The organism is Mangrovimonas sp. TPBH4 (assembly GCF_001280505.1).
Taxonomy (GTDB): Bacteria; Bacteroidota; Bacteroidia; order Flavobacteriales; family Flavobacteriaceae; genus Mangrovimonas_A.
In genome coordinates, this window is record NZ_LBIO01000042.1 from 115,344 (window position 1) to 173,014 (window position 57,671).

A 57,671-nucleotide genomic window follows, 5' to 3' on the forward strand; every position below is an offset into this window, starting at 1 on the left:
AATATTTTTCTGATAATACTAATCCCATTTTGGCCAATCATGCGTTCTATTTTCGCTGAAGTTTTCAGAACTATATAAATGAATATAACATTTAAAATTACCGCAATTATAATGTTTTCTAGGCGGTATTCTGCCCTTAAGGATAAAAGGGTAGTTAAACTTCCCGGTCCAGCGATTAGTGGGAAGGCTAGAGGAAATACACTTGCATTCATGGCATTGCTTTCTTCTTCCTTATAAAGGGTAATTCCCAAGATCATTTCTAGTGCAATAAAAAACAGTACAAATGCGCCGGCTACCGCAAAAGAATTCACGCCTATGCCTATTACGGACAAAATGCTTTTTCCTAAAAACAGAAATAGAACCATAATGATCCCGGCAATGATGGCTGCCTTTTCACTTTGTATGTGGCCTGCTTTTTTTCGTAGATCTATGATAATGGGAATGCTGCCAATAATATCTATTACGGCAAACAAGACCATGAAAGTGGTGATGATTTCTTTTATGTTGAGTTGTATCATGTTATGTTGAAATTTTTGGCAAATTTCGGGATTTAGAAATTAATGAGCTTTAAAAAGAGGGTAAAATTTAATTGCTTTTGAAAGGACTCGTTTTGATGGAATATGGCTTATCTTTGCGGCATGTTTCAGTTAGGAAAAACCATAGTTTCGGAGGAAATCATAGAGAATGATTTTGTGTGTAATCTTTCAGCCTGTAAAGGAGCTTGTTGCATCGATGGAGATGCTGGTGCGCCTTTGGATGAAGAAGAGGCTGAGATTTTAAAGGAGATTTATCCAAAAGTAAAACCCTATTTGCGCAAGGAGGGAATTGCTGCTATTGAGTCGCAGGGCGCTTATATCACCACAGAAGATGATGAACTTGAAACCCCTTTGATTGATGGAGCGGATTGTGCCTATGTTATTTTTGATAAAAAGGGAACGGCACTTTGCGGTATAGAGGAAGCTTATAACCAAGGGGACATTTCTTGGAAGAAACCGGTGTCTTGTCATTTATACCCTGTTAGGGTACAGGATTACAGTGAATTTGCGGCTGTCAATTATCACAGATGGCACATTTGTGATGATGCTTGTAGCTTAGGAAAAGAACTTCAGGTGCCTGTATATAAGTTTGTGAAGCAGGCCCTTATCCGTAAGTTTGGAGAGGATTGGTATTCCGAATTGGAAAAAGTGGCGGAAAAATTTCAGGAACAAAACAGTTAGGCAGTTCTTAGAACACTGGAGCGGATAGGAATGTGTATGATGACTTTGGTGCCTGCAGGTTTATGGTTGGTATCATACAAATTTTCAACTTCAATTTTATAAGGACTTGTATATGTTTTGTAGAAATTGGACAATCTGGCCTTGGTTAAGGCAATGCCTACTGATTTTCTTTTTAACAGTTTGTTTTTGTTGATTTTTTCAGACTCTATTCTCCCAATACCGTTGTCTGTAATGGAGATGGTAACGTAATCGTCGGTGGTTTTTGAGGCATGCAATACTATTTTTTTATCATTCTTTTTTGAAGATAAGCCGTGCCATAGGGCGTTTTCCAAAAAGGGCTGTAGTATTAGGGATGGTAACTTGACATTGGCTGTATTAATGTTGTCGTCTATTTTTACTTGGAAGTCAATTTCATTTGAAAACCGTATGTTCTCAATATTCATATAAAGCTTCATGGTATCCAGCTCGTCTTCCAGGGAGATTTCTTTTTCCGTGGAAGCAATCAGAATCTTTCTAATGAGCTTTGAAAACTTGTTGAGGTAATACACCGCGTTTTCCTTCTCGTTGTTGATAATGTAAAGCTTAATGGAGTTGAGTGAATTGAAGATGAAGTGTGGGTTCATCTGGCTTCTGAGCATATCCTGTTCTAATGTAAGAATCTGTTTTTCTTGTTTTAATTGACGGTGTCTATTAACTGTAATGATGCCTCCTGCAATGAGGATTAATGCTATTAGAGAGTACCAGAATATCTTTTGGTTGCGGAGTAATTTGGATTTTACGAGTTCATTTTCACTGGCAAGAACGCGTATTTGGTTGTTTTTTATTTCGCTTTCATATTGCAGAATAATGTCGTTTACATATTGGAGGTTTCGCTCGTTTAAAATGGTTTCTTCCTCTTCAATATAATCCTTGTATCTTTCGAGCGCAGTCTTGTAATCCCCCTTGTTTTGGTAAAGTTCAGATAGGTGTTTGTGGGCCTCCACTTTAGCGCTTTTTAAGCTGTATTTTTCGCCGATGTCCAGGGCTGTTTTTAGGTTGTTTTCGGCTTCTTTATAGTTGCCCAATTCATTTTGTGCCCAACCTAAATTAATATAGGAGGAAGCTATGTAGAATTGGTCTCCTTCCAAAAGGGCCATTTCCAGTGCTTTCTCAATAATCTGTTGCCCTAGTTCTGGCTTTCCTTGTTTGATGTAGATCTGGGCAATACTATTGTTGCAAATTACACGGCCAATATCGGAGTCGATTTCATTGTTGTATTTTAAAGAGGTCTGGTAATCGGATAGGGCTTGGTCCAACAGGCCTTTGGCTTCGTTGGCATAGCCTATATTTTGGTAATTGATTGCGAGGCCCAATGTATTGTCTTGCTCTTTTTCTATCACCAATGACTTTTTAAATTGCTTTAGGGCCAGGTCATACTGGTTTAGAGCCAAGTATATATTTCCCATGCTGTTCTGGGATACGGCAATACTGTGTTTTGTTTCCGGTGAAGGGTTTTCGTAGGAGTTGGCGAGATCTAAAGCTTTTTTGTGGTAATCTAAAGCAGGCTTTACCAAGTCCATGCGCCTATATACCACTCCTAGCATGTTAAGGCATATAATCTCCAATTCTGTATTTTGAGCTTCTTCGGCAAGATCATAAGCTTTCTTGTGGGATAGGAGGGCTTCTTCGTATTTGGATATGTTTCTGTAAATGATCCCTAGGGAATTGTAGGCATAACATTGGGTCTCCGTGTTATTGGAGGCTTCGGCCATGGTTGCCAGGGTCTGCATTTTTATACTATCTCTTCTGTATTTTTTTAAGGTTTCGTTGATTTCAGCATATTCCTTGGGCCTTGTTTTCATTAGGTGTGAGGCCTTATTGTAGAAATCTTCAGTGGATTGCGGATAGCTGTTTGCACTGAAAAATAGCAGTACAAGAGATAGCGCTAAAACAAAAGTTTTAGGCAATGTTAGCGTTTTTAAAAATCCAATTGAAGATGAAACCGACATTTTAAAATTTCTCTAAAAAATTTGATTTACGTTGTCTGGCAACGGGAATTTTATGGTTGGATTGCATGACTACGTAGCCGTCATTTTTAATGTATTCCTTGATCCGGTTGAGGTTGATGATAAAGGAGTTGTGTATTCTAAAAAAGAACTGTTCCGGCAAAATGCTATTTACCTCCTTCAGTTTTTTGGTAATTACGGTCTTTTGTCCATCTACCATGACGATAGTGCTATAGTTTCCATCGGATTCTATGAACAAAATGTCGTCTACCGGTACAAACATCAATTTTCCATCGGTATTGATAGTGATTTTTTTCTGATCCAATTTTGTGTGAAAATTGATTAGGACGTCTTCAATTTTGGAGGAATTGAGCAACCTGTAATTGAATTTTTTAATCCTTTTGATGGTGTCTTCTAGATCATCGGAATCTATCGGTTTCAGCAAGTAGTCAATAGCTTCGTGTTTTAAAGCCTTGATTGCATATTCGTTATAAGCGGTGGTGATAACTATGGCAAAATCCTTGCTTTTAAGTTTGTCCAAAAACTGAAAGCCATCCATTGTAGGCATCTGTATGTCTAGGAATAAACAATCAGGCGGATTGGTTTCAAGATAATCTATGGCGGCCTCTGGGGAGGTGAATGTTTTGACAATTTCTATCTCGTCGCTAAAGTTTGTTAACTCCCAGGACAAACTTTGTATAGCTTTTGGTTCATCGTCAACTATAACGGCTTTTATCATAGCTTCAAATATAGTAATATTCTAGTATAGAAGTATATGCTGTTAATAATTTAAGTGGACTGAAATTATTTTAAGAGAAATAGTGTGGTTTTTACACTATTTTTGTCTAATTTAATGTTTGTTCCAATTATACAGTTTTTTTAACCAACTATACAACTAGGGTAATGTAGTTGAATTGAATTAAAGATATTTGAAGTGTTAAAGGGATAAATTTTTTGTAAAGTAAAAGTGATTTTTGTGATTCACTTTTTTGATTATACGCTATTAATCAATTGAAGCTAGAGCAATCTAGTTTCGTCATCACAAAATTTAAGGTAACTATTTCTTTAAAGTATAGTTTTAGTTAGTTTAGTTAATTATTGGGGAAAAGAGAGCTGGTCAGGCTCTCTTTTTATTTGTGCCAATAATAGATTGTTTTCTTCTCTTTTTATTCATTAAAATTTAATGTTTTGATATTGTCAATTGTTTGTGAAAATTGTAAATAATTGGCAGTTCTAAATAAGTGTAAAGTATTTGTTTATAGGTGTTTGAGTAATTATTTCTGTAAACTTTTGGGTTTTAGTTGATTTTCAACTTGTTAAAAACTTGTTGACAATGTTCATAAAATTAGCTTTCTTTTTCAGCTTCAATTTTGAATATTTGTTAAACCCAAATCGACAAAAATGTTCATTTTAATCATCAAAAAACCAAAACACTAATGTCTCAAACTACTGAACCAATTTTACAAGAAAACAAAGATCGATTCGTAATTTTTCCTATCCAACACCACGATATTTGGGAGTGGTATAAAAAATCTGAAGCCAGTTTTTGGACGGCCGAAGAAATAGATTTGCATCAAGATCTTACAGATTGGCAAAGTAAATTGAATTACGACGAGCGCTACTTCATAAAGCACATTTTGGCATTTTTTGCTGCCAGTGATGGAATCGTAAATGAAAATCTTGCCGAAAATTTCGTCAACGAAGTGCAATACAGCGAAGCCAAATTCTTTTATGGGTTTCAAATCATGATGGAAAATATCCATAGTGAAACCTATTCGTTGTTAATTGATACTTATGTAAAAGATGAAAAGGAAAAGAGTATGCTTTTTAATGCCATAGAAACATTTCCTGCCATCAAGAAAAAGGCAGAATGGGCTTTGAAATGGATTGAATCTCCAAGTTTTGCAGAGCGATTGATTGCCTTTGCAGCTGTAGAAGGTATCTTCTTTTCTGGAGCCTTCTGTTCTATTTTCTGGCTTAAAAAGCGTGGTTTAATGCCTGGGCTTACCTTCTCCAACGAGCTTATCTCCAGAGATGAAGGTGTGCACTGCGATTTTGCAGTTCATTTGCATAATCATCACCTTGTAAATAAAGTGCCAAAAGCGCGTATCACTGAAATTTTGGTGGATGCCCTTGATATTGAAAGAGAGTTTATCACAGAGTCCCTTCCGGTTAGTTTAATTGGTATGAATTCTAAATTGATGACACAATACTTGGAGTTTGTTACAGACCGTTTGTTGAGCGAATTAGGCTGCGAAAAGGTATACAATACTTCAAACCCTTTTGATTTTATGGACATGATTTCACTACAAGGAAAAACTAATTTCTTCGAAAAACGTGTGTCAGAATATCAAAAGGCAGGCGTGCTTAATAAGGAAGAGGAAGAAGATAAATTCAAATTTGATGCCGATTTTTAAATAATTGGCTCCTCAAATCTAAAATATACCCTCTTTAGGGAATCAATACGTATTACAATATTAGGCTTACAGTTTTTAGAAGTAGGTTTTCTAGGAACTGTAAGCCCAAATCTTACCGAATTTTGAACATTTCAGGGTTCGGGCTAACTAATTAACCCATTTTCTGAAGTGATTCGGAAAGCTAAAAACTTGAAAAACATATGTATGTAGTTAAAAGAGATGGCCGGAAGGAACCGGTGATGTTCGACAAAATCACCGCTCGTGTTAGAAAATTATGCTACGGATTGAACGAATTGGTAGATCCAGTAAAAGTGGCAATGCGCGTAATTGAAGGCTTGTATGACGGGGTCACAACTAGTGAACTTGATAATTTGGCAGCTGAGATTGCTGCAACTATGACCACGGCGCATCCTGACTACGCTCGATTGGCGGCACGAATTTCGGTATCTAACCTGCATAAAAACACTAAAAAGTCATTTAGTGAGGTCATGCATGATCTCTATACTTATGTAAACCCGCGCACTGGGCAAAAGGCACCATTACTTTCAGAGGAGGTGTATACTGTTGTCATGGAGAACCGTGATAAGCTGGATTCCATGATAATTTATAATCGCGATTTTGGCTATGATTATTTTGGATTTAAAACCTTGGAGCGTTCCTATCTTTTAAAGCTAAACGGAAAAATTGCCGAACGTCCCCAACATATGCTCATGAGAGTTGCTGTGGGGATCCATCTGCATGATTTGGACGCGGCCGTGGAGACTTATGAGTTAATGTCCAAAAAATATTTTACACACGCTACACCTACACTTTTTAATTCTGGAACACCAAAACCACAAATGTCGTCTTGTTTCTTATTAACCATGAAGGAAGACAGTATTGACGGAATTTATGACACGTTGAAACAAACGGCCAAAATTTCTCAGTCGGCAGGTGGTATTGGATTGGCTATTCACAATGTGAGAGCTACAGGAAGCTATATTTCTGGAACCAACGGAACTTCCAATGGAATTGTTCCAATGTTGCGTGTATTCAATGATACGGCGCGTTATGTAGATCAGGGGGGCGGAAAGCGAAAAGGGAGTTTTGCGATTTATATTGAAACTTGGCATGCCGATATTTTTGATTTTCTTGATTTGAAAAAGAATCATGGAAAAGAGGAGATGCGTGCGCGTGACCTGTTTTACGCAATGTGGATTTCCGATTTGTTTATGAAGCGCGTCGAAGAAGATGGTCAATGGACTTTGATGTGTCCTAACGAATGTCCGGGCTTGGATGAAAGCCACAGTGAGGCTTTCGAGGCACTTTATTTAAAATATGAAGCAGAAGGCAGAGGGCGTAAAACCATCAAGGCACGCGAATTGTGGGAGAAAATATTGGAATCGCAAATTGAGACAGGAACACCTTATATGTTGTATAAGGATGCGGCAAACCGTAAATCCAATCAACAGAATTTGGGAACCATCCGTTCCTCGAATTTATGTACTGAAATTTTGGAGTATACGGCTCCAGATGAGGTGGCTGTATGCAATTTGGCATCCATTGCCTTGCCAATGTTTATCAAAAATGGAGAGTTTGATCATAAGGAGCTTTTCAAAATTACCAAGCGTGTTACTAAAAACCTAAACAGGGTTATCGATAGAAATTATTACCCGGTTGTTGAGGCTCAGAACTCCAATTTTAGGCATCGTCCAGTAGGTCTGGGGGTTCAAGGTTTGGCGGATACCTTCATTAAATTGCGTATGCCATTTACCAGTGATGAAGCCAAAAAATTAAATCAGGAGATATTTGAAACCCTTTATTTTGCGGCCATTACAGCCAGTATGGAAGAGGCCTCGGCCGATGGTCCTTACCAAAGTTATGAAGGGTCTCCAATAAGTAAAGGGGACTTTCAGCATAACCTTTGGGGGATTAAGGATGAGGAATTGAGCGGACGTTGGGATTGGGCAAAACTTAGAAAAGATGTTATGAAGCATGGTGTACGTAATTCCTTGTTAGTAGCACCAATGCCTACGGCTTCCACATCGCAGATCTTAGGTAACAATGAGTGTTTTGAACCTTATACATCCAATATCTATACAAGACGTGTGCTGTCTGGGGAATTTATTGTTGTGAACAAACATTTGTTGGAAGACTTGGTGGAGCTTGGTCTTTGGGATGAAAATTTGAAGCAGGAAATCATGAGAGCCAATGGTTCTATTCAAAATATAGATGAAATCCCTCAAGATATCAAAGAATTGTATAAGACGGTTTGGGAAATGAGTATGAAGGATATCATTGACATGGCGCGTCACCGTGGGTATTTCATTGACCAATCGCAATCCTTGAACCTATTTATGGAGGGAGCTACCATGGCAAAATTGACTTCTATGCACTTTTATGCATGGAAAAGCGGTTTGAAAACCGGAATGTATTACCTGCGTACCAAAAGTGCGGTAGATGCTATTAAATTCACTTTAGACAATAAGAAAAATAAGCAAGTTATTCCTGAGTCTAAAGAAGCGGAATTGGAAGCGCCTGTTGTAGCTCAACAAAAGGAGCAAGCAGCAAAAACAGCGGCTAAGTTTGCCAAGGAGACCACTGAGGTAGAAGTAGAACCTATGAGCGCTGAAGAAATGAAAGCTTTAATAGAGGCAGCAAAAGCCAATGAAGGGGAGGATTGTCTTATGTGTGGTTCTTAATGTAAGTTGATTTAATTTGTTTAATAAAAAAAAGCCATCTCATTGAGATGGCTTTTTTTTAGATACCTGTTTCTTATTCTTCTTCGTTTCCAGCAAATAATTTATTAAGTCTTGCTGGTTTTACAGAGCTGTCGTGGGCACTGTAATATTCTTCCAGTAAGTTCATGGTAGCATTAAGAAGGTCTTTTGTTTCCAATAGCATACTGAAATAAAGTGTAGTGTTTTTAGGACTGGACTCTTCAGTTCTGGTACGTTCCACTTGTTTTTGGATCTTATCGGTTACCAAGGAAACAATTTCCTCTTTGCGGTTCAAGATCTTTCCAATTTCTGCAAAAGAATGAGATTCGAATGCGTTCTTGGTATTTTGGAAAAGACGCTCAAAACGCTCATCAACTTCTTTTAGTTCCTTAATTTGGCTAAATTTCAACTTCTTGTGGTTGTTGTTGATGTGTTTGTGACTCGCCTTTGAGATGTATTCCAAAGATTGTGTCATATCTTGTAAATATCCCAAAACGTTGATGTAAAAATTACTCGCACTTACACTTGATTCATCCAAGTTTTTGATGAAATAGAAAATGTTGTCACGTAATTCGTCTATGTCTTCAGTTAATTTAACTACCTGCTTTTTATTCTTTTTAAGCATTGCCAAATCCTGTCTGGCCAAACCGTTGATAGCGTTGGTGTAAATTCTGTTACCTCTGTCTACTACATTGGCAATGTTGTTGGCACTTTCGTGGATAACACCTTGTACAGAACTGCTTTCGGCTTTTAATAGGCGATTTTCTGCTTTTTGCTCTTTTGACTTTTTGCTATGAGCAAGGTAGTTGCGTACTAGGATAATCGTTGCCAATAACAATAGAACAGGAACCATTACTTTTACATTCCAGTTTAAGAAATAAGCAATAACCGCTGCAGAAACAAAGGCAATTAAAGCGGTGAAAAACCATCCTCCAATAACGTTCAATACCCCAGCAACGCGGTATACGGCGCTTTCTGCACCCCAAGCCTTATCTGCCAATGAAGTACCCATGGCTACCATAAATGTAACGTAAGTAGTAGATAATGGTAATTTCATTGAAGTTGCTATGGAAATCAATACTGCCGCAACCATTAAGTTCACTGCTGCTCTAACCAAGTCAAAGGCAGGTAACTCATAGGTTTTGTCTTTTTGAAGTGCTAGTACTGGTTTTTCAAATTGTTTGTCAATTTTAGCTTGCCATGATTTAGGTAGCACATACGAAGAGATTTGAGACATCAAGATGGTTGCTCTAACGAAAATTCTTGATAAGAAATTAGGTTGGAAACGCTCTTTGGTAGCTTCCTGGCTGGATAGATCTAATGAGGTTTTTACAACATCTTTTGCCTTGCTCGAGAACCATAGGGTTACTACCATAATTAAACCTGCGGCTACCAGTAATAGTGTTGGTGTTGGTACCTTAGAGGCTAAGCTGGCCATTGCGAAAGCTTCTGGAGCAGCGCCTGAGGCAGACCAAGCTTGGAAGGATTGCCATCCCGCAATTGGTACTCCAATGAAGTTTACAAGGTCGTTCCCGGCAAAGGCCAATGCCAAGGCAAAGGTTCCTACTAAAATAATTAGTTTGTAGATGTTTGTTTTGGCAAACAAGATTAGGGCGAATGATAGCAAAGACCAAAACACTAAACTTATAGCAACAATGAGTAATACTTGGTTTTCTAGGAAGTGACTTATAGTTTGCCCATCTAATATGTCAAAGCTTTCTTTGGCATAGTTGGTACCTTTAATCCCTTTCATGAAAATGAAATAGGTAATAGCTGTTAAAGCAAATCCTCCAAATAAAGCTCCAACCCATTTCGCCTTTCTTTCAAAATCATAAGACAGTAATAGTCTTGAAACCCATTGTACGATAGCACCTATGGAAAAGGCGACCACGACCGAGAGCAGAATCCCAAATATAATTTCGGTGGCTTTGGAAGTGTTGATGTAGTTTACAACATCTGTAAAGGTCCCTCCGTCATGGGCTATTTTTATTAAGGCCATGGCTACAGAGGCTCCAAGCAATTCAAATACAATAGATACTGTCGTTGATGTTGGCATCCCCACGGAATTGAAAAAGTCCAGGAGTAGGATGTCCGTAATCATTACGGCCATAAATATGATCATGATTTCACTGAACATGAACTCCCCGGGGTTGAAAATTCCCTTACGGGCTACCTCCATCATACCGCTGGAGAAAACGGCTCCAACAGCTACCCCAATACTGGCAACAATCATGATGGTTTTAAAAGAAAAGGCCTTGGAACCTATGGCGGAATTTAAAAAGTTTACCGCGTCGTTACTCACCCCAACAATCAAATCGGCGATGGCCAAAATGGAGAGGGCGACAATCATTAATAAATAAATATTATCCATAATTTAACTTCAAATAATTTGCAAATATCTATAGTGTTTTACTTAGATGCGTTACCTAATTGTTATCATTTAAGTTCTTAAAACTGAATCTCGAATTGCACACGACAGGCTAACCTGTCTGATTGGACTGCGCGATCTGCATATGTGATATCTGTTTGAACCTTAAGTTTATGACCTACAATATACTTAGAAACTCCTAGAGTATACTCATTTGTGGTGTCTCTTCCTGTGATTTCTTTAAAATCTGTGTTTGAAAAACGTCCTGCAAGCTCCCAATTGTTCTTGAAAAGGTAACCTGCTGAAAAGTTGTAACCGCTTCCTGTCTGTACAATGTCTCCTGTAGGGGTGCCATCGCTGTTTACTGCTACTGGACTATCGGCATCTCTATCGGCATATTCAGCCATGATAGAAAGACCTCGGTATTTAAACATAGCGTCTACAAATAGGGTTGTGATATCTGTTTCAAACAAACCGTTGTCAGTTTCCATATAAGAACCACTGTTACTACGGATTCTTACGGCGTTGTCGTTAAAGTCGTAAGACACTCCCAGGGCTAGTTTAGGAGTTTTTGTGCGTTTAAGGTCGCTACCTACATAATCATCCTTGCCTTCAAATTTTCCGAAAGGGTAGAGCTCTAAGCGACCTGTATATTGGTGTCCGCCTAGGTTTCCAGTAGTGACATTTCTACCTTCTCCTTGAGACACTGCCAAGGCTTCTGTAATGATGAAATTTTCTGTGATTGCAATTTGGTGGTGCAATTGTATTCCCATATCACGGTCTATGTTAAAACCTGCATTAAGAATGGATCTGTCTACAAACTGCATGTTCGATGATGAAATGACACGTTCGCGGTTTCCTGGAAGTTTGGTTTGTCCAAACCAAAGTACAAAATCACCGTGGAAATTCCATTTCATTACAGCGTCCATAACGAAGCGTGGTGTATTGTGGGTGTAATAGGAAGCACCGGACATATCGCGGTTGGATAGGCCTAATTCAATTTTATACTTAAGTTTTGGAGTTAAGGCGAAACCGCCAAATTTTAGGCGGGCACGTCTAATTAACATATTGGATTGTAAATCTCCAAGGTCTCCTTCATTTTCAGACCAAACAGCAGAACCCAGTATTTGCATTCTTGCATTTACCTTCATGGACCAGGTACTATCTTTACCTACTAGGTTGAAAAGTCCTTTACCAAATTTTGGGCTGTTTGTTTCAGTTTCTTGGGCGTGCGAAGTAAGCGCACAACATAGCATAACTGCTAGGGCAGTAAGTTTAAGTTTCATATCAGGGTACTAGTTTTTGTCGGCGGCAAAGAACTGAACTCTATGTTAACTTAATGTTATGTGAAGATTAAGTTTGTAACATTAAACAAAAGAGGCTACTTAGTTAAAAGTAGCCTCTAGAATTCACTATAATATAGTCGACAAAAACTAATAGATTATATGAATCTCTCATTGTTTGTCATAAGACTCTGCAAATCTGCCATTATAAAATGACTTTAATGTAATGATAATATTAACTAATTATTAATAACATTTAATATTCGGAAAGTCTTAACTGTCAGAAAAACAGTGCTATTACGTTTCAATGTTAAATTAATGTTACGTAAATGTTTATTCAATGTAAATTTTTCGTAACTTTGAATATATATGAACCTTAAACCCAAAGCAACATGAGAAAGATAGTCGTACTTGCAGCATTGCTTTTTGTAAGTCTTGGATTTGCACAGAGTGAAAGAACTTTAACGTTAAATAAAGAAACCAATGTCATTGATGTGGTATATTATCATGACAACGGAACCATTAGCCAAACGGGTAGTTATACGTTTGACGGCAAACTTCAGGGTGATTGGTATAGTTATGATGTAAATGGGAAGAAGATAGCTGCAGCAAAGTATGACAATGGTATTAAGACCGGTAAATGGTTCTTTTGGGAAGAAGATACATTGAAAGAAGTTGATTATTTGAACAATAGAGTAGCAAGTGTTAATGAATGGGCTACTAAAAGTACCTTGGCTTCCAAATGATACTATATTAATAGATAAGAAAAGAAAAAGCATCCCAATTGGGATGCTTTTCTTATTTATATGGATATGTTTATTATAATCCAGTAGTCCAACCTGCAGCCCACTCAGGAGCGTCAGCACCGTTGCCAGCACCAGTTGCAGTTCCTTCAGTATAGAACGCTTGGTTAGCGCCAGTATAGTCTGTTGCCATGAATCCTTCAGCTGTGTTTTCAAACATTACGTTGGTCATAGTCAAATCACCGTTTTCAATTCTTACCGCAGCTTCAGCATCTGTATCTTTAACTTTAATTCCTAAGTTGATTCCAGAAGTATAGAAGTTGTCGATAGTGAAGTTTCCTCCACCTTCTTTAAAGTAAAGAGCGCCTTCAGAAACTGGTCCTACAACTGTAATGTTAGACAAAGTTGTGGTAGTTACAGGAGTTGCATCTCCGTTATCTCCGTTGTTTGATCCTTCAATACCAGCTTTAGCACCACCAGCGATGTACCAGTTAGATCCACTTCCAGTCCAACCATCAGCAAAGTCGATAGAATCGTCACCACTGTTGATAGATACTAAGTAGTTACCTACTACAGATCCACCAAAGAACTCGATACCGTCGTCACCACCGTTGTAAGACTGTACATATTCAAAAGTAGTACCAGCACCAACACCGAATAAAGATACTCCGTTAAACTCTTTGTCGTTAGAGAAAGTTGCACCTGTGTACTCAACTCTTAGGTATTGGATAGATCCTGAATTATCGTTAGTATCACTTCCTCCGTAGATTAAATCACCAACTTCAGACGTTACAGAAGTTCCTTTATTTGTTGGAGCGTTACCACAGATTACCAATCCTCCCCAGTCACCTGCAGCAGGAGAAGCAGCTCCAGAAGTCATTACTACTGGGTTGTTAGCTTCACCGTTGATATTAATAGTTCCGTTTTGAGCAACTCCAATAAAGGCTGCAGTACCACCAGTAGCTTTAATTACAGTTCCAGCTGGAATGTTTAAAGTTCCACCAGCTTTAACAACCAAAGCACTTGTCAATAAGTATTCAGTATTAGCACTTAAAGTTACGGTTCCTGTAATCTCACCAGCTAAGTTTTCAGTTACAGATCCACTGTTGTCCAATCCAATAGTCCAACCTGCAGCCCAATCAGGAGCAGCAGCACCGTTACCAGCACCAGTAGCAACACCTTCAGTATAGAAAGATTGGTTAGCACCAGTATAATCAGTAGCCATAAACCCTTCAGCCGTATCAGCAAACTGTAGGTTAGTAATAGTTAGGTCGCCGTTTTCAATTCTTACTGCTGCTTCAGCATCCGTATCTTTTACTTTAACACCAAGATCGGCATTAGTTACATAAAAGTTGTCAATTGTGAAGTGTCCTCCACCTTCTTTGAAGTAAAGTGCTCCTTCAGTTACAGGTCCTACTACAGTAATGTTAGAAAGAGTAGTTGTAGTTACAGGAGTAGCATCTCCGTTATCTCCGTTGTTTGATCCTTCAATACCAGCTTTAGCACCTCCGGCAATATACCAGTTTGTTCCAGTTCCAGTCCAACCATCAGCAAAGTCGATAGAATCGTCACCACTGTTGATAGATACTAAGTAACGACCTTCTACAGTTCCACCAAAGAACTCAATACCGTCATCACCACCATTGTAAGACTGTACATATTCAAATGTAGTACCTGAACCTACTCCAAATAAAGAAACCCCGTTAAATTCCTTGTCATTAGAAAAGGTTGCTCCAGTATACTCTACTCTTAAGTAGCGAATAGAACCAGAGTTGTCATTTGCCACATTTCCACCATAAATTAAATCTCCAACTTCTGAGGTAACAGAAGTTCCTTTGTTAGTAGGTGCATTACCGCAAACGACCAATCCACCCCAGTCTCCAGCAGCTGGAGAATTGGCGGCAGAGGTCATTACTACAGGGTTCGCAGCAGTACCATTTACAAATATTTGAGCTCCTTGGGCAACAGCTATATAAGCAGAGGTACCACCAGTAGCCTTGATTATAGTTCCAGCGGGAATCGTTAGAGATCCGCCGTCAAGAACTACCAAAGCACCAGTCAATTGGTACTCTATAGAAGCGTCCAATGTTACATCGTCAGAGATATTTCCTTCTAAAATACTCAAGGTCTCGCAAGGCTCACAATCACCTCCACAATCGATACCTGTTTCGTTTCCGTTTTGAATTCCGTCATTACATGTAGCTTGTGTCCCTCCATTGTCGTCATCGCTGGAACAGGATACAACTGAAATTAAAGTCGCCACTGTAAGAATTAAGGTAAATAAATTTTTTCTCATTGTGTTTTTTTGTTGTTTTAAAAATTTAAAGCAAAAGAAGGCATTGGCTTTAAATTGAAGTTTACAGAATGGTTAACTAAATATGAATATATCTTACTAAAAATGAGGTTTGTTAACAATTATTTAAAATTGATAGGATAACGATAATTTAAAATCTCTTCCCTTTTTATATGTCATTACGTCAACATCTTGAGTATCCTGGTAGCGTTCTACAGAAGGATTCAATAGGTTTTTGAATGAAGCTCCCAAAGTAATGTGTTCATTTACTTGATACTTGGTAATGAAGTCAAGAGTTCCGTAACCTTTATCTACCATGTTGCCTCTCCCTTGAACTCCTAAGGCGTAAATACGATCAGAAAAGTAGTTGAATGCTAATGTAGTCATGAAGTTTCTATCTTCTGAAAAGTCTTTGTTGAAGCTAATATCGGCATTCATTAAAAAGTCTGAGGCCCCAGATAGACGATCATTTTTGTTAGTGAACACTGTGTTTATTATCGAATTTTCTTCAGCGACTTTTTCGTCATCCAATTCTTGGTCTGTATACATGTAAGCAGCATTTAAACCGGCAGAAAATACGGTTGCTAAAGTGCTGTCATCTGTTTCAACTTCGCTTTTGAATAGGTTCTTACGTACTTCAAGCTCTGCTCCAATAGCCATGGCATAGTCTCCAGAATTTACCCAACTGATATCGTTGGATGCCGAGGCAATGGTAACTTGGTTGATAGGATCAAGGATGTACTTTCCGAAAGCCCCAAGAGAGAAGATCTCATCAGATTCTGGGAAGAATTCCCAAATAATGTCAGCGTTGTAGTCTTTAGAGGCGTACAAGTCTGGGTTTCCTATATAATCCTGGTTTACTTCTTGGAATAAGAAAGGCGCACGTTCTTTAAACTGTGGCAGGGTATAGGTTTTACTGGCCGCAAATTTAAGGTTATGCTTTTCGTTTATGGCATACTTTAGAGAGAATGCAGGAAGGATTTCGAATGTATCAAATTTGTTGTCTTCTGGTTCTGGACTCGAGCTTATGGAAGTGTCCCATCCAATGGTTTGGGTAATTTGTTCGCCTCTAAGCCCTGCAATCACACTGAATTTTGGAGAAAAAGTATATTCAAAATTTACAAATCCTGCGTGAATATTTTGGTCTCCTTTGTAAAATTGAGGTTCTAATGCGTTTGGGGTATTAACGTTTCCGCGGAAGGTCTCAATTCTAAATAAACCAGCGTTCAAATTTTCTTGAGTGAAGTAGGCGTCCACATTGTATGGTTCTACTACAGGTTGTGTAATAAGGTTGTTGTTGGAGTCTCTAAGTAATATTCTGAAGTTGAATTGGGTTGCTTCAAAATCTACTTTTTTCATTCTTCCGTTGTACCCTAAGGTTACTTTTCCAGCGTATTCGTCATCTTCATTTTTGCTGAATTTAAAAGTGGTTGCTATGTTTGCTGCCAATTCGTCCTCATTCAAATCTTGGTAGAATCTGTGATTGGCTGATGCTGAAGATACCAATTGCATAGATTTTGGTCCATCTGGGTCGTTAGGGTTTACAGGTAACAATGTGGTCTGTCTTCTGTTAGGTACATTGTTGTAAAGCATGTTGTAAGATACGCCCCAGTTGACATCAAATTGCTCGCCAATAGCATGGTCACCCAATAATTGGTTTACAAACAACTCTGTTCTATCAAATACAGAACGCTGTATGATACCTCCACCTTCTGGTGCGTCATCAAAAACATTGATCACACCATCATATTCCATTTGCTTTTGACTTGTGGAATTCAAGTAAAGGACATTGTATTTTATGGACTGTTGTTTGTGTTTCAAACCAATGTTCCCCATTAAAGTGGTGTTTGTTTTGTACTCGTAATTTTCAAAATCAAAATTACTTAAAGGCACTCCAGATACGTTTACACCTCCTCTAGAAAGGCCTTCTTTGTAAGTGAAGCCGTTGCTATAGTTACCAACCCCGAAGAAGCTTAATTTAGTTTCGTCTCCTAATCTTAAGGTTTCCCCGCCAACTAAAGAGATTCCGGAGTTCACTGGCATTGGTCCTTTTTCTCTATCCCAGCTAGTGGTAAAGTTATAGTTGTTCAAAGGGTAATCTGGATAGTCTGTGGTGTAGAATCCGCTGTAGTTTGGACCTTCATGTAGATAAAAATCTTCCGTTCCTATAGCTTCAGTATTGGCGCCACTGCTTAAACCCAATTGTAAAAAACCTGATCCTGTGTAGTCTTTTGAAATGATGTTGATATTTGCTCCAGCAAAATCGCCATAGTTGGCAGCGTTGTAGGTTTTGTCTATTGCAATAAACTCTACAATGTTTGTGCTGAAAATATCCAAATCGATGTTCTTGTTAGCAGGATTGTTGGATGGTAATGGCAAACCATTTAAGGTGGTGATGTTGTAACGGTCTCCTAGACCTCTTACAAATACACTTCCTGAGCCTTCTTGTTGAGAGATTCCTGAAACTTTGGTTACGGCTGTTGCTACGTCACCCACACCTTTTCTAGAAAGTTCTTGAGCTCCAATAGAAGTTTTGATACCTGTAGCTTTCTTTTGCTCCAATAATAGGGCAGCTTCGCTCTCCTTTCTAGTAGTAGTGGTAATGATAACTTCATCCAAAGAAGCGGCACTCGCTCCCATAGGTACGTTAACTTCTGTTACTTTTCCTGCTACTACCTCTACAGTAATCTCTTGAGTTTCGTATCCAACAAAGCTGAATACCAGGGTGTAGCTCCCTGGGTCTAGATTGTCAATGGCGTAAAGACCATCAAAATCTGAGGTAGTACCTGTGGTAGTACCTTTAATTAAAATGTTGGCAAAGGCCAACGGTTCGTTGTTAAAGTCAATGTCTGTTAATTTTCCTGCCACAGAACCAGTGTTTTGTGCGTAGAAAACGGTGGTGAATAACACCGAAAATACAAATAGTAATTGTCTCATATTATAGTTGTTGTAATTCGCTGCAAAGAAACCCTCATACTGTAAAGCCAATGTTAACTCACAATTAAAACTAGGTAATCAAAAGGTTAGAAAAGTGTTAAGAGATGAGGCTATTTTTGAAGTTTGGAAACATTAATTTAACATTGAAAACAGTATCTTGCGTCGACAAAATTTTTTAACATGAATTGGGAGGACTTATTATCCTTAAAGCGTTTTGGCGATACCCATAAACGTTTACGTAAGGAACAAGATGAAACACGTTTAGGCTTTGAGGTTGATTATGACCGGGTTATTTTTTCGGCCGAGTTTCGAAGTCTACAGGATAAAACTCAGGTCATCCCATTATCTAAAACCGATTTTGTACATACGCGACTTACACACAGTTTGGAGGTGAGTGTCGTAGGACGTTCCTTAGGAAGGAAAGTGGGGCAAAGGATCTTGGAAAAATACCCATATTTGCAAACCGTCCATGGGTATCAAGCCAATGATTTTGGAGCAATTGTGGCAGCAGCGGCTTTGGCTCACGATATCGGAAATCCGCCCTTTGGACATTCTGGTGAAAAGGCCATTGGTGAATTCTTTAAAAATGGTAAGGGGGCTTTGTATAAAAGCGAGTTGACTGATAAGGAATATCAAGATTTGTGCGATTTTGAAGGAAATGCCAATGGGTTTAAGATTTTAACCGAAAGCAGAAGTGGAAGAGAAGGAGGACTTCGGTTAAGTTATGCTACGTTGGGAGCCTTTATGAAATACCCAAAAGAGTCCTTGCCAAAAAAGCCAAGTAAGCATATTGTAGATAAAAAGTACGGTTTTTTTCAATCTGAAAAACATATTTTCGATGATGTTGCCAAAGAGTTGGGTTTGCTTAAAAGAGGAGTTGATGGTGAGGTAAGGTATTCAAGGCATCCTCTTGCGTTTTTAGTGGAGGCCGCGGACGACATCTGTTATACTATTATTGATTTTGAGGATGGGATCAATCTTGGTTTGATTCAGGAAGAGTTTGCTTTGGAATATCTAATTAATTTGGTGAGGCACTCCATTAATACAGAAAAATACCATGCCTTGAAGAATACTCAAGATCGGGTGAGTTATTTAAGGGCGCTTGCTATCAATACCTTAATCAATGAAGCCGTGGATTTGTTTATGGCAAATGAAGAGGCAATTTTAAAGGACGAATTTACTCAGGGTCTATTGGATAAGAGTCGTTTTGAAGCCCAGATTAGCGATATTATTAAAATCAGTATCCAGAATATCTACGAATCTTCTGAAGTGATTGATAAAGAAGTTTCCGGATATGAGGTTATCAATGGACTGCTAACAGCGTTTACGGATGCTGTTTGTAATACAGCCAATGGTACTGCTTCCAATTACAACAAATTAATTTTAAAAATGCTTCCCGAAGCGGTTCGTTCATCCCAAGGATCAACTTATGAAAGTCTAATGGCGGTGTCCAATTATATTTCAAAACTCTCAGATAGCAATGCTATTCTTGCCTATAGAAAATTGAGAGGGGATTATATTTAGGATCTTGTTGAAAACATGTTGACAAGTTTTGAGGAGAAGCTAAAATCTGTACTTTTTTCAACTAAATTTGTGCTGCTTTATGATATGATAATCAGATTTTTCATGTCATGAAGTGTATTTTGTCGAAGAAATTTGTTTTTTATCGATTAAATCTTATATTTGTCCTGTTGTTTATTCTCTAAATCTACAATGATGAAAAAGAACCTTTTAGGAGCACTTGTTATTTTCTTTGTTACTGTGGCCTTTTTATTGATGCTTGATGATATGCGTTCTAGTAAGAATTCGCAATTGAACGAAAGTGTCGATATTTATAATGCTACAGAGCAGCCTAACATGGCTACTACAGACAGTGACGCTGAATAATTGCTTCTAGTTTAGCAGAGATAGCATCCGCATCTATTCTGGTGAGGTGCTGTAAGGTTTCAATACTCCCATGTTCCACAATTAAATCTGGAACCGCCATAATATGAACGTTGTTCTTGTAGTTGTTCTGAGCTGCAAATTCTAAAATGGCACTACCAAATCCTCCTTTTTCACAACCATCTTCTATTGTAATTATTTCTGAATAGGCATTGAAAATCATGTGTAACATGGCCTCGTCTAATGGTTTTAGAAAGCGCATGTCAATGTGAGCGACATCGTCTTTCAACTCAATTCTTTCGATGGCTTGTGTAACCTTATCAGCAATAAAACCTAGGCTAAGAATGGCTATGTTGTTACCGCTTTTTAGTGCTACAGCTTTGCCAATTTCAATTGGTTCAAAAGGTTGTTTCCAATCCAAGGTGTTGCCTTTACCTCTAGGATAGCGGATCGCAATAGGGTGTTGAAGCCCTAATTGTGCCGTATACATTATGTTGCGTAATTCAATCTCATTGCGAGGTGCAAAAATAATAAGGTTAGGAATGCATCTTAAGTACGCTAAGTCATAAAGACCGTGATGTGTTGCGCCATCTTCACCTACCAATCCGGCACGATCTAAACAAAAAATGACCGGAAGATTTTGAATGGCCACATCATGGATCACCTGATCGTAAGCTCTTTGTAGAAAAGTAGAGTAGATATTACAAAATACAACAGCGCCTTGGGTGGCCATGCCTGCTGCGAGGGTTACGGCGTGCTGTTCTGCGATGCCCACATCAATGGCCCTTTCTGGAAATTCCTGCATCATATATTTTAAGGAACTTCCCGTTGGCATTGCGGGAGTGATGCCTATTATGTCTTTATTGGTTTTAGACAATTCTACAATAGTATGCCCAAATACATCTTGAAACTTTGGCGGTTGCTCAGTATTGGATTTAGCGATAAGTTCTCCTGTTGTAGCATCAAATTTACCGGGGGCATGGTATTTTACTTGATCTTTTTCTGCCTGTTTTAAGCCTTTACCTTTGGTGGTAATGACATGTAGAAATTTGGGACCTTCAACCGTTTTTAAGCGCTCCAATTCTGAAATCAAAGCGGCAAAGTCATGACCATCAATAGGGCCTGAATAGTTGAAGTTTAAGGCTTCAAACACATTTTCGTGTTTTTGTGTGCCTTTTTTAACATTGGTTAAATATTGTTTCAAAGCCCCAACGCTAGGATCAATTCCAATGGCGTTGTCGTTTAGAATTACCAAAAGGTTGGCATTGGTTACGCCTGCATGGTTAAGACCTTCAAAGGCCATTCCGCTAGCTATAGAGGCATCGCCAATAACCGCTATATGTTGTTTACTAACTTGACCTTTTAGTTGAGAAACTAAGGCCATTCCTAAAGCCGCAGAAATAGAGGTGGAAGAATGTCCAACGCCGAAAGTATCATAGGGACTTTCGCTTCGTTTTGGAAAGCCGCTTAGTCCGCCAAATTGACGATTGGTGTCAAACACATCCCTTCTGCCGGTTAAAATCTTATGTCCGTAGGCTTGGTGGCCAACATCCCAGATCAACAAATCTTCAGGTGTATTGAAGACGTAATGGAGGGCAATGGTGAGTTCAACCACTCCCAAACTGGCCCCTAAATGACCTTCTTTGGTAGCGACAATATGAATGATAAACTCTCTTAATTCCTTTGCTAATTTTGGAAGTTGACTTTGGTCTAAGTGCCGTAAATCCTCGGGAGAGTCTATGTGTTTTAATAACTTGGACATAATTACAAATGTACCATTTGAAATCGTATTTTTGGGATTCGGAATTCAATTTTATAGCTATGGAAAATCCTTTTGATGACGTCTATTTTATGAAGAAAGCCCTGCAGGAGGCCGAAGAAGCTTATGAGAAAGGAGAAATTCCTGTAGGAGCCGTGATTGTGGTGGATAATAGAATCATTGCAAGAGCACATAATTTAACCGAAATGTTGAATGATGTCACCGCCCATGCCGAAATGCAGGCCATTACTTCAGCGGCAAATTTTTTAGGTGGCAAGTATTTAAATAATTGTACGCTTTATGTTACTTTGGAGCCTTGCCAGATGTGTGCGGGGGCCTTGTATTGGAGCCAAATAGGTGAAATTGTATATGGAGCAAGAGATGAGGAGCGGGGCTGTATCAATTTAAAAACCAAGCTCCATCCCAAGACAAAAATGGTAGGAGGTGTTCTGGAAACAGAGGCTTCCCAATTGATGAAGCGCTTTTTTATAGAGAAGCGAAATCTCAATTGAACGCAAAAAAAAACGCCTAACAATACTGTTAAGCGCTGAAACTGTGTTTAAAGATATATCTCGTTAAACCACTTGCACATTAGCGGCAACTAGTCCTTTTCTTCCTTCTTCTTCAGTGTACTCTACACTATCGCCCTCGCGTAATTCGATACCGTTCAAGTTCGATACGTGAACGAAAATGTCTTTTCCTGTTTCGTTGTTGGTGATGAATCCAAATCCTTTTGAATCGTTGAAAAATTTAACTGTTCCAGTCATGGTAAAAAAAATTATTATTAAAACATAAATGTATGATTTATAATTGTATCAAGCGTTAAGGAATTGTATTTTTATTTAAAAAATTGATTATCAGTATTTTTTTTTGTGATTTCGCATTTTTTCGAGATTCTCTTTATTAATCATATAGTCCTTCATGTCTTTGTCCTTCCATCGGTAGTATGAGAACAACGGAAACACAACTACAAAAAGGCCAACTACCCCAAAACCAATGAGTTTTTGTGAATAGTGGACATCCAAAAGGAATCCGCAAGCAATGCTAAGCACAGAAAGAATGCAGGAAATGGCAATAATATATTTCATGTTTTAATGCGTAATATTGATTAGTTTTCGACGATAAGCCGTCAATAATTTGGATTTGGAAATAAAGCCAACGTACACATTGTTCCTTACAACTGGAAGGTTCCAAGCATTACTGTCCTGGAATTTCTTCATAATATCCGTCATCTTGTCTCTTTCAATATCGATAATTTCCGGAGGATTTTGCATGACCTCTTCGGCTTTGATTTCATCATAGAGACTCTGGTCAAACATCACTTGCCTAATATCATCCAATAAAATAATCCCTTTAAGGGTTTGGTCTTTGCTTCGTATCACCGGAAAAATATTTCTGCTGGACTTAACCACGGCTTTATGTACAATGTCACCAAGCGTCATTTCTGGATTTACAGGAATAAAATTGGTTTCGATAACCTTATTGATGTCCATCAATGTTAACACCGCATGATCTTTGTCGTGCGTTATGAGTTCTCCCTTTCTTCCAAGCTCCATACTATAAACGGAATGTGGATAGAAATATTTGGTAATGGCGAAGGAAATGGTAGCCGTTAACATCAATGGGATGAAAAGTTCATAGCCTCCGGTTAATTCAGCAATCAGGAAAATAGCAGTAAGAGGAGCATGTAGCACACCTGCCATTAATCCGGCCATGCCCACAAGTGTAAAATTACTTTCGGAAATTTGATTGTTAATTAGAACGGTGTTATTGAGAACCTTTGCAATACAGTTCCCCATAATGCTTCCCATAAAAAGAGTAGGGGCGAAAATTCCTCCAACACCTCCGGCCCCAAAAGTGATGGCACTCGCGATGATCTTGAAAAATACCAATCCGGCCAATAGTCCAATGACAATCCATACATTATTAAGGTCCAAATGAAGAAAGTTGTTTACCAAAGCTTTTTCAGGCTTTCCAGCAATAAGGTTGTTCATGACGTCAAATCCTTCACCGTAAAGCGGTGGGATGAAATAAATGAGTACTCCAATGGCGGCTCCCCCTACGAGTAGCCTTTTAATGGGGGAGTCTATTTTTTTAAATAATTTTTGGATGCGTTCATATGCTTCGGTGAAATAAATGGATGTGAATGCTGCAAAAATTCCTAAGATGGCATAAAAAGGTAAATCGGAAGCCTTAAAGTGGTCTTCAATTCTAAACGGCAATAAGATGTCGCTTCCAAAGAAAAAGTACGATGTCATAATTGCAGAAAGGGAGGCCAATAGCAAAGGAAGCATGGACGCAATGGTCAAGTCCAGACTAAACACTTCAATGGCAAATACAATAGCAGCAATTGGCGCTTTAAAAATCGAGGACAGGGCGCCTGCGGCGGCACAACCAATTAACAGGTTTTTTGTTTTCTGGTTCATGTGGAACATGCGTGCAATATTGGAACTTATCGCAGCTCCTGTGGCCACGGTAGGGCCTTCAAGTCCCACAGATCCACCAAAACCAACCGTAATCGGGGCCGTTAATATAGACCCGAACATTTGGTATTGTTTCATAACTCCTTTGCGTTTGGCAATGGCAAATAGAGTAGATGGAATCCCGTGGCTTACCTTATTCCTAATGATGTATTTAATGATGAGATACACCAAGGTAAAGCCGATGATGGGGAACAAAAAGTAAAAGGCATGATGGTAGTATTGTACCAAACGTCCTTCCAGTAAATGTTGTATGAAGTGCGTCAAGTTTTTTAGGACCACAGCTCCAACCCCAGAGGTGAAACCAACCAGTATACTCAGGAAATAAACAAATTGCTTATGGGAGATGTGTTTGGCTCTCCAAATCAATAAGCTCTTGTACAATGATTTTGCAGGCATAACCTAAAACTACTAAAAAATCCTGCAAGTTGCAGGATTTAATTTTTTATGAATTTAGATTTAGTTTTAAGCTTAATTCGTCCAGTTGGGCATCGTCGACCGCTGCGGGAGCATCAATCATGACGTCTCTTCCGGAATTGTTTTTCGGGAATGCTATAAAATCTCTAATGGTTTCCTGTCCACCTAGAATTGCGACCAATCGGTCAAGACCAAAGGCCAAACCACCGTGCGGCGGTGCTCCGTATTCAAAGGCATTCATCAAGAATCCAAATTGAGCTTTGGCTTCTTCAGGGGTGAACCCTAAATAGTCAAACATTAAAGACTGTGTTTTTTTATCGTGAATTCTTATGGAGCCACCCCCAATTTCATTTCCGTTTAATACTAAATCGTAGGCATTGGCTTTTACAGCGCCTGGATCGGTTTCCAATAATTCCAATTGCCCTGGTTTAGGAGAGGTGAACGGGTGGTGCATGGCATGGTAACGCTCTGTATCTTCATCCCATTCCAAAAGAGGGAAGTCCATAACCCATAATGGTGCGAACTCATCTGGTTTGCGTAAGCCTAGTTGTTCGGCCAATTCCATTCTTAAGGCACTTAGCTGGGTTCTTACTTTATGGGTGTCTCCAGATAAAATACAAATCAAATCTCCTGGCTTGGCTCCGGTAACCTCTGCCCATTTGGCAAGATCTTCCTGATCGTAGAATTTATCTACGGAAGATTTAAAGGAACCATCCTCATTGTAACGGCAGTAAACCATTCCCATGGCGCCAATTTGAGGACGTTTTACCCAAGCGATAAGTTTATCGATTTCTTTTCTGGTAAAAGCATTTCCGCTAGGTACAGCAATACCAACTACCAATTCAGCAGCATTGAATACTTGGAATTCTTTGTGCTGCGTAACGTCGTTAAGCTCTCCAAACTGCATTCCAAAACGGATGTCTGGTTTGTCGTTACCGTACAAACGCATGGCGTCATCGTAAAGCATTCTTGGGAATTGGTCAATTTCAACGCCATTTACTTCTTTCAGCAAATGTCTTGTAAGACCTTCAAAAGCATTAAGAATATCTTCTTGCTCAACAAAGGCCATCTCGCAGTCTATTTGTGTAAACTCTGGTTGTCTGTCTGCACGTAAATCTTCATCCCTGAAACATTTTACAATTTGGAAGTACTTATCCATACCACCTACCATAAGCAATTGCTTAAATGTTTGTGGAGATTGAGGAAGCGCATAGAACTGCCCAGGGTTCATTCTACTAGGTACTACGAAATCGCGTGCACCTTCCGGTGTAGATTTTATTAAATAAGGTGTTTCAACTTCAATAAACCCTTCTTTTGAAAGGTAATTTCTAACCTCTTGGGTTACTTTATGACGGAAAATCAAACTGTTTTTAACAGGATTACGTCTAATATCTAGGTAACGATATTTCATACGTAATTCTTCGCCGCCATCTGTGTCATCTTCAATAGTGAAGGGTGGTAGTTTGGCACCGTTCAACAGGGTAAGTTCCGAAACCAAAATTTCAATATCACCAGTAGCCATGTTTGGGTTTTTGGAAGCACGCTCTATAACGGTTCCTTTTACCTGAACTACAAACTCACGCCCCAACTTTTGGGCCTGTTCCATGATGTTCTTTGGCGTGCGTTCTTCATCAAAAATAAGTTGGGTAATCCCGTAACGATCACGTAAATCTACCCATACCATAAAACCTTTGTCTCTTACTTTTTGTACCCAACCCGCAAGAGTAACTTCACTATTGATGTGTGATGCATTCAATTCACCACAATTATGACTTCTGTACATACCTTAAATTTTGAAGTGCAAATTTAATGAAGATAACTGATTAAAAAATAAAAAAGCCCTAACATTTGTCAGGGCCTTCTCCGCTATTAATCAATGCTCGGGTGAGCTTCAACTTTCTCTTGTAAGGAAAACGATTCTTCGGTTTCGGTCTTTTCGGGTGCGATTTTACTTCTAATCCACATTTTGAGTTTCATTGATAAGAAAAACAGTACCGGAACTACAATCAAGGTCAAGAACGTAGCAACGAAAAGTCCGAAGATTACTGTCCATGCCAATGGCCCCCAGAATACTACGTTGTCTCCTCCCATATAGATGTGAGGATTGAATTCGCTAAAGAGTGTAAAGAAATTAATGTTCAGTCCTATCGCCAATGGGATCAATCCCAAAATAGTAGTGATAGCCGTAAGCAATACAGGACGTAAACGTGCTTTACCTGCTCTTACAATACTTTCAAAAAGGTCTTCAACAGAGAGGTATTCATCATCATCCAATCCTCTGTCAATTTTCTTTCTATCAATTAAGAGTTGTGCATAATCGAGGAGTACCACACCATTGTTTACCACGATACCGGCAAGGGAGATGATTCCTACCATGGTCATCATGATTACGAAAGCCCATCCAGTGATAACAAGTCCACCAAACACCCCAATAAAACTTAGGAGGATGGCCAGCATGATAATGGCTGGTTTGGAGATGGAGTTGAATTGGAAAATCAAGATGAAGAAAATCAAGCCCAATCCAGTAAAGAACGCGCCCATCAAGAACTTCATCTGCTTGTTCTGCTCTTCAATTTGTCCAGTATAATCTATTTTGATGTTTTCTGGTAAGCCTTCATAACTCTTCATTTCATTCTGAATTTGGGTTACAATGGCCCCTGCATCTGTAAATCCAGGTGACAATGCCGAATAAACTGTTACCACCCGTTTGGTATCTCTGTGTTTTATAGCGCTAAATCCAGAATTGTTTTCGTGCTTGGTCACGGCTGAAACAGGGATGCTTTTAATTTTACCAGTGTTATCCCTAAAAGTGATATTTTGGTTGAACAGGGCACTGGTATTGTATCTGTTTTCTTCATTAAAACGAACGTAGATGTCAAAATCATCTCCATCTTCTTTGTAGATGCCCGCTTTGGTACCGAAGATGGAATTACGTAATTGTGTTCCAATTTGTTCTGCGGTTACACCAAGTTCTCCTGCCTTCTCTCTGTCAATTACCACCTTCATGGAGGGCTTATTTTTGTTGACATCTATTTTAAGCTCGTCGATACCTTGGATATTTCTTGAGTTGATAAATTCCCGCATATTTTCGGCAGTAGCAATCAGTTCATTGTAATCGTCACCTTCAATTTCAATATTGATAGGAGAACCTGCTGGTGGTCCATTGGCATCTTTTTCCACAGAAATCAAAACTCCAGGGTAAATACCCACCAACGCTTCCTGTACCTTTTGACGCAAGAGCTCGCTGTCTTCCCCTCTTCGGAACTTGTATTCCCTCATGGAAGCGGTAATTTTTGCTTTGTGAGGCATCTCGGCAGAAGAACCGCCATCGGTCTGCGGGTTTCCAGCTCCTTCACCAACTTGTGACACGGCACTTTCAACCATAAAGTTGTAGTTGCCATCTTTATATTGATTAGTCTCTAGAACTTCATATACACGTTTTTCTATTTCCTTAGTAATGGCATTGGTTTTTTCAATAGCCGTACCTTGGGGGTATTCTATGTAAACAATAATCTGGTTAGGTTTATTGTCAGGGAAGAATTCTACTTTGGTTCGCTGTGTTGCCAAGGAAACTCCAAAGGCAATAAACGAAGCTATTAGTGCGGTAAACGTAGCGATCGTAATGAAGGCAGGTTTCTTGCCAGAGAGAGCCCAACGCAACTGTCCTTCGTACCAACGTTCCAATTTCACTAATATTTTTGTTTGGAAGGTGTTGGCCCAATTTCTTAGGAATAAGCGATACACCCAAAGCATTATGGCAGAAAATACCATTAATGACCCTAGGGCTTTGTAGGTGCCTCCAAAAAGGTATATCAAAATACCTATTACAGCCATTATTGTGGTTAGCTTGATGATTTTGTTTAAAGGCATGTCCTTATCCTCGGTGGTCATAAATTGTGACACCAATACAGAATTGAAGAAGATAGCTACAAACAATGAAGAACCTAATACAATAGACAGGGTTTGTGGTAAAATCATCATGAATTCTCCCATTAATCCCGGCCATAGGCCTAATGGGATAAATGCTGCTACGGTTGTGGCGGTAGAGATGATAATAGGAAAGGCAATTTCGCCAATTCCTTTTTTGGCGGCTTCCAAACGGCTCATGCCTTCTTCGTCCATCAGTCGGTATACGTTTTCAACCACAACAATACCGTTGTCTACCAACATCCCTAGCCCCATGATAAGTCCGAACAACACCATGGTGTTTAATGAAATTCCAAAGAAATTTAAGATCATTAAGGACATGAACATAGACATTGGGATGGCAAACCCTACGAAAATAGCATTCTTAAACCCTAAGAAGAACATCAAAACCGTTACTACCAGAATTACCCCAAAAATGATGTTGTTTACCAAATCATCTACTTGACCAATTGTTACCGAAGATTGATCGTTCGCAATGGTCACCTTTAAGTCCTGTGGAAATACATCTTTAATGGCATTGTCCACAATTGTGTTAATTTGGTTAGCTGCATCCACCATGTTTTTTCCAGCACGCTTTTTAACGTCCAGCATCACTACAGGCTCTCCAAATTCACGGGCGTAGGTTGTTTTGTCCTCTTCTTTGAATGTTACTTTAGCCACGTCTTTCAGGTAGATGGCATTACCTCCTTCAGATTTTACAACAAAATTCTCTAGCTCACTAGGGGATTCAATTTCTCCTATAACTCTGATTGTACGACGTTGTCCGCTAGCCTTTAGGTTACCTGCAGCTTGTGTGATATTACCATTTTTTATGGCTCCTATAATATCGTTAAAGGTGACTTCAGCAGCCATCATTTTATAGATGTCTACGGCTACTTCTACTTCTTTTTCCTGAGCGCCACGGATGTCTACCTTTTTAATCTCTAATAAATCTTCAATTTCATCTTGAAGGTATTCTCCGTATTCTTTAAGCTTTTCAATTGGATAATCTCCTGAAATGTTGATGTTGAGAATAGGCATTTCTTCAGAAAGGCTTAATTCAAAGACATCCGGCTCTACTTTAGCCCCGTTAAAGGTTGGCCAATCTTCACCAGAAGTTTCTTGGTCAATTTCATCCTTTACTTTTTGTTTGGCTTCTTCAACGGTAATGTTTTCGTCAAACTCCACAATCACCATTCCGTAATCTTCCTGTGAGGTTGAGGTAATTTCAACAACGTTACTCACAGTTTTTAGCCGATCTTCAAGAGGGTCTGTTATTAGTTTTTCAATGTCCTCGGCAGTGTTTCCGGGGAATGCCGAGCTTACATATATTTTGGTTTCATTAACCTCCGGGAAGTTTTCCCTTGGCATGTCAAAAAATGCACCAACACCAAGGTAGAAAATCACCACAATAAGTACATACATTGTGGTTTTGTTGTCAATTGCCCAAGAAGACCAACGGAATTCCTTATTGACCAGTTTTTGATTTTTATCTGTCATTGTTGTTGGTTTAGTAAGTGATTACTTTAACTTTTTGTCCATCCTTAACGCTACGGGCACCTTCTTGAATAATTTCGGCTCCGTTTTCAATGCCCTTCAAAACTTCGATGACATCTCCTTGGGTTCTTCCTGTTTGGATGATGACACGATTGGCCTGTCCTTCACCTTTTCCGTTTTTGTCCTTGATGATATAGATGTATTGCTCTCCACTTGCATTTTCCGAAATGATACTTTGAGGAATCAGCAAGGCATTTTCATTGGTATAATCGTTGATTTTTAAACGTGCCGTTAGGTTAGGCTTAATGGTTTGGTCCTTGTTTGGGATATCTACCTGAACCTTAAACGTTCTGTTTGCCGGGTTGATGTAGTCTCCTGCTTGACGAATTTTGGTGTTTATGGTTTTGTTTAAAACCGGGAACTCCACAATCACTTCTTTTCCTTTGGTAACATCTGTAATATAGCGTTCAGGTACATCGGTTTCAATGTACATATCCTTAAGGTTTACCAAACGCATCAATTGCGATTGTCCCGCGGCAACTACACTCCCTTTTTCGGTGATGATATCGTCAATGGTTCCGGTGAAAGGTGCGGTTACTCTTGTTTTTGAAATTTGCTGTTGCAATTGGTTGATGGCTTTAGTTTGGGCTTCGTATGAAGACTTGGCTTGTAAGTATTGTAGTTCACTTCCAATATTGGCATCCCAAAGACGTTTTTGACGGTCGAAAGTAGTTTTGGCCAATTCTGCCTGAATTTCTAATTGTGCTAATTGTTGGCTCAATCCACCATCATCAATTTTTGCCAAAATTTGTCCTTTGGTAACTTGTTGTCCTTCCTTAACATAGATATCGGTTAGGATTCCGTTGAATTCTGGAGTAATGACCAAAAGGTTTTTGGTTGTAACATTACCTTGAATGTCCAACATGTGTTTGAATTCCTCTTGCTTTGCTGTAAAAGTGGTGATCAATGGCATGTGTTTTACAGTGTCCAATTTAGCAATGGCCTCATCCAATTGTTTTAGTTTGCCTGCTATTTCTTGTTGTTCGGCAACTACTTCCGCTCTTTTGGTTCTAATTAATTCTAAGTTGTTGGAGCTTAAAACATTTTCTACGGAATTCTTTTTCTTCTCGCCTCCGCAGGAAGCCAAAAGAAATGCTAGTGTTATGATGGAAAATATGTTTTTCATGATTTGAATGTTCTGTGTGTTTATGATTGACTAGTTTATTAGGACTGTGTTAAGTGCTGTTTCCAATTCGGCTTTGGTGTTGATGACCTGCATCATGGCCTGAAGGTACTCCTCCTGTGCTGTGTAAAGCTGGGTTTGTGCCTGTCTCAACTCAAAACTAGAGCCAACGCCTTCAAAGAATTTGGTTTCGTTTTTGGTTTCGATACGCTCGGCTAGGTTAAGGTTTTTCTTTTTGTTTTGGTATTCTTCCATTGCCAACTGATAGTCGCTTTTTGCCGAGGCAATTTGAAGTTTCAATTGTTGTTCTATTTCATTAAGATCAGTTTGCGCTTTTTCGTAGTTGATTCGGGCTCTTTGAGTAGAGGCACTTCGCATTCCCGAGCTGAAAATTGGAATATTTAGGCTGAGCCCAAACATGGACGTACCAAACCATTCCTGTTCGCCTCGTAAAAAGCCAAACTCGTCATTAAAACCCAAATAACCGCCATTTACAAAGGCGTTTAGGGTAGGGAGGAATTTGCTTTTTTCCAATTTCAATAACAATTCTTTGGAAACCATGTCATTTTTGGCAATTTTATAATCGATGGTGTTTTCTATATTTTCATCGGCTTGTAAAATTCCCAAGTCCATATTTTCTTCTGTAAGAATGGATAAGTTATCGGTTAAAGTGGTATTGGAATTTAAATCTATACCTAAAGTGATATTGAACATTTGATAGGCCAAGGTTTTTAAGCGCTTGGTGTTGTTCAATTGGCTTTCAATTCCAGACAGTGTGATTTGTAATTGCTCTACACTTTCTTCTTCTTCCAATCCGTTTTCGAATATTTTAGTGGTTTCTTCCAGATTCTTTTGAAGCACGGCTAGGTTCTTGTTTAAAATGTCTAAAGCTTCCTCTGAAAACAATACATTTACATAGGCGTTAATCACAGCTTGTCTTACTTCAAGATCTGTTTTTACTTTTGCATTTTGAGAAATCTCCAAATACACTTTGGCCGATTGCAAACCAACCAAGTATGAGCCGTCAAAAATCTTCTGGTTTAAGGTGGCAGTGGCAGTCATGGAGTGCTTGGTCCCAAATGTTACCGGGATAAAAGTTCCAGGTTCACCGCCGGCAAGTTCTCCAGGTAAAAGAGATACTTGTTGTTTGATCCAATTTTGGTAATCTACCGTGGCGTCAATTTGAGGTAGGCCTGTAGCAGTGGTTTCCCATTTCTGCTTTTCGGCTGCTTCAATATCCCGTGCTGCATTAATGGAAGAGCGGTTGTGCTCCAATGCATAGTCTATGGCTTCCTGCAAGCTGAAGGTATGAGTCTCTTCCTGCCCCCAAAAAGTAAGGGTGCACAGTAAACTAAAGGTTAAAATCAGTTTGTGTTTCATTATGTTGATCGATTTGTGTTTGTGTACTTTTTTAATGTCTCTAGGCCTTTGTCTGTACAAATGCCGCGTAAATGATATTCCAAATAATGGTTCATTAACTCATGCATTGAAAAATTGTTCAACGGGAACAATTCCTTGTCTTTTAAGGCCATCATGGAGTTGAAATATATTTTGGTAATAAACTGTACGTTAATGCTGTCTCTGTACAATCCCTGTTCAACCCCTTCGGTTAAATTACAGGCTACGCAATCTTCCATAACACAAAATTGATTGGTCATTAAAGATTCAAAAATCTTGGGGTAATACTTCTGCAATTGGTATTGAGGAGAGGACTTTTCATCCTTAAGATGTTGCATGGTGAATTTCTTAATTTCAAAAATTTCCTCAATAGGATTGAGTTTCTGTGCTCGGATCTCATTTATACCATTGGAAATGAGATTGAACATATACAGCGTTGTGGCTTCTACCAATACGTTTTTGTTTTCAAAATATTGATAGATGGTCTTTTTGGACATGCCAAGTGCGTTGGCAATTTCGTCCATTGTAACGCTCTTAAAACCATAGGTTAAGAAGAGCTCTGCGGCGGTTTTTAAAATGTCATCTTTCATAATAAGCGGCAAATATACCTCTGGAAACTTTAAAAACAAAAAAAGTTTCCTAGGTTTTAACATATTATTAATATTAAGGAGAAACATTTGTGTCTATAAGGTCAATTACCTTATTTTTGTCCGATGCAAAACGTGGAATACTATCAAGATACTTTTAGCGAGTATTTACAGACTTTTACGGTTCAAAAAGAACCTGTTTCTTTATACAATCCTATTAATTATATCCTCAATTTGGGAGGAAAGCGATTGCGTCCTGTGCTTACATTAATGACCGCAGAGATGTTTGGTTGTGAAATGAAAAAAGCACTTCCAGCCGCTTTGAGTATAGAGGTGTTTCACAACTTTTCCTTGGTGCATGACGATATCATGGACGATGCACCATTGCGTAGAGGGCATGAAACCGTGCATGAAAAATGGGATTTAAACACCGGTATTTTATCTGGGGATGCCATGTTGATTTTGGCCTATCAGTTGTTTGAAAACTATGAGCCGCATGTATTTCAGGCGTTGGCAAAATTGTTCAGTAAAACGGCTTTGGAAGTTTGTGAAGGCCAGCAATACGATATGGATTTCGAGTTGATGGACAATGTGTCCATTCCCGATTATTTAAAAATGATCGAGTATAAAACGGCTGTTTTGGTAGGGGCTGCCATGCAAATGGGCGCTATTGTAGCTGAAGTTTCTTTGGAAGATCAGCAGGGGGTCTATGAGTTTGGAAAAAATCTTGGAATAGCCTTTCAGTTGCAAGATGATTATTTGGATGCCTTTGGAGATCCTAAAAGTTTTGGAAAGCAAGTAGGGGGTGATATTATCGAAAACAAAAAGACCTACCTTTATTTAAAAGCCTTGGAGTTTTCTTCGGAAAGTGATCGTTTGCAACTGCAACACTTATATGGTATACAGCCTACAGATGCATCCGAAAAAATTAAAACGGTAAAACAGTTTTTTGAATCAACCGGAGCTGCACAGGCGACAAAAGAAGCGATAAAACATTACACAAATATTGCGTTTATGGTTCTTGAAGGCTTGAATATTCCTAAGGAACGAAAGGATGTTTTGAGAGTATTTGGTGAACAGTTAATGGATAGGGAAGTGTAATGCAATTGCCTGCAACATACGATGATTTGATTGCTCAGGCCAATGAGCAAAATCTTTACCCGAAACTGATTCGGCAATTGAATAAGGATTTTCTGTACGCCAATATCGATTTGGATTTTGATGAGCAGGTGTTGCCTTCAAGTTTAAAATTGCTTGTGCAGGAAACCGTCTATAAACTGATTCACGAAAAATTCGCCGACTATTTAAATCTACTCTACATTATAGATGTTTCCGAAGAAAAAATAAAGCAATTGGATGGCAGTGATACCTTGCAGCTATCTGAAGATGTTACCTTTTTGATTTTGAAGCGCGAATGGCAAAAGGTGTGGTTCAAGAACAAGTATTCTTAAAAATAAACTCTTACAAAAGGCGCCCATGGATCGGCATATATACTTTTGTCTCTATCATATAATACGTCATATCTAATCCCGAAGGTAACATTTCTTGTGCTATAACCAGCTCCCAAATATAGGGCGGGATACCAGTAGTTTTCATCCTGATAAATTAAACGGCTGTCATAGTTTCGGCTAATATTCATTTCTTCAAATTCTGCCGATAGTTGAATTTGTTCTATGGGTCTAAAAAGCCCTATGAGGCTTCCGCCAACAATGGTGGATTTATAAAAATCCTTTTGAGTGTTATAGGAAAAGTTGAGCCCCACGCCAAGTGCAAACTGCCAATTGAATTCATAAATAGCGCTTGGGGCCAATGTACCGCTAAAAAAACCATCGCCAAACCCAAGGCCAATTCCACCTCCAAATCTTACATGTCGCCAAAACTCACTTTTCTGCTTTTTAGGGGCGTTTTGTGCAAAAACTGTCGATGAAAAAAGACAAAGGAAAAGTAAAGGCAGTAGAATTTTATTCAAGGGAATTGAGGTTAAATTCATGATAATTTAAATTGATATGGTTATGTGTTATAAATATAATAAAAGCATCCCTAATTTTTATAAAAGTTGTATTTTTGGACAAATTTTGCAAAAGCGAAAAGCAGTTAGTACACATAATGGATAAATATTCCTTTTTAAACGCAGCACATACAGCATACTTTGCTGATTTATACGATCAATATTTACAAAACCCAGATTCAGTTGAGCCAAGTTGGAGAGCCTTTTTTCAAGGTTATGATTTCGGTAGCGAAAGCTACGGAATGGAAGGTGAAATTGTAGACGGGGTTTCTGCCCAAATACCAGAACATCTTCAAAAAGAGTTTCAAGTAGTTAACCTTATCGACGGGTATCGTTCGAGAGGGCACTTGTTTACCAAAACCAATCCGGTACGTGAGCGTCGCCAGTATGCTCCAAGCTTGGATATCGAGAATTTTGGATTGTCCAAATCTGATTTGAACACCGTTTTTAACGCCGGTGAAATACTTGGAATTGGCGCACAGCCTTTACATGAAATCATCAGGCACCTTGAAGCTATTTATTGCGATGCCATTGGTGTTGAGTATATGTATATAAGAAACCCAGAGCGTAAGCAATGGATTCAGGAGCGATTGAACATTAATGACAATCATCCTAATTTTTCTGTAGAGCAGAAAAAACATATTCTAAAAAAATTAAATGAAGCCGTATCCTTTGAGAACTTTTTGCATACCAAATATGTAGGGCAGAAGCGTTTCTCATTAGAAGGGGGCGAATCTTTAATCCCGGCTTTGGATGCCGTTATTGAGCGCGCCGCCGAATATGGTGTGAAGGAGTTTGTAATGGGGATGGCCCACCGTGGACGTTTGAGTACTCTGACCAATATCTTCGGAAAATCTGCCAAGGACATTTTTAGTGAGTTTGACGGTAAGGATTATGAAGAAGAAATTTTTGACGGTGATGTAAAATACCACTTAGGTTGGACCAGCGACCGTGTGACAGATACCGGAAAGAAAATCAATTTAAATATTGCACCTAACCCTTCGCACTTGGAAACTGTAGGAGCCGTTGTGGAAGGAATTACGCGTGCAAAACAAGATGATAAGTACCCAGACGAGCCATCATTGGTATTGCCTATTGTTGTGCATGGAGATGCCGCTATTGCCGGCCAAGGTTTGGTATATGAAGTTGTGCAAATGGCCCAATTGGAAGGGTATAGAACTAGTGGAACCATTCATATTGTGGTGAATAACCAAATTGGGTTTACTACCAATTATTTGGATGCACGTTCAAGTACCTACTGTACAGATGTTGGAAAAGTCACCTTGTCCCCAGTCTTGCACGTTAATGCAGATGATGCCGAAGCAGTGGTTCACGCCATGTTGTTTGCCTTGGATTTCAGAATGAAATTTAAGCGTGATGTATTCATCGATTTATTGGGCTATAGAAAGTATGGCCACAATGAAGGAGATGAGCCTAAGTTTACCCAACCATTACTTTACAAGGTAATTGCGAAGCATAAAAACCCAAGGGATATTTATGCGGAACGATTAATTGCCGAAGGGGTAATCACTAAGGACCATGTTGCCGAATTGGAGGCTCAGTATAAAGCTTCTTTGGAAGAGAAACTTGAAGATTCAAGGAAAGAAGATAAAACGGTTATTACACCGTTCATGCAAAATGAATGGGTAGACTACGTAACGGTTAAGGAAGATGAAATGATGAAGCCGGTTGATACCAGCTATCCTAAAGAAGGATTGGAAAAAATAGTTGGCGTTATTTCATCCTTGCCAAAAGATAAAAAGTTCATTCGTAAGATAGAGCGTCTTGTGGAATCCCGAAAAACTATGTTTGAAGAAGACAGGTTGGATTGGGCTATGGCCGAACATTTGGCTTACGGAACACTATTGGAAGAAGGACATGATGTTCGCATTTCGGGACAGGATGTAGAGAGAGGGACCTTTTCTCACCGCCATGCCGTGGTAAAGGTAGAAGACAGTGAAGAGGAAATTGTATTGCTTAATACTATTAGCGAGGAGCAAGGGCATTTCTATGTTTACAATTCATTGCTTTCTGAGTATGGTGTAGTAGGTTTTGATTACGGTTATGCTATGGCCAGTCCTAAAACCTTAACCATTTGGGAGGCGCAATTTGGGGACTTCAGTAACGGGGCCCAAATTATGTTGGATCAGTATATTTCTGCTGCAGAAGATAAGTGGAAATTGCAGAATGGTTTGGTAATGTTGTTGCCTCATGGATATGAAGGACAAGGGGCTGAGCACTCTTCGGCTCGTATGGAACGCTATCTGCAATTATGTGCTAAGGACAACATGTTTGTAGCAGATTGTACGACACCTGCCAATATGTTCCACTTGTTGAGAAAGCAGATGAAGGCTACTTACAGAAAGCCATTAATTGTCTTTACTCCAAAAAGTTTGTTGCGCCATCCAAAGTGTGTTTCCACGGTAGAGGAATTTGCCAACGGAGGTTTCCAAATGCTTATCGACGATGCTGATGTAGCAGTTGAAAATGTGAAAACTTTGGTGTTTGTAACCGGGAAGTTCTATTACGATCTTTTGGAAGAGCGTGAAAACTTGAATAGGAATGATGTTGCTCTAGTGAGAATAGAGCAGTTGTTCCCATTGCCAGAGAAAGAGATTAAGGAAGTAATGGCGAAATATAAAGATGTAAAAGACGTTGTTTGGGCTCAGGAAGAGCCTAGAAATATGGGAGCTTACAGCCATATGTTAATGCATCTTGATGAAGCTAGAACGTTCAGGGCTGCAACGCGAAGACCGTATGGAGCACCTGCTGCAGGAAGTAGTGTGCGTTCTAAAAAACGTCACCAAGAAGTTATTGACTTCGTATTCGATAAAACAAAAAATAACCAGAGATAATAAAATCCCACACATAAAATTATAACACAATGATTTTAGAAATGAAAGTCCCTTCACCAGGGGAGTCCATCACGGAAGTAGAAATTGCAGAATGGTTGGTTGCAGATGGAGATTATGTAGAAAAAGACCAAGCTATTGCAGAGGTTGACAGTGATAAAGCAACCTTGGAACTTCCCGCAGAAGCTAGCGGAACTATTACGCTTAAGGCAGAAGAAGGTGATGCGGTAGCTGTAGGTGAAGTGGTTTGTTTGATAGATACCAGTGCGGCTAAACCAGAGGGTGATGCGCCTGTAAAAGAAGAATCTAAGGAAGAAGCGCCGAAACAAGAGGCTCCAAAGCCTGCTGAGGTTGCTGAAACCAAAACATATGCCACAGGAACTGCTAGTCCAGCTGCCAAAAAAATATTGGCAGAAAAAGGGATGCAGGCCTCTGAGGTTACTGGAACAGGAAAGGATGGTCGTGTGACCAAGGAAGATGCGGTTAATGCGAAACCTTCTATGGGAACTCCAACAGGAGGAAGTAGAGGAGAAACCCGTTCTAAATTGTCTATGTTACGTCGTAAGGTAGCAGAGCGTTTAGTGTCTGCTAAAAACGAAACAGCTATGTTGACCACTTTTAATGAGGCCAACATGACTCCTGTTTTTGAATTGCGTAATCAGTATAAAGAAGAATTCAAGGCAAAACACGGTGTTGGTCTTGGCTTTATGAGTTTCTTTACCTTGGCTGTAGTGAGAGCTTTAAAGGAGTATCCTGCAGTAAACTCTATGATAGACGGCAAGGAAATGATTACTTATGATTTCTGCGATATCAGTATTGCCGTTTCTGGGCCAAAAGGATTGATGGTTCCAATTATTCGAAATGCTGAAAACTTGACCTTTAGAGGTGTTGAGGCTGAAGTGAAACGTTTGGCTTTACGTGCGCGTGACGGACAGATTACTGTTGATGAAATGACAGGAGGTACCTTTACAATTTCCAACGGAGGTGTATTTGGTAGTATGTTGTCTACGCCAATTATCAACCCTCCACAAAGTGGAATTTTAGGAATGCACAATATTATTGAGCGTCCTATTGCTGTAAATGGTAAGGTTGAAATTCACCCAATGATGTATTTGGCATTGTCTTATGATCACAGAATTATTGATGGTAGAGAGTCTGTTGGATTCTTGGTAGCGATAAAAGAAGCACTTGAAAATCCAGTAGAATTGTTAATGGACAATGATGTTAAGAGAGCTTTGGAGCTTTAATAACATCCCTCATAATATTTAAAAAGGCGCAATTGATAATTGCGCCTTTTTTTCTTGATAAATAAAATAACTAACTAATAACTAAAAAAAATTAACAAGAATATTAATGATTATTATTAAGATGGCACAGCTAACTAGGCTGATGACCACTACTTTGTGTTGGTGTTCATAAGAATTTTTCATTGGGACAATGTTTAAATCATTATTTTTCAGGAGTGGTGAAATAAAAGCTCTGAGTCAACAATAAACCCAGAGCTTTTATAATTCTCCCTAAGAACTAATTAATAGCATTGTAAAATTCGCGAATAAAAGAATATCAAACAATACGTAGTTCTACGTATTTTTTGAACTAAAAAAGCGTAAACTTTACATTTACGCTTTTCTGGGTTGGTTTGGTTTTGGTTGATTTGATTATTTTCTGATTGATGAACCTTAGGTTAAATTCAATGAAAACATACAAAGATGTTCATGGTAATAATCAAGATGGAGCTCAAAATTAGGGCAATGATTAACGCAAGGTTAACAAAGGTGAATTTTGATTTCATTTTTAATGGTGTTATTCCTAAAAGGAAATTAATAGGAATAAAACCTTGAACTGAATCAAGGCTTTATGGCTTCCTAAATAAATCGATTAATAGCTTTGTAAAACTCTTTAAAAATGGAGTGTAAAACAATACGTAGTACTACGTATTTTTGAGGTTAAGGAAGTGTTTTTATGGTTTGTGGCCAGAGTTTTTTAGGAGAAATGCGGTAAGTTGTTGGTTGTCTTTTTATTGTGTGAATTTTATCCTTGGTAGCTTATAAAAGTTTATTTATGGAAGGTATCTTTCGAAGTTCCAAAATTGATTGTAGATCTATGGAAGCTTTAGGTAAAGGTACTTCTTGTCGTAATCAATAATAGCCTTTCCTTTTTTAAGGACATCGGCGCCAATAATGCCATCTACAGGTTTGGAATTGTGGCTTACCAATGCGGTGTTGACATGCGTAAGGTTGAAGAGAATGATAGGAACTTTGTCTTTTTTCCATTTCCCTATTTTCATTTTGTTCTTTTTTGAAATTTGTGTGAGCATATCTGTAGCTCCAGCACCGGCAGCTTTTATTTCAGAATCTTTGACTTTTAGATTAAATCTTTCTACGGTTTCAAAGCCAACACAGGTACTTGAAGCGCCAGTGTCTAAAATGAATAAGCCTTTAACCCCATTAATGGCCGCCTTAATTTCAAAATGGTTGGTTTGCGTAAGGTGTAGTTTTATTTTGGTGTATCCCTTTTCGAGTAAAAAATCCTGTAATCTTTCCATTAGTATCTCTTTGGTGCAAAGATAATGATGTAAAACATATATTTTTGCAGCATGATAATAACTGATACCCATACCCATTTATACAGTGAGGCCTTTGCAGAAGACAGGGCAGAGATGATTCAGCGTGCTTTGGACGCGGGAGTGTCGAGGTTTTTTATTCCGGCTATCGATTCTTCCTATACAAATGCAATGTTTGATTTGGAGGAGAAGTATGCTGACTATGTCCATTTAATGGCTGGATTGCATCCAACTTCGGTAAAGGAGAATTATAAGGAGGAATTGGTGCATGTTGAAGAACTTTTGAGTAAGCGTCCCTTTTGCGCTATAGGGGAAATTGGTATTGATTTGTATTGGGACACCTCTACACTGGAAATTCAAAAGAAGGCTTTTCGGCATCAAATACAATTGGCAAAGAAGTATCAATTGCCAATCGTGATTCATTGCCGTGATGCATTCGATGAGATTTTTGAAGTGTTGGAAACCGAGCGAGGAGATGATCTCTTTGGAATATTCCATTGTTTTACTGGTAATTTGCAGCAGGCAAAAAGGGCCATAGGTTTTAATATGAAGTTAGGCATTGGAGGAGTGGTGACTTTTAAAAATGGCGGCTTGGATAAATTTATCAATGAAATAGATTTGGAGCATATTGTTTTGGAAACGGATGCACCATATTTGGCACCAAAGCCTTTCCGTGGAAAACGGAACGAAAGCGCCTATATTTTAAAAGTAGTTGAAAAGCTATCTGAGTTATATAATGTTTCAGAGGAAGAAATTGCAAACATAACTACCCAAAATTCAAAGGACATTTTTAACATTTAATATGGAACAGGGCCATCCAAACATTCTATTAATTTACACAGGAGGAACTATTGGGATGATCAAGGATCCCAATACGGGCGCTTTAAAAGCATTCGACTTTAATAATCTCCTGAAGCAGATTCCAGAACTTAAGTTGTTGGATTGCGATATCAATACGGTATCCTTTGAAGAACCTATTGATTCTTCTAATATGAGTCCAGAGTATTGGGTGCAGTTGGCCGAGATCATTGAGGCTCATTATCTAGACTTTGATGGTTTTGTAGTACTACATGGTAGCGATACCATGAGCTATACAGCATCGGCCTTGAGCTTTATGTTGGAGAATTTGGCCAAACCAGTTATTTTGACAGGGTCCCAATTGCCAATAGGTGATTTAAGGACGGATGCCAAAGAGAACTTGATCACCTCCATTCAAATGGCGTCGTTGCGACATAGAAATCGTCCAGTGATAAGAGAAGTTGGTTTGTATTTTGAATACAAATTATACAGGGGTAACCGGACCACTAAAATTAATGCAGAGCATTTTGAGGCCTTTGAGTCCTTAAATTATCCTCATTTGGCAGAATCTGGTGTTCACCTTAAAATCAATCATGATTATTTATTTAAGCCAAATGCAAGGAAGAAATTAGTGGTGCATAAATTGTTCGATACCAATGTGGCATTGATTAAATTGTTTCCTGGTATTTCAAAGACCACTTTGGAGTGCATGAGTCATAATCCTCATATAAAAGGTGTTATTTTGGAAACTTATGGTGCGGGAAATGCCACTACAGCGCCATGGTTTGTAGATTTTATAAAGCAATTGGTAAAGAAAGGGGTGCATGTGGTAAATGTCACACAATGTTCTGGAGGAAGCGTGGCTATGGGGCAGTACGAAACAAGTTCACATCTTCAAAACATTGGGGTTATTTCCGGTAAGGATATTACTACTGAAGCTGCAATTACCAAACTTATGTATTTGTTAGGTGAAAAAGTGGCTGTAAAAACATTTAAAACCATATTTGAAACCGCGCTACGCGGAGAATTGTCTTAAAATTAACTCGTAAAATTTTTAGCTTTCAAAAGTTTTTTGGTTATTTGCTAAACTTTATTAAAAAGCAATAAACAGAGAGGTGGCCGAGTGGTCGAAGGCGCACGCCTGGAAAGTGTGTATACGCCAAAAGCGTATCGAGGGTTCGAATCCCTTCCTCTCTGCTCTTATTTTATTTTTAATTACAAATTTTTTATATCTTTAACACTTTAACTAATAAAATTAAGATTAAGAACAATGAAAAGACTATTTTCTATCCTAGCCATAGCAGGAACCATGGCTTTCGGAACTGTTAATGCTAATGCATACACTACTACCAGCGCAGCTACTGCAACTGTTGCTACTGTAACTCAAGATGAAGACTCTGCTGCTCCTGCTGAAGAGACTCTTGGATTCCACCAAGAGCTTAAGAAGCGTTTTATTGAAGGTGGTCCTGGCTTTATGGGGATTGTATTGCTTTGTTTGATCTTAGGATTGGCTATTGCAATCGAAAGAATTATCTTTTTGAACTTATCTACAACTAATACTAAGAAATTAACTAAGAATGTAGAGGATGCTTTGCAATCTGGTGGTATTGAGGCTGCTAAGGAAGTTTGTAGAAACACTAAAGGGCCTGTTGCCTCTATCTTCTACCAAGGTTTGGATAGACATGATGAAGGTATCGACGCTGCTGAAAAGGCTGTTGTAGCTTATGGTGGTGTTCAAATGGGACAATTAGAGAAAAACGTTTCTTGGATTTCATTATTTATCGCATTGGCTCCGATGTTAGGGTTCATGGGAACGGTAATCGGGATGATTCAAGCATTCGATAAAATTGAAGCAGCTGGTGATATGCAACCATCACTTGTAGCAGGAGGTATTAAAGTAGCACTTTTAACAACCGTATTTGGACTTATCGTAGCTATTATCCTTCAGATTTTCTACAACTACATTATTGCAAAAATTGATAGCATCGTAAATGACATGGAAGATGCGTCCATTAATTTGATGGATTTGTTAATCAGATACAAAAAATAATCCGCAATAATTTTTATTAACTATGGGTTTACACAAAATTTTAAGAATATTAGTAGCTATCTTAAGCGTTTTAGGAGTCATTTTCTTGGTCCGAATTATCGGAGAAGGTGATGAGGCCATCAAAGCAGCCGCTGCAGCAGGTGACTCAGCAATTGTTGATCCAATGGCTTATGTAGCTTATATTGTTTTAGGGATCATACTAGTATTTGTTGTGTTCTTTGTTTTAAAGAACTTAGTGACACATACAGCATCCTTAAAAGGAACTTTGATAGGAGTAGGGCTTTTTGCTGCTATATTGATTGTATCGTATGCCGTATCAGGAGGAGATCCTATGGAATACAAATACAATAATAAATTGGCTACAGAGACTGAATCTCACATGGCAGGCGCAGGATTGATAGCCTTCTACATCCTAATTATTACAGCAGCGGCATCTATGTTGTTGTCTGGAGTTAAAAAAATGATTAAGTAATTATGGCAAAAAGAGCAGCACCCGAAGTAAATGCAGGATCAATGGCTGATATTGCGTTCTTACTTCTTATATTCTTCTTGGTAACTACTACTATTGAAACCGATACTGGTTTGAGTAGAAAGTTACCACCAATAGACGATCAAAATGTTGAACCACCTGTAATTAAGCAAAAAAACATCTTTACAGTGTTGATCAACAAAAACGATCAGCTTTTGGTAGAAGACGAATTGATGGAGTTGAAGGATTTAAGAAAGGCAGCTGTTGAGTTTTTGGATAATGGTGGTGGTGCAGGCGATGACGCTTGTGGCTATTGTAAAGGTAAAAGAGATCCTAAATCTTCTGATAATCCTGATAAAGCAATTATCTCACTTAAAAACGAGAGAGAGACATCATACTCAATGTATATTTCTGTACAAAACGAGTTGGTGGCAGCCTATAACGAGTTGAGAAACCGTCGTGCACAAGAGTTGTTTGGAAGAGCTTTCAAGGAAATGGAAATAGCTTACGACGACTCCCGTTCACCAGAGTTCAAAAGTGAAAAGCTAAAGGAGAAAATTGAGAAGATAAAACTTGAGTATCCTCAAAAGTTATCTGAAGTGCAATAGTAATTTAGAAAACACAATTTTATGTCTAAATTTAATAAGAAAAAATCAGGCGATTTACCAGCGATCTCAACAGCATCTTTACCGGATATTGTATTCATGCTTTTGTTCTTCTTTATGGTTGCTACCGTAATGCGTGATACTACTTTAAAAGTCAAAAATGATCTGCCTTTCGCAGACCAAGTTGAAAAGCTTGACAAAAAAGACTTGATAATGTACATCTACGCAGGGAAACCGTCTGATAGATTTCAAAGTACGTTTGGTAAAGAGGCCCGTATCCAGCTCAACGATAAGTTTGCCGATGTTAGTGACATTCAAGCTTTCATTGAGGCCGAAAGAGCTTCTAAGCGTGAAGAATTGGTACCTTTCTTAACTACAGCTTTAAAAGTAGATAAGGAGGTTAATATGGGAATTGTAAGTGATATTAAAACTGAACTTAGAAAAGTGAATGCTTTGAAGATCAACTATACAACACGTAATGGTGATATCTCCCAAAATGATTAAATAATTTTATTTGTTAAATATATTGGAAAACATCCTGGTGCTTGCATCAGGATGTTTTTTTATGTGCTTATTTTAGAGTTGAAATACTAAAGTTTTATTCTTCTATATTTGTGTCTATGAAACACTGGTTGAACTGCATATTTTTAGTTGGTATTATTGGGTTAGGGTTTTCACAGTCTGTAACTGATTCTTTGGTTGTAGATTCTAACTACAGGGAAGACCAGTTTTATGCTGGAGTTACTTATAATTGGTTAGTCAAGGAACCGTCAGGGCTTTCACAAAGCGGCTTTTCGTACGGTCTGCATTTGGGTTTTATAAGGGATATGCCCATTAATAAACGTCGGAATGTGGCTTTTGGATTGGGCTTGGGATTTGCTCTAAATAACTACAATCAAAATATGTCCATTATAAAGAATGGGGACAGAGGCTTTAATTACAGTATTATAGACGAAAGCGAACAGTCTTATTCAAAAAACAGATTCTCCACTTATGTCGTTGAAATGCCTTTTGAAATAAGATGGCGTACATCAACTGCCAAGGTGTACGATTTTTGGCGTATTTATACTGGATTTAAGCTAGGATATGTGTTCTACAATACATCGTTGTATGATGGTAGTTTAGGAACGCTTAGATACAAGAATAATGACGATTTTAACGACTTCCAATACGGACTAACTTTAAGTGCCGGTTATGACGATTTCAATTTGCATTTATATTATGGCTTGAATTCTATTTTTGGTAATGCCAAAGTTAGTAATGAAAACTTGGAGATGACAACACTAAAAATAGGCCTTATGTTTTTCTTCCTATAGCCAATAATTCAGCATTATTAATTGCGGTAAAAAGCCAATAAAGAAACCTATTATTAGTTCAATGGGCGTATGTGCCTTTAGATGCAACCTTGAGGTAGCTATAGCTCCCAAAAAAATGCACATAAGTGCAATGCTTCCATTTATATTTATTTGAAAATGGATGCCTATGGCAATGGCAAACATGAATAATCCAGCAGCAGCTATCATATGGATGCTAGCCTTGATATCCATTAATGCCAAAATCAAACAGGTTAAAGTCGAGCACAGTATACCGATGAAGAAGAAATACAATTCAGGTATTTCATTTTCAGGTAAAACTCTAGTAAAAATTAAAATGACAATGGCGCATTGAAGTACTAGGGGTAGGATGCGTTCTTTAGTAGTTTCCAAATAGAAGGAATCTATTTTCTTTAATGTTTTTAAAAGGTAGAACAATAGGATGGGCAGGATAATGGTCAATATGCTTACCGAAAATACCTTGGCCTTAACAATTGGTTCAGGAATATACCTGGGAGTTTTAGAAAAATAGAACAATACCCCCAATAAGGGCATTAACACGGGATGAAATATAAATGAAATAGCTTTTAGCATGCAACGAAGCAGTCTTGTAATTTACAACTTTCAATTATGCATACAAGATAGTATTCATTATCGAGATTCAAGCCATTTGTAGGAACTCTTTATAAATGAAAATCAATGTATCTTTTATTCCTTTGTGTGGTTTCGTTGTGTTAAAATCCGGTAAGATTTTCGGGTTAAGAAGTTAAGGTAGCTAAATTGCGAAGATTTTCTGCGGGGAACATCGTAAGGAATGAATTATATATTGTTTTACCACATGTTCATTTCATTATTTTATTCAATTCTGGATAACCTTCATGTTTTAGATAAGGCATTCCGTCTATTATTAATTTAGTTTTTGATAAATATTCAATTTTGGAGGTGTCCGTACTTCCAATTCCAACAAACTCAATTTGAACACTGTCTTTTACTTTTATCAGGCTCGCAACGGATTGACAAGAAGTAAATTCAATAGAATGATTTAGAAAATTATTTTTATAACCAACATTTTCCCAACGACTTGAATTTTTAGTGAATTTTAAACATACTATTCGTTCTGTTTCAGAATGCTCTTCCCCTAAATCCATTATCCAATATCCGTTCAGATTTTCACGTACAGAATCAAGTTCAGTTAAGTCAATTTGGTAGTCAATTTTAGAAACAATCAAATTCCGTTTTGGGTTTGAACACCCAAGTAGTAAAAAAGTCAGAATTTATATGTTTAATAATAATCTCAATTTACGATTTTTTTAATTTTGGAAAACTTCCGTATAAATACAATTCAGAGTTAAGGATTGTTTAAAAACTATATTTTTTTACGTAATCTAGCAACAGGCAGGTCAAGTTGTTCTCTGTATTTGGCAACTGTTCTTCTAGCAATAGGATACCCTTTTTCCTTTAGGATGGAAGCTAACTTCTCATCGGTAAGTGGTTTCTGTTTGTCCTCTTCTTCGATAACCGTTTCCAATATTTTTTTGATTTCCCTTGTAGAGACTTCTTCTCCTTGGTCGTTGGTCATGGATTCCGAAAAGAATTCCTTAATGAGTTTGGTGCCGTAAGGGGTATCTACATATTTGCTGTTGGCCACACGGGATACGGTAGAAACATCCATTCCAATTTCATCCGCAATGTCTTTCAAGATCATAGGTCTTAACTTGCGTTCGTCTCCCGTAAGAAAGTACTCTTCCTGATAGTTCATTATGGCACTCATGGTAACGAAGAGTGTCTGCTGCCTTTGTTTAATGGCTTCAATAAACCATTTCGCTGCATCCAATTTCTGTTTGATGAATAGAACGGCATCTTTTTGTTGCTTGGATTTATCTTTACTTTCCTTATAGCCCTTCATCATGTTGCTATATTCCCTCGAAACATGTAATTCGGGAGCGTTTCTACCATTTAGGGTCAATTCCAATTCACCATCAACAATTCTAATGGCAAAATCCGGGACCACGTGCTCTACCATTTTGTTGTTCCCTGAGTAGGACCCACCAGGTTTTGGATTAAGATGCTCTATTTCTTCAATGGCATCCCTAAGTTGTTCTTCGGTGACATCAAATTTTTGAAGGAGTTTTTTGTAATGCTTTTTGGTGAATTGTTCAAAAGCATTGTCGATGATTTCGATGGCCAATTCAACATCTGGATTTTTCTCCTTACGATGTAATTGAATACTTAAACATTCCTGTAGGTTCCGGGCGCCAACGCCAGCAGGATCCAATAAATGAACCTTGTGGAGTACTTTTTCAACCGATTCAACGTCAGTAAAAATGTTTTGGGTAAAGGCAAGGTCATCCACAATATCGTGCAATGAACGCCTGATATAACCACTTTCGTCTATGCTTCCTACCAAGAATTCTGCAATGTCCATTTCTTCCTCGGTAAGTCTGAAGGTATTGAGTTGGTTGGTCAAGTGTTGGGTAAATGAGGTCCCCGCAGCATAAGGTACATTCTTTTCTTCGTCGTCACTGCTGTAGTTATTGCTTTGGGTGCGATAGTCAGGAATGTCGTCGTCACTCAAATAATCGTCCACATTAATATCGTCTGCATTGATGGTTTCATTGTCATTGATTTCATCTGCAGAATTATCAAATTCCTCAAAGGTGTCTTCGTGGTCGTCATGCTTCTCCTTGCCGCTTTCCAACGCAGGGTTTTCTTCCAGTTCCTGCTTTAAACGCTGCTCAAATGCCTGTGTAGGCAATTGAATCAATTTCATTAATTGAATTTGTTGCGGCGATAGTTTTTGCGATAATTTGAACTGTAAATACTGCTTGAGCATAGCTTAAAATTGCTTTCGGATAAAGGTAAAAAAAACAACCTATATTAAAATGTAAACATAGGTTGTTTTGAAATGATTTATGCTAATTTTTTATTAAAAATCGGCGTTTTGAGGTGTTCTTGGATAAGGGATGACATCTCTAATATTGGTCATTCCCGTGGCAAACATTACCAAGCGTTCAAACCCAAGTCCAAAGCCAGAGTGAACTGCAGTTCCGTACTTGCGCAAGTCCAGGTACCACCACAATTCTTCTTCCTCGATGTCCAAGGCTTTCATCTTTTCTTTCAGAACTTCCAAACGCTCTTCACGCTGAGATCCACCAACGATTTCTCCAATACCAGGGAACAAAATATCCATGGCACGAACCGTTTTTCCATCGTCGTTCAAGCGCATGTAGAAGGCTTTGATGTTGGCCGGATAATCAAACAGGATTACTGGACACTTAAAGTGCTTTTCAACAAGGAAACGCTCGTGTTCACTTTGAAGGTCTGCACCCCATTCGTTAATGATATAGTTGAATTTCTTCTTTTTGTTTGGCTTTGAGTTTCTCAGAATATCGATGGCCTCGGTATAGCTTACACGTTTGAAGTTGTTGTCTGCAACAAACCTAAGTTTTTCAATAAGGCTCATCTCGCTGCGCTCGGCCTGAGGTTTTGTTTTTTCCTCATCCAATAGACGTTGCTCCAAGAATTTAAGGTCGTCCATGTTATGCTCCAAGACATAGTTGATCACAGATTTCATGAAATTTTCTGCAAGATCCATATTGCCTGCCAAGTCCATAAAAGCAACTTCTGGTTCAATCATCCAGAACTCGGCAAGGTGTCTTGAAGTATTGGAGTTTTCGGCTCTAAATGTAGGGCCGAACGTATATACTTTCCCCAACGACATGGCATAGGTTTCAGCTTCCAATTGTCCTGATACCGTTAGGTTGGTTTCCTTTCCGAAGAAATCTTCTTTATAGTCTACATTTCCTTCTTCATTCAATGGCGGGTTTTTGGCGTCCAAAGCAGACACTCTAAACATTTCGCCAGCCCCTTCAGCATCACTTCCTGTAATGATAGGCGTGTGCATGTAGTAGAAACCATTCTCGTTAAAGTACTTGTGTATGGCAAAAGACAATGACGAACGCAAACGCATTACGGCACTAAAGGTATTGGTTCTAGTGCGCAGGTGTGCATTTTCACGTAGGAATTCGAAAGTGTGTTTTTTTGGTTGAATAGGATAGGTTTCCGGATCGGAATCTCCTAAAATCTCAATCGACTTTACCTGGATTTCCACACGTTGGCCTTTTCCTTGGCTTTCTACCAGTTCCCCTACAATATGAACGGCAGCACCGGTGGTGATTCGTTTTAGGGTAGAAGGATCGGTGTTTTCAAAATCCACCACACACTGAATGTTGTGAATTGTAGATCCATCGTTTAAGGCGATAAATCTGTTGGCTCTAAAAGTGCGTACCCAACCTTTAATTTCTATGTCATGAAATGTGATATCCTGCGATAATAAGTCGGCAATTGTATGTGATTTCATTTCTAAATCAATATTGTTTTAAAGCTTATTTGCATCGAAGTGATTGTAAACAAACTGGCTTCAAAATGCAAATAGGTTATTGGTTTTAAGTTTTGAACTGCAAAGATAAAAAAGCCAAACGGCATTTTTATCGATAATTGGTATTTAAATCCAACGAGACTTTCCCTTATTCAAATAATTATTTGGTTAAATTTAAAGTAGGTCTTCCTCGTCTTCCTCTGGAATGATATTGATGGAAGGCTCTCTCAATACTTCCTTATTGGCAATACTTCTTTCCAGGGATAGTAACAATGACGGCAACAACAATAAATTGGACAGCATAGCAAACAACAAGGTGGCCGAAACTAGGGCTCCCAAGGCTACCGTTCCTCCAAAACTTGAGATGGTAAATACCGAGAACCCGAAGAATAGCACTATGGAGGTATAGAACATACTTACTCCAGTTTCACGTAGGGCGCCAAACACCGATTTTCTGATTTTCCAGTGGTTGGCTTGGAGCTCCTGTCTGTATTTTGCCAAAAAGTGAATGGTATCATCTACTGAAATACCAAAGGCAATACTAAACACCAAAATTGTGGACGGTTTGATAGGTACTCCCAAAAAGCCCATTAATCCTGCCGTTACCAATAGTGGTAATAGGTTAGGGATTAAGGATACGATAATCATTCTAAACGAACGGAACATATAGGCCATAAATAGGGAAATCAACAAAATGGCCAATGACAATGAAATTACTAGGTTTTTTACCAAATATTTGGTGCCTTTTTGGAAGACCAAGGCTTTACCCGTAAGGGTTATTGTGTATTGTTCCTCTGGGAATACCTTATTGATTTTTGCTTGCAAATCTTCTTCTATACGCTCCATCCTATCGGTGCCAATATCCTTCATAAATGTGGTGATACGCGCATATTGTCCTGTACTGTCTACAAAGTTTTTTAGTAGGTCTACATCAGATGATGAGTTTTTGGCGTAGGATAAAATAAAACTGTTTTCTTGGCTTGTTGGCAACTGGTAGTATTTAGGATTGCCATTGTAATAGGCCTGTTTGGAATATTTCAAGAGGCTCACTACTGAAATGGGCTTTGACAATTCTGGAGTTTCATTGATGACTTCCTCCAACTCGTTCATACGCTTCAGGGTACTCAATTTCATAACCCCTTTTTTACGTTTGGTATCCACCATAATCTCTAAGGGCATGATGCCGTTAAATTCACTTTCAAAGAATCTAATATCATCAAAGAACTCGGTATCCTGTGGCATGTCCTCAATCAAACTACCAGAAATTTTCATTTGGTAAATACCTATGATACTAGCTATCATAAGAACCAATGAAATAGAGTAAATAGCAATTTTGTGTTCCTTTACCATTCTTACCATCCAATCAACAATGGTGCTTATCCAACGTTTGTTGAGGTGCTCTAGATGGCGCTCCTTAGGGTAAGGCAAGAAGGTGTAAACAATAGGGATTATCAATAAGCACAACACAAAAATGCCCAAAATACTTAAGGAGGCTACAATACCAAATTCTTTTAAAAGCTTACTCTGGGTAAGAATAAACGTCGCAAAACCTGAAGCAGTGGTTATGTTGGTCATCAAGGTGGCATTACCAATTTTGGTAATTACACGCTGTAGCGATTTAACCTTATTACCGTGCAATTTTACCTCATGTTGGAACTTGTTGATCAAGAAAATACAGTTAGGAATCCCAATTACAATAATTAATGGAGGGATTAAGGCTGTTAAGACGGTAATTTCATATTTGAACAAGCCCAGTATCCCGAAGGTCCACATAACTCCAATACAAACCACGATTAAGGAAATGAAGGTGGCCCTGAAGGATCTAAAGAAGAAAAAGAAGATCAAGGAGGTTACCAAAAGTGCGGCTCCAATAAATAGTCCAATTTCATCAATGATGCTCTTCGCATTTAACGTCCTGATATAGGGCATTCCGGATACGCGGACATCCAGATTGTTGGCACTTTCAAATTCCGCAATTTTAGGTTCAAGGATTTGCTCTATAAAATCTTTCCTAAGAGAGGTGTTAACAATATCCTTTTTCATGTAAATGGCCGTTCTCACCGTTTTCGTTTCCTTATTGAAAAGGAAGTTGTCATAAAAAGGATATTTTTGGAAGAGTTCCTTCTCTAAGGTGTTGATTTGCTCCAAGGAATGAATGGAATCCTTGATGAAGGGTTCCAAATCAAACTTTTGGGCTTCATTGTTTTTTACAAGTTTTTGAAGGTCTTTAATAGAAACAACGGTTTCAACCTCTTCATAAGGCTTGAAGCTTTCTGAAAGGCTGTTCCAGGCATTTAGTTTATCTACCGTGAACAGGGTAGAGTCCTTGACCCCAATTACAATAAGGTTACCTTCTTCTCCAAAGATATCCAGAAAGTGGTTATAGGTAACATTAACCTCATGGTCATCGGGCAATAAATTGGCTTCCGTAAAGGTGAAGCGCATGTATTTCCATTGATAGCTGAAGAATAACGTAACCAGAACAATGCCAATTAAAATAGCTACTTTGTTACGTAAAATAAGTCTTGCAACGACTTCCCAAAAGCCTGTTGTAAATAGTTTGAGCATAGCTTGATAAAAACAGGCGACAAAGGTAGGAAAAAGCTAAGGATTAGGCTGCAAAATAGGCTATTTAATTCTATCTCAGGGTTAGGTTGAAAGTAAACTTAAGGGCAATGTTGTCCTCCTCCCTAGGTAAGTGGTAGGCGCCATAGCGATAGGCAAAACTAAGTCCAAAACCGAACAGTAGTTTGTTGATTTCCAAACCAGATTCCGTATAGCCTTTGTCCAAGGTGCCAAACGTTACATTTTGATGCCTGTCAATATGGTCCATATCTCCTACGGCGTAGCGTGTAATCAATACGAGCTGGGGTTGGTAACGTTCGGTGATTTTGAAGGGTTTGAAAAAGTGTTTCAGTTGAAGGGTTGTAAACCTATCTGAAAAGAACTCATTAAAATACATGGTTTCAAAACTGTTCAAACCTGCTACCGAAAAACGTTGTAAAATGGTTTCCTTGGTAATGTTATTGGGGTAGGTGTGGTACAAATGGGTCAACGGAGTCTTTCCTTTTGCAATTCCTGCACGTAGTGTGAATTTTGTAACCGATGCATTGGGGTATTCTATTTGATAAATGCTCCTAAAGTCTAATTTTAGGAAATTAAAATTTCCGCCAAAAATATCCTTATAGCTCTGGGTATATTGTAGTGTGAATTGAGGAAACCCTTTCTTGAGTTCCTTTAATTTGTCATTCACATATTCATATCTACTAAATGGACTCCACTGCAAGGATACAATGGAAGTCGTCAAATCAAAATCATGATAGAATTGGTTGTCCACAAAAAATAAATACGAATAGGTTGGCAACACATCGGTGCTGGCCAATTGGATTTCGGATAGGAGGTGTGGAGAAATACGATGTTCCAAGGAGATTGTTCGATTGATTAACCTGTGGAAAAGATCAATGTTGAGCAATCGCGGTTGAAACAATTGAAAAAAGCGTTTGTCCGTTAAAAAAGTGGAGCTTCCCGTTTCTTGAAGGTCATCGGTATAGGCCGCGTTGATCCAAGTATTGGAACGGGGTCTTACTCTAGTGCCCCCTCCAATACTGTATTTAAATCGGTTATCACGAAAACCATAAGATAGGTAGCCGTTTACGCGATACCTGTTGGAAAAGGCGTCATTGGTTATGGCTCCCAAACCAGTGCGAAACCCTTCATATTGGTTGAATTTAACTAAATAGCGCAAATCAAAATTGAAATATTTAGTAGGGAAATAACCGTTGCCAATATTGGTGATAAAGGCCCTGCGTCTTAAGGAATCCTGTTTGGTATTGTTTTGGGAGCTAGTCGATACTGTTTGCGACTGCACGAACATTGTAGCTAAAAATAGAAATAGGAAAATGCAGTGCTTACGCATGAAGTACGAGGGAAAAGTTGTTAAAATGGACCTAAAAAAAGCGACATTGGATGTCGCTTTTCTTTATACTGTCATGATTTCTTTCTCTTTTACAGCTAAAAGTTCATCTATCTTCTTAACGTATTTATCTGTGATTTCTTGTACGTCAATTTCACCATTTTTTTGAAGGTCTTCAGAGACATCCGAAAGCTTTTTGATGTCATTATTGGCATCCTTTCTAGCGCTTCTTACACCAATTTTAGCATCTTCAGCTTCAGTCTTGGCTTGTTTTACCAAGTCTCTACGACGTTCTTCGGTTAATGGCGGAACGTTAATGATGATGGTTTCTCCATTGTTCATTGGATTAAAACCTAGATTGGCCAACATAATCCCGCGCTCAATTTCTTGAAGCATACTTTTTTCCCAAGGTTGCACCGTAATGGTTCTTCCATCTGGTGTATTAACATTGGCAACTTGGTTCAATGGAGTTTGGGATCCATAATAATCTACCATAACGCTTCCAAGCATAGCAGGACTAGCCTTTCCAGCTCTAATATTCACGAATTGTTTTTCCAAATGCTTGATGGCATTATCCATTGCTTCTTTGGTTGAATCTAATATAAATTGAATGTCTTCGTTCATTTTGTGAAATTTAATGTAATTACAAAAAATAAGCTTTATGGTAAGGGGCTATAAGTTTACTTTGGTACCAATGTTTTCACCGGAAACCACTTTCAAGAGATTGCCTTTTGTGTTCATGTCGAATACAATGATTGGTAATTGGTTTTCCTGACTTAAAGTAAAGGCTGTGGTGTCCATGACTTTCAAGCCTTTTTGAAGTACATCTTCAAAGGTGATATGGTCAAATTTTACGGCAGTATTGTCCTTTTCAGGGTCGGCATTGTAAATACCATCCACACGCGTTCCTTTTAGGATAACATCGGCTTCTATTTCGATGGCGCGCAATACGGCTGCAGAATCTGTTGTAAAATAAGGATTTCCAGTGCCTCCACCAAAAATTACCACACGGCCTTTCTCTAAATGGCGCATGGCCTTACGGCGGATGAATGGTTCGGCTACTTCATTTATTTTGATGGCGGTTTGCAAACGTGTTGGGATGTCTGCATTCTCCAAGGCACTCTGTAAGGCCAATCCATTGATTACGGTTGCCAACATACCCATATGGTCTCCTTGAACGCGATCCATGCCATTGCTTGCTCCGGCTACACCTCTAAAAATATTTCCTCCTCCTATAACAATGGCCACTTCAACGCCTTTGTCTGTTATGGATTTAATGTCATCTGCATATTCAGCCAATCGTTCAGGGTCAATCCCATATTGACGGCTTCCCATTAGTGCTTCTCCGGATAATTTTAGAAGTATTCTTTTGTATTTCATTAGTTTGAGACGATTTGTTTTTAAAAGAAGCTGTCAACTTTAAGTGTCTTTTGGTCAGTGGATATGAAAGCCAGAGACACCCAATTTCCAGTACTTTTGAAAGTTTAGCAAAACTACAATATTTTTTTGTTTTTGGGTTATAAAAAAAGCTTCTCGTAAAGGAGAAGCTTTTTTAATTTTTATGAACAGGATTGAGATTATCCTACTGTTACACGTTTGAAATCTGTAATAGTTACATCACCGTAAGACTCAACATATTTGGCAACATTGATTTTTTCATCTTTGATGAAGTTTTGGTCCAATAAACATTGCTCTTGGTCTAAAGTAGTGTTGTCTGAAATGAAACGCTCCATTTTACCAGGTAAAATTTTGTCCCAAATTTGCTCTGGCTTCCCTTCAGCTTTCAATTGTGCTTTAGCATCCTCTTCAGCTTGGGCCAAGGCCTCATCTGTCAATTGGGCCATAGAGATGAATTTAGGTACGTTTTTAAGAGTTTTACCCAAACGCGCCAATTCTTCATTGTCTTTTTCGATAACGGCAATTCTAGCTTCAGTTTCAGAAGCGATAAAAGCAGGATCGAAATCTTTGTAAGACAAAGTAGTTGCTCCCATAGAAGCTACTTGCATTGCTACATCTTTTACCAATACATCAGCGTTGTCAACTTTAGCAGACAATCCAACTAAAGCACCAATTTTGTTGATGTGAACGTATTGTCCAACGTATGGAGCTTCCAATCTTTCAAAAGCAGTGATGTCAAGTTTTTCACCGATAACACCAGTTTGCTCAGTTAATTTGTCAGCAACAGTCATTCCGTCGATCTCAGCAGCCAATAAAGCCTCTTTAGAATCTACGGTAAGTGCCAATTCAGCCAATTGGTTGGCAAGGGCCACAAAGTTTTCGTTTTTACCAACGAAGTCAGTTTCACATCCTAAAACGATAGTTACACCTACAGTGTTGTCATCGTTTACTTTAGCAACAGCAGCACCTTCAGAAGAATCTCTGTCAGCTCTCTTTTCTGCTACTTTTTGACCTTTCTTACGTAAAACCTCGATAGCTTTGTCAAAATCACCTTCAGCCTCAACCAAAGCTTTTTTACAGTCCATCATACCGGCTCCAGTAGCCTGTCTTAGCTTGTTTACTTCAGCAGCTGTAATTTTTACTGTACCTTCCATAAGTATTTGAATTTTTTAAAAAAAAGTCGTTCAATTAATTTTCAACAAAGAAAAGAATTAAACGACTTATTTGTGTTTTGTAAATGTTATCTTATTCTTCTTCGTCTCCAGCAACTTTAGCTTTTGCTGGTTTCTTTGCTGCAGTTTTACCTTCTTCTTTAGCAACTTTGTCCGATTTTCTTTCGGCCAAACCATCAGCGATAGCTGAAGTTACTAGAGATAAAACTTTATCTATAGATTTTGAAGCATCATCATTTGAAGGAATCAAATAGTCAACTTGACGTGGGTCAGAGTTGGTGTCGACCATTGCAAAGATTGGAATGTTTAATTTTTGTGCTTCTTTAATTGCAATGTGCTCACGTTTGATGTCCACTACAAACAAAGCTCCTGGCAAACGAGTCATATCGCTAATAGAACCTAAGTTTTTCTCCAACTTAGCTCTTAAACGGTCTACTTGTAAACGCTCTTTTTTAGATAGGGTGTTGAAAGTTCCATCTTTTTTCATTCTATCGATAGAAGCCATTTTCTTAACAGCTTTTCTGATAGTTACAAAGTTGGTCAACATTCCACCTGGCCATCTTTCAGTGATGTATGGCATGTTTACAGCGCCTGCTTTTTCAGCAACGATGTCTTTTGCTTGCTTTTTTGTAGCTACAAATAAGATTTTCTTTCCAGAAGCAGCAATTTTGTGAAGAGCCTCAGCAGTCTCTTCGATTTTTGCAGCTGTCTTGTAAAGATTGATGATATGGATGCCGTTACGCTCCATGTAGATGTAAGGAGCCATGTTTGGATCCCATTTTCTGGTCAAGTGACCAAAATGTACACCTGCTTCTAATAATTCTTTTACTTCTACTTTTTCCATTTTGTAATAGTTTACGTTCTGTTGATTAGCAATGGCTAAGTGGTCATGCTGGGCAATCGCCTTATCCATTTAGATGCTAAACTAAATCCTAACCTTAACAGGCTATGGACAACAAAAACTGGGTTGTTTCTTTTACTGTGGGATTAACGTTTAGAGAACTGGAATTTCTTACGAGCTTTCTTCTGACCGAATTTCTTACGCTCTACCATTCTTGGGTCTCTTGTCAATAAACCTTCTGGCTTTAAAACCAATCTG

At 38.6% G+C, this 57,671-nt stretch carries 47 protein-coding genes and 1 tRNA gene (2 of these 48 cut by a window edge); 19 read left to right on the forward strand and 29 right to left on the reverse strand.

What is annotated here, in order from left to right:
* On the reverse strand, positions 1 to 515 hold the 5' portion of the coding sequence (locus tag ZA05_RS06265; RefSeq protein ID WP_053991037.1) for a MarC family protein. The gene continues 73 nt to the left of window position 1, outside the view; 515 of the gene's 588 nt are visible here — the first part of the coding sequence; it begins with the start codon at positions 513 to 515; the stop codon falls past the left edge of the window.
* Between the two features lie 123 nt (positions 516 to 638).
* On the opposite strand from ZA05_RS06265, the gene ZA05_RS06270 reads away from it, so the two are divergent.
* Positions 639 to 1,217, forward strand: coding sequence for a DUF3109 family protein (locus tag ZA05_RS06270; protein ID WP_053990830.1), 579 nt, complete (start codon positions 639 to 641; stop codon positions 1,215 to 1,217).
* Here ZA05_RS06270 and ZA05_RS06275 read toward each other — a convergent pair.
* Together ZA05_RS06275 and ZA05_RS06280 are read right to left on the reverse strand one after the other, a co-directional pair.
* Positions 1,214 to 3,058 (reverse strand): tetratricopeptide repeat protein, encoded by a 1,845-nt coding sequence (locus tag ZA05_RS06275; RefSeq protein ID WP_231632456.1) that lies wholly within the window; start codon positions 3,056 to 3,058, stop codon positions 1,214 to 1,216. The genes ZA05_RS06270 and ZA05_RS06275 overlap by 4 nt on opposite strands.
* Before the next feature lie 148 nt (positions 3,059 to 3,206).
* Positions 3,207 to 3,941 carry a LytTR family DNA-binding domain-containing protein gene (locus ZA05_RS06280; RefSeq protein ID WP_053990832.1) on the reverse strand — a complete coding sequence of 245 codons (735 nt, stop codon included), beginning with the start codon at positions 3,939 to 3,941 and terminating at the stop codon, positions 3,207 to 3,209.
* Positions 3,942 to 4,638: 697 nt separating this feature from the next.
* Between ZA05_RS06280 and ZA05_RS06285 the strand changes: the two genes are divergently transcribed.
* On the forward strand, positions 4,639 to 5,619 hold the full coding sequence (locus ZA05_RS06285) for a ribonucleotide-diphosphate reductase subunit beta (protein WP_053990833.1): 981 nt from the start codon (positions 4,639 to 4,641) through the stop codon (positions 5,617 to 5,619).
* A gap of 200 nt (positions 5,620 to 5,819) precedes the next feature.
* Complete coding sequence (locus ZA05_RS06290; protein WP_053990834.1) at positions 5,820 to 8,300, forward strand: ribonucleoside-diphosphate reductase subunit alpha; 2,481 nt, start codon at positions 5,820 to 5,822, stop codon at positions 8,298 to 8,300.
* Between the two features lie 73 nt (positions 8,301 to 8,373).
* Here the strand turns inward: ZA05_RS06290 and ZA05_RS06295 are convergent, their stop codons facing one another.
* Positions 8,374 to 10,689 (reverse strand): inorganic phosphate transporter, encoded by a 2,316-nt coding sequence (locus ZA05_RS06295; RefSeq protein WP_053990835.1) that lies wholly within the window; start codon positions 10,687 to 10,689, stop codon positions 8,374 to 8,376.
* A gap of 77 nt (positions 10,690 to 10,766) precedes the next feature.
* Entirely contained in the window at positions 10,767 to 11,972 is a 1,206-nt protein-coding gene (locus ZA05_RS06300; RefSeq protein WP_053990836.1) for a porin, read from the reverse strand.
* Positions 11,973 to 12,361: 389 nt separating this feature from the next.
* On the opposite strand from ZA05_RS06300, the gene ZA05_RS06305 reads away from it, so the two are divergent.
* Positions 12,362 to 12,715: a toxin-antitoxin system YwqK family antitoxin gene (locus ZA05_RS06305; protein ID WP_053990837.1), complete on the forward strand. Its 354-nt coding sequence runs from the start codon at positions 12,362 to 12,364 to the stop codon at positions 12,713 to 12,715.
* Between the two features lie 73 nt (positions 12,716 to 12,788).
* Here ZA05_RS06305 and ZA05_RS18320 read toward each other — a convergent pair whose 3' ends face one another.
* The gene (locus tag ZA05_RS18320; protein ID WP_197276056.1) at positions 12,789 to 15,008 is read right to left on the reverse strand and encodes a hypothetical protein; all 2,220 of its coding nucleotides are present in this window, start codon (positions 15,006 to 15,008) and stop codon (positions 12,789 to 12,791) included.
* A gap of 123 nt (positions 15,009 to 15,131) precedes the next feature.
* Positions 15,132 to 17,942, reverse strand: a complete 2,811-nt coding sequence (locus ZA05_RS06315; RefSeq protein ID WP_053990838.1) for a TonB-dependent receptor — start codon at positions 17,940 to 17,942, stop codon at positions 15,132 to 15,134.
* Positions 17,943 to 18,122: 180 nt separating this feature from the next.
* Between ZA05_RS06315 and ZA05_RS06320 the strand changes: the two genes are divergently transcribed.
* Positions 18,123 to 19,466 carry a deoxyguanosinetriphosphate triphosphohydrolase gene (locus ZA05_RS06320; RefSeq protein WP_053990839.1) on the forward strand — a complete coding sequence of 448 codons (1,344 nt, stop codon included), beginning with the start codon at positions 18,123 to 18,125 and terminating at the stop codon, positions 19,464 to 19,466.
* 192 nt (positions 19,467 to 19,658) lie between these two features.
* Positions 19,659 to 19,829 (forward strand): hypothetical protein, encoded by a 171-nt coding sequence (locus ZA05_RS18190; protein WP_157503105.1) that lies wholly within the window; start codon positions 19,659 to 19,661, stop codon positions 19,827 to 19,829.
* Here the strand turns inward: ZA05_RS18190 and ZA05_RS06325 are convergent.
* Complete coding sequence (locus tag ZA05_RS06325) at positions 19,807 to 21,588, reverse strand: 1-deoxy-D-xylulose-5-phosphate synthase (protein ID WP_053990840.1); 1,782 nt, start codon at positions 21,586 to 21,588, stop codon at positions 19,807 to 19,809. The two genes, ZA05_RS18190 and ZA05_RS06325, sit on opposite strands and share 23 nt — an antisense overlap.
* Before the next feature lie 59 nt (positions 21,589 to 21,647).
* On the opposite strand from ZA05_RS06325, the gene ZA05_RS06330 reads away from it, so the two are divergent.
* Positions 21,648 to 22,097, forward strand: a complete 450-nt coding sequence (locus tag ZA05_RS06330; RefSeq protein ID WP_053991038.1) for a nucleoside deaminase — start codon at positions 21,648 to 21,650, stop codon at positions 22,095 to 22,097.
* 63 nt (positions 22,098 to 22,160) lie between these two features.
* Here the strand turns inward: ZA05_RS06330 and ZA05_RS06335 are convergent, their stop codons facing one another.
* The 8 genes from ZA05_RS06335 to ZA05_RS06370 form a co-directional block, all read right to left on the reverse strand.
* Entirely contained in the window at positions 22,161 to 22,352 is a 192-nt protein-coding gene (locus ZA05_RS06335) for a cold-shock protein (protein WP_053990841.1), read from the reverse strand.
* A gap of 90 nt (positions 22,353 to 22,442) precedes the next feature.
* Positions 22,443 to 22,673, reverse strand: coding sequence for a hypothetical protein (locus tag ZA05_RS06340; RefSeq protein ID WP_053990842.1), 231 nt, complete (start codon positions 22,671 to 22,673; stop codon positions 22,443 to 22,445).
* A 3-nt stretch (positions 22,674 to 22,676) separates the two neighbouring features.
* A complete protein-coding gene (locus ZA05_RS06345) occupies positions 22,677 to 24,464 on the reverse strand; it encodes a chloride channel protein (protein WP_053990843.1) in 1,788 nt (595 codons plus the stop codon).
* Between the two features lie 46 nt (positions 24,465 to 24,510).
* Entirely contained in the window at positions 24,511 to 26,265 is a 1,755-nt protein-coding gene (gene aspS, locus ZA05_RS06350) for an aspartate--tRNA ligase (RefSeq protein ID WP_053990844.1), read from the reverse strand.
* Between the two features lie 86 nt (positions 26,266 to 26,351).
* Positions 26,352 to 29,888: an efflux RND transporter permease subunit gene (locus ZA05_RS06355; protein WP_053990845.1), complete on the reverse strand. Its 3,537-nt coding sequence runs from the start codon at positions 29,886 to 29,888 to the stop codon at positions 26,352 to 26,354.
* A gap of 10 nt (positions 29,889 to 29,898) precedes the next feature.
* Positions 29,899 to 31,071: an efflux RND transporter periplasmic adaptor subunit gene (locus ZA05_RS06360; RefSeq protein WP_053990846.1), complete on the reverse strand. Its 1,173-nt coding sequence runs from the start codon at positions 31,069 to 31,071 to the stop codon at positions 29,899 to 29,901.
* Between the two features lie 30 nt (positions 31,072 to 31,101).
* On the reverse strand, positions 31,102 to 32,448 hold the full coding sequence (locus tag ZA05_RS06365; protein WP_053990847.1) for a TolC family protein: 1,347 nt from the start codon (positions 32,446 to 32,448) through the stop codon (positions 31,102 to 31,104).
* Complete coding sequence (locus ZA05_RS06370; RefSeq protein WP_053991039.1) at positions 32,448 to 33,056, reverse strand: TetR/AcrR family transcriptional regulator; 609 nt, start codon at positions 33,054 to 33,056, stop codon at positions 32,448 to 32,450. The genes ZA05_RS06365 and ZA05_RS06370 overlap by 1 nt, the downstream gene beginning before the upstream one ends.
* 123 nt (positions 33,057 to 33,179) lie before the next feature.
* Between ZA05_RS06370 and ZA05_RS06375 the strand changes: the two genes are divergently transcribed.
* Together ZA05_RS06375 and ZA05_RS06380 are read left to right on the forward strand one after the other, a co-directional pair.
* Positions 33,180 to 34,154 carry a polyprenyl synthetase family protein gene (locus ZA05_RS06375; protein ID WP_053990848.1) on the forward strand — a complete coding sequence of 325 codons (975 nt, stop codon included), beginning with the start codon at positions 33,180 to 33,182 and terminating at the stop codon, positions 34,152 to 34,154.
* Positions 34,154 to 34,504, forward strand: a complete 351-nt coding sequence (locus tag ZA05_RS06380) for a hypothetical protein (protein ID WP_053990849.1) — start codon at positions 34,154 to 34,156, stop codon at positions 34,502 to 34,504. Before ZA05_RS06375 ends, ZA05_RS06380 begins: the two co-directional genes overlap by 1 nt.
* On the opposite strand, the gene ZA05_RS06385 is transcribed toward ZA05_RS06380, so the two are convergent.
* Positions 34,501 to 35,022: an alpha-ketoglutarate decarboxylase gene (locus ZA05_RS06385; protein WP_231632457.1), complete on the reverse strand. Its 522-nt coding sequence runs from the start codon at positions 35,020 to 35,022 to the stop codon at positions 34,501 to 34,503. The genes ZA05_RS06380 and ZA05_RS06385 overlap by 4 nt on opposite strands.
* A gap of 137 nt (positions 35,023 to 35,159) precedes the next feature.
* Between ZA05_RS06385 and ZA05_RS06390 the strand changes: the two genes are divergently transcribed.
* On the forward strand, positions 35,160 to 37,916 hold the full coding sequence (locus ZA05_RS06390; RefSeq protein ID WP_053990851.1) for a 2-oxoglutarate dehydrogenase E1 component: 2,757 nt from the start codon (positions 35,160 to 35,162) through the stop codon (positions 37,914 to 37,916).
* A gap of 29 nt (positions 37,917 to 37,945) precedes the next feature.
* On the forward strand, positions 37,946 to 39,160 hold the full coding sequence (odhB, locus tag ZA05_RS06395; RefSeq protein ID WP_053990852.1) for a 2-oxoglutarate dehydrogenase complex dihydrolipoyllysine-residue succinyltransferase: 1,215 nt from the start codon (positions 37,946 to 37,948) through the stop codon (positions 39,158 to 39,160).
* Positions 39,161 to 40,014: 854 nt separating this feature from the next.
* On the opposite strand, the gene ZA05_RS06400 is transcribed toward odhB, so the two are convergent.
* On the reverse strand, positions 40,015 to 40,458 hold the full coding sequence (locus tag ZA05_RS06400) for a TIGR02281 family clan AA aspartic protease (protein ID WP_053990853.1): 444 nt from the start codon (positions 40,456 to 40,458) through the stop codon (positions 40,015 to 40,017).
* Between the two features lie 51 nt (positions 40,459 to 40,509).
* Between ZA05_RS06400 and ZA05_RS06405 the strand changes: the two genes are divergently transcribed.
* The 8 genes from ZA05_RS06405 to ZA05_RS06440 all read left to right on the forward strand — a co-directional run bounded on the left by ZA05_RS06405 (position 40,510) and on the right by ZA05_RS06440 (position 45,714).
* A complete protein-coding gene (locus ZA05_RS06405; protein WP_053990854.1) occupies positions 40,510 to 41,277 on the forward strand; it encodes a TatD family hydrolase in 768 nt (255 codons plus the stop codon).
* Position 41,278: 1 nt separating this feature from the next.
* The gene (locus ZA05_RS06410; RefSeq protein WP_053990855.1) at positions 41,279 to 42,310 is read left to right on the forward strand and encodes an asparaginase; all 1,032 of its coding nucleotides are present in this window, start codon (positions 41,279 to 41,281) and stop codon (positions 42,308 to 42,310) included.
* Positions 42,311 to 42,383: 73 nt separating this feature from the next.
* Positions 42,384 to 42,471, forward strand: a tRNA-Ser gene (locus ZA05_RS06415).
* Between the two features lie 73 nt (positions 42,472 to 42,544).
* A complete protein-coding gene (locus ZA05_RS06420; RefSeq protein WP_053990856.1) occupies positions 42,545 to 43,324 on the forward strand; it encodes a MotA/TolQ/ExbB proton channel family protein in 780 nt (259 codons plus the stop codon).
* 22 nt (positions 43,325 to 43,346) lie between these two features.
* A complete protein-coding gene (locus tag ZA05_RS06425) occupies positions 43,347 to 43,796 on the forward strand; it encodes a hypothetical protein (protein WP_053990857.1) in 450 nt (149 codons plus the stop codon).
* Positions 43,797 to 43,798: 2 nt separating this feature from the next.
* On the forward strand, positions 43,799 to 44,401 hold the full coding sequence (locus ZA05_RS06430; RefSeq protein WP_053990858.1) for a biopolymer transporter ExbD: 603 nt from the start codon (positions 43,799 to 43,801) through the stop codon (positions 44,399 to 44,401).
* Positions 44,402 to 44,422: 21 nt separating this feature from the next.
* Entirely contained in the window at positions 44,423 to 44,902 is a 480-nt protein-coding gene (locus ZA05_RS06435) for a biopolymer transporter ExbD (RefSeq protein WP_053990859.1), read from the forward strand.
* Between the two features lie 116 nt (positions 44,903 to 45,018).
* Entirely contained in the window at positions 45,019 to 45,714 is a 696-nt protein-coding gene (locus ZA05_RS06440) for a porin family protein (RefSeq protein WP_053990860.1), read from the forward strand.
* On the opposite strand, the gene ZA05_RS06445 is transcribed toward ZA05_RS06440, so the two are convergent.
* The 11 genes from ZA05_RS06445 to rpsI form a co-directional block, all read right to left on the reverse strand.
* Positions 45,709 to 46,305: a hypothetical protein gene (locus ZA05_RS06445; RefSeq protein ID WP_053990861.1), complete on the reverse strand. Its 597-nt coding sequence runs from the start codon at positions 46,303 to 46,305 to the stop codon at positions 45,709 to 45,711. The two genes, ZA05_RS06440 and ZA05_RS06445, sit on opposite strands and share 6 nt — an antisense overlap.
* 248 nt (positions 46,306 to 46,553) lie before the next feature.
* A complete protein-coding gene (locus tag ZA05_RS06450) occupies positions 46,554 to 46,940 on the reverse strand; it encodes a hypothetical protein (protein ID WP_053990862.1) in 387 nt (128 codons plus the stop codon).
* A 137-nt stretch (positions 46,941 to 47,077) separates the two neighbouring features.
* A complete protein-coding gene (gene rpoN, locus ZA05_RS06455; RefSeq protein ID WP_053990863.1) occupies positions 47,078 to 48,544 on the reverse strand; it encodes an RNA polymerase factor sigma-54 in 1,467 nt (488 codons plus the stop codon).
* Positions 48,545 to 48,637: 93 nt separating this feature from the next.
* Positions 48,638 to 50,071, reverse strand: a complete 1,434-nt coding sequence (gene asnS, locus ZA05_RS06460) for an asparagine--tRNA ligase (protein WP_053990864.1) — start codon at positions 50,069 to 50,071, stop codon at positions 48,638 to 48,640.
* 192 nt (positions 50,072 to 50,263) lie between these two features.
* Positions 50,264 to 52,657 carry an RND family transporter gene (locus ZA05_RS06465; protein ID WP_053990865.1) on the reverse strand — a complete coding sequence of 798 codons (2,394 nt, stop codon included), beginning with the start codon at positions 52,655 to 52,657 and terminating at the stop codon, positions 50,264 to 50,266.
* 70 nt (positions 52,658 to 52,727) lie between these two features.
* Complete coding sequence (locus ZA05_RS06470) at positions 52,728 to 53,963, reverse strand: hypothetical protein (protein ID WP_157514587.1); 1,236 nt, start codon at positions 53,961 to 53,963, stop codon at positions 52,728 to 52,730.
* 105 nt (positions 53,964 to 54,068) lie between these two features.
* A complete protein-coding gene (gene frr, locus ZA05_RS06475; protein WP_053990867.1) occupies positions 54,069 to 54,626 on the reverse strand; it encodes a ribosome recycling factor in 558 nt (185 codons plus the stop codon).
* A 48-nt stretch (positions 54,627 to 54,674) separates the two neighbouring features.
* Positions 54,675 to 55,382, reverse strand: a complete 708-nt coding sequence (pyrH, locus tag ZA05_RS06480) for a UMP kinase (protein ID WP_053990868.1) — start codon at positions 55,380 to 55,382, stop codon at positions 54,675 to 54,677.
* A gap of 197 nt (positions 55,383 to 55,579) precedes the next feature.
* The gene (gene tsf / locus ZA05_RS06485) at positions 55,580 to 56,554 is read right to left on the reverse strand and encodes a translation elongation factor Ts (RefSeq protein ID WP_053990869.1); all 975 of its coding nucleotides are present in this window, start codon (positions 56,552 to 56,554) and stop codon (positions 55,580 to 55,582) included.
* 91 nt (positions 56,555 to 56,645) lie between these two features.
* Positions 56,646 to 57,416 carry a 30S ribosomal protein S2 gene (rpsB, locus tag ZA05_RS06490; RefSeq protein WP_053991040.1) on the reverse strand — a complete coding sequence of 257 codons (771 nt, stop codon included), beginning with the start codon at positions 57,414 to 57,416 and terminating at the stop codon, positions 56,646 to 56,648.
* 143 nt (positions 57,417 to 57,559) lie between these two features.
* Positions 57,560 to 57,671, reverse strand: partial view of a 30S ribosomal protein S9 gene (gene rpsI / locus ZA05_RS06495; protein WP_053990870.1) — the 3' end only. It continues 275 nt past the right edge of the window; 112 of the gene's 387 nt are visible here — the last part of the coding sequence; the start codon falls outside the window, past its right edge — the gene reads right to left on this strand; it ends in the stop codon at positions 57,560 to 57,562.

Excerpts from the sequence above, each read along its gene's own strand:
- ZA05_RS06465 (WP_053990865.1), bottom strand. The coding sequence starts at position 52,657 with ATGCTCAAACTATTTACAACAGGCTTTTGGGAAGTCGTTGCAAGACTT.
- ZA05_RS06445 (WP_053990861.1), bottom strand. The coding sequence starts at position 46,305 with ATGCTAAAAGCTATTTCATTTATATTTCATCCCGTGTTAATGCCCTTA.
- aspS (WP_053990844.1), bottom strand. The coding sequence starts at position 26,265 with ATGTACAGAAGTCATAATTGTGGTGAATTGAATGCATCACACATCAAT.
- ZA05_RS06355 (WP_053990845.1), bottom strand. The coding sequence starts at position 29,888 with ATGACAGATAAAAATCAAAAACTGGTCAATAAGGAATTCCGTTGGTCT.
- ZA05_RS06275 (WP_231632456.1), bottom strand. The coding sequence starts at position 3,058 with ATGAAAACAAGGCCCAAGGAATATGCTGAAATCAACGAAACCTTAAAA.
- tsf (WP_053990869.1), bottom strand. The coding sequence starts at position 56,554 with ATGGAAGGTACAGTAAAAATTACAGCTGCTGAAGTAAACAAGCTAAGA.
- ZA05_RS06320 (WP_053990839.1), top strand. The coding sequence starts at position 18,123 with ATGAATTGGGAGGACTTATTATCCTTAAAGCGTTTTGGCGATACCCAT.
- ZA05_RS06330 (WP_053991038.1), top strand. The coding sequence starts at position 21,648 with ATGGAAAATCCTTTTGATGACGTCTATTTTATGAAGAAAGCCCTGCAG.
- ZA05_RS18320 (WP_197276056.1), bottom strand. The coding sequence starts at position 15,008 with ATGAGAAAAAATTTATTTACCTTAATTCTTACAGTGGCGACTTTAATT.
- ZA05_RS06365 (WP_053990847.1), bottom strand. The coding sequence starts at position 32,448 with ATGAAACACAAACTGATTTTAACCTTTAGTTTACTGTGCACCCTTACT.
- ZA05_RS06400 (WP_053990853.1), bottom strand. The coding sequence starts at position 40,458 with ATGGAAAGATTACAGGATTTTTTACTCGAAAAGGGATACACCAAAATA.
- ZA05_RS06390 (WP_053990851.1), top strand. The coding sequence starts at position 35,160 with ATGGATAAATATTCCTTTTTAAACGCAGCACATACAGCATACTTTGCT.
- ZA05_RS06425 (WP_053990857.1), top strand. The coding sequence starts at position 43,347 with ATGGGTTTACACAAAATTTTAAGAATATTAGTAGCTATCTTAAGCGTT.
- ZA05_RS06430 (WP_053990858.1), top strand. The coding sequence starts at position 43,799 with ATGGCAAAAAGAGCAGCACCCGAAGTAAATGCAGGATCAATGGCTGAT.
- asnS (WP_053990864.1), bottom strand. The coding sequence starts at position 50,071 with ATGAAATCACATACAATTGCCGACTTATTATCGCAGGATATCACATTT.
- ZA05_RS06335 (WP_053990841.1), bottom strand. The coding sequence starts at position 22,352 with ATGACTGGAACAGTTAAATTTTTCAACGATTCAAAAGGATTTGGATTC.
- ZA05_RS06340 (WP_053990842.1), bottom strand. The coding sequence starts at position 22,673 with ATGAAATATATTATTGCCATTTCCTGCATTCTTTCTGTGCTTAGCATT.
- ZA05_RS06270 (WP_053990830.1), top strand. The coding sequence starts at position 639 with ATGTTTCAGTTAGGAAAAACCATAGTTTCGGAGGAAATCATAGAGAAT.
- ZA05_RS06315 (WP_053990838.1), bottom strand. The coding sequence starts at position 17,942 with ATGAGACAATTACTATTTGTATTTTCGGTGTTATTCACCACCGTTTTC.
- ZA05_RS06290 (WP_053990834.1), top strand. The coding sequence starts at position 5,820 with ATGTATGTAGTTAAAAGAGATGGCCGGAAGGAACCGGTGATGTTCGAC.
- ZA05_RS06440 (WP_053990860.1), top strand. The coding sequence starts at position 45,019 with ATGAAACACTGGTTGAACTGCATATTTTTAGTTGGTATTATTGGGTTA.
- rpsB (WP_053991040.1), bottom strand. The coding sequence starts at position 57,416 with ATGGAAAAAGTAGAAGTAAAAGAATTATTAGAAGCAGGTGTACATTTT.
- ZA05_RS06325 (WP_053990840.1), bottom strand. The coding sequence starts at position 21,588 with ATGTCCAAGTTATTAAAACACATAGACTCTCCCGAGGATTTACGGCAC.
- ZA05_RS06360 (WP_053990846.1), bottom strand. The coding sequence starts at position 31,071 with ATGAAAAACATATTTTCCATCATAACACTAGCATTTCTTTTGGCTTCC.
- rpoN (WP_053990863.1), bottom strand. The coding sequence starts at position 48,544 with ATGCTCAAGCAGTATTTACAGTTCAAATTATCGCAAAAACTATCGCCG.
- ZA05_RS06375 (WP_053990848.1), top strand. The coding sequence starts at position 33,180 with ATGCAAAACGTGGAATACTATCAAGATACTTTTAGCGAGTATTTACAG.
- odhB (WP_053990852.1), top strand. The coding sequence starts at position 37,946 with ATGATTTTAGAAATGAAAGTCCCTTCACCAGGGGAGTCCATCACGGAA.
- ZA05_RS06280 (WP_053990832.1), bottom strand. The coding sequence starts at position 3,941 with ATGATAAAAGCCGTTATAGTTGACGATGAACCAAAAGCTATACAAAGT.
- ZA05_RS06295 (WP_053990835.1), bottom strand. The coding sequence starts at position 10,689 with ATGGATAATATTTATTTATTAATGATTGTCGCCCTCTCCATTTTGGCC.
- ZA05_RS06305 (WP_053990837.1), top strand. The coding sequence starts at position 12,362 with ATGAGAAAGATAGTCGTACTTGCAGCATTGCTTTTTGTAAGTCTTGGA.
- ZA05_RS06420 (WP_053990856.1), top strand. The coding sequence starts at position 42,545 with ATGAAAAGACTATTTTCTATCCTAGCCATAGCAGGAACCATGGCTTTC.
- ZA05_RS06405 (WP_053990854.1), top strand. The coding sequence starts at position 40,510 with ATGATAATAACTGATACCCATACCCATTTATACAGTGAGGCCTTTGCA.
- ZA05_RS06285 (WP_053990833.1), top strand. The coding sequence starts at position 4,639 with ATGTCTCAAACTACTGAACCAATTTTACAAGAAAACAAAGATCGATTC.
- ZA05_RS06435 (WP_053990859.1), top strand. The coding sequence starts at position 44,423 with ATGTCTAAATTTAATAAGAAAAAATCAGGCGATTTACCAGCGATCTCA.
- ZA05_RS06300 (WP_053990836.1), bottom strand. The coding sequence starts at position 11,972 with ATGAAACTTAAACTTACTGCCCTAGCAGTTATGCTATGTTGTGCGCTT.
- frr (WP_053990867.1), bottom strand. The coding sequence starts at position 54,626 with ATGAACGAAGACATTCAATTTATATTAGATTCAACCAAAGAAGCAATG.
- ZA05_RS06370 (WP_053991039.1), bottom strand. The coding sequence starts at position 33,056 with ATGAAAGATGACATTTTAAAAACCGCCGCAGAGCTCTTCTTAACCTAT.
- ZA05_RS06410 (WP_053990855.1), top strand. The coding sequence starts at position 41,279 with ATGGAACAGGGCCATCCAAACATTCTATTAATTTACACAGGAGGAACT.
- ZA05_RS06470 (WP_157514587.1), bottom strand. The coding sequence starts at position 53,963 with ATGTTCGTGCAGTCGCAAACAGTATCGACTAGCTCCCAAAACAATACC.
- pyrH (WP_053990868.1), bottom strand. The coding sequence starts at position 55,382 with ATGAAATACAAAAGAATACTTCTAAAATTATCCGGAGAAGCACTAATG.
- ZA05_RS06380 (WP_053990849.1), top strand. The coding sequence starts at position 34,154 with ATGCAATTGCCTGCAACATACGATGATTTGATTGCTCAGGCCAATGAG.
- ZA05_RS18190 (WP_157503105.1), top strand. The coding sequence starts at position 19,659 with ATGAAAAAGAACCTTTTAGGAGCACTTGTTATTTTCTTTGTTACTGTG.
- ZA05_RS06345 (WP_053990843.1), bottom strand. The coding sequence starts at position 24,464 with ATGCCTGCAAAATCATTGTACAAGAGCTTATTGATTTGGAGAGCCAAA.